45 protein-coding genes and 1 pseudogene (1 of these 46 cut by a window edge) are annotated in these 50,223 nt (G+C 72.2%); 32 read left to right on the top strand and 14 right to left on the bottom strand.

Annotated features, from left to right (window positions below):
* The first annotated feature begins 104 nt into the window (after nt 1-104).
* The gene (locus amrb99_RS16810) at nt 105-884 is read left to right on the top strand and encodes an ABC transporter permease (RefSeq protein ID WP_190856902.1); all 780 of its coding nucleotides are present in this window, start codon (nt 105-107) and stop codon (nt 882-884) included.
* 132 nt (nt 885-1,016) lie between these two features.
* On the opposite strand, the gene amrb99_RS16805 is transcribed toward amrb99_RS16810, so the two are convergent.
* Entirely contained in the window at nt 1,017-1,412 is a 396-nt protein-coding gene (locus tag amrb99_RS16805) for a MerR family transcriptional regulator (RefSeq protein WP_190856901.1), read from the bottom strand.
* A gap of 93 nt (nt 1,413-1,505) precedes the next feature.
* Here amrb99_RS16805 and amrb99_RS16800 point away from each other — a divergent pair, with 93 nt between their 5' ends.
* Nucleotides 1,506-2,246, top strand: coding sequence for an SDR family oxidoreductase (locus tag amrb99_RS16800; protein WP_190856900.1), 741 nt, complete (start codon nt 1,506-1,508; stop codon nt 2,244-2,246).
* A 52-nt stretch (nt 2,247-2,298) separates the two neighbouring features.
* On the opposite strand, the gene amrb99_RS16795 is transcribed toward amrb99_RS16800, so the two are convergent.
* Entirely contained in the window at nt 2,299-2,694 is a 396-nt protein-coding gene (locus amrb99_RS16795; RefSeq protein ID WP_190856899.1) for a helix-turn-helix domain-containing protein, read from the bottom strand.
* A 137-nt stretch (nt 2,695-2,831) separates the two neighbouring features.
* Between amrb99_RS16795 and amrb99_RS16790 the strand changes: the two genes are divergently transcribed.
* Nucleotides 2,832-3,380 carry an SRPBCC domain-containing protein gene (locus amrb99_RS16790; protein ID WP_190856898.1) on the top strand — a complete coding sequence of 183 codons (549 nt, stop codon included), beginning with the start codon at nt 2,832-2,834 and terminating at the stop codon, nt 3,378-3,380.
* 165 nt (nt 3,381-3,545) lie between these two features.
* Nucleotides 3,546-3,809, top strand: a complete 264-nt coding sequence (locus amrb99_RS16785; protein ID WP_206699970.1) for a WhiB family transcriptional regulator — start codon at nt 3,546-3,548, stop codon at nt 3,807-3,809.
* On the opposite strand, the gene amrb99_RS16780 is transcribed toward amrb99_RS16785, so the two are convergent.
* Nucleotides 3,784-4,986 carry a low temperature requirement protein A gene (locus tag amrb99_RS16780; RefSeq protein ID WP_347256713.1) on the bottom strand — a complete coding sequence of 401 codons (1,203 nt, stop codon included), beginning with the start codon at nt 4,984-4,986 and terminating at the stop codon, nt 3,784-3,786. The two genes, amrb99_RS16785 and amrb99_RS16780, sit on opposite strands and share 26 nt — an antisense overlap.
* A 190-nt stretch (nt 4,987-5,176) precedes the next feature.
* Between amrb99_RS16780 and amrb99_RS16775 the strand changes: the two genes are divergently transcribed.
* The 9 genes from amrb99_RS16775 (at nt 5,177) to amrb99_RS16735 (ending at nt 12,976) form a co-directional block, all read left to right on the top strand.
* Complete coding sequence (locus amrb99_RS16775; protein ID WP_190856897.1) at nt 5,177-5,935, top strand: SDR family oxidoreductase; 759 nt, start codon at nt 5,177-5,179, stop codon at nt 5,933-5,935.
* Between the two features lie 64 nt (nt 5,936-5,999).
* The gene (locus amrb99_RS16770) at nt 6,000-6,437 is read left to right on the top strand and encodes a cupin domain-containing protein (RefSeq protein ID WP_190856896.1); all 438 of its coding nucleotides are present in this window, start codon (nt 6,000-6,002) and stop codon (nt 6,435-6,437) included.
* Nucleotides 6,438-6,559: 122 nt separating this feature from the next.
* The gene (locus tag amrb99_RS16765; RefSeq protein WP_190856895.1) at nt 6,560-6,820 is read left to right on the top strand and encodes a hypothetical protein; all 261 of its coding nucleotides are present in this window, start codon (nt 6,560-6,562) and stop codon (nt 6,818-6,820) included.
* Nucleotides 6,821-6,856: 36 nt separating this feature from the next.
* Entirely contained in the window at nt 6,857-8,677 is a 1,821-nt protein-coding gene (locus amrb99_RS16760) for a ferritin-like domain-containing protein (RefSeq protein WP_190856894.1), read from the top strand.
* Nucleotides 8,674-9,636, top strand: a complete 963-nt coding sequence (locus amrb99_RS16755) for an alpha/beta hydrolase (protein WP_190856893.1) — start codon at nt 8,674-8,676, stop codon at nt 9,634-9,636. Before amrb99_RS16760 ends, amrb99_RS16755 begins: the two co-directional genes overlap by 4 nt.
* Entirely contained in the window at nt 9,636-10,358 is a 723-nt protein-coding gene (locus tag amrb99_RS16750) for an alpha/beta hydrolase (protein WP_190856892.1), read from the top strand. Before amrb99_RS16755 ends, amrb99_RS16750 begins: the two co-directional genes overlap by 1 nt.
* A 169-nt stretch (nt 10,359-10,527) precedes the next feature.
* Complete coding sequence (locus amrb99_RS16745; protein WP_190856891.1) at nt 10,528-11,499, top strand: RNA polymerase sigma-70 factor; 972 nt, start codon at nt 10,528-10,530, stop codon at nt 11,497-11,499.
* Between the two features lie 209 nt (nt 11,500-11,708).
* A complete protein-coding gene (locus tag amrb99_RS16740) occupies nt 11,709-12,482 on the top strand; it encodes a nuclear transport factor 2 family protein (RefSeq protein WP_190856890.1) in 774 nt (257 codons plus the stop codon).
* Nucleotides 12,479-12,976 carry an Ohr family peroxiredoxin gene (locus tag amrb99_RS16735; RefSeq protein ID WP_190856889.1) on the top strand — a complete coding sequence of 166 codons (498 nt, stop codon included), beginning with the start codon at nt 12,479-12,481 and terminating at the stop codon, nt 12,974-12,976. Before amrb99_RS16740 ends, amrb99_RS16735 begins: the two co-directional genes overlap by 4 nt.
* Before the next feature lie 7 nt (nt 12,977-12,983).
* Here the strand turns inward: amrb99_RS16735 and amrb99_RS16730 are convergent, their stop codons facing one another.
* Nucleotides 12,984-14,585 carry a protein kinase gene (locus tag amrb99_RS16730; RefSeq protein WP_190856888.1) on the bottom strand — a complete coding sequence of 534 codons (1,602 nt, stop codon included), beginning with the start codon at nt 14,583-14,585 and terminating at the stop codon, nt 12,984-12,986.
* 229 nt (nt 14,586-14,814) lie between these two features.
* On the opposite strand from amrb99_RS16730, the gene amrb99_RS16725 reads away from it, so the two are divergent.
* Nucleotides 14,815-15,585 (top strand): NAD(P)-binding domain-containing protein, encoded by a 771-nt coding sequence (locus amrb99_RS16725; RefSeq protein ID WP_190856887.1) that lies wholly within the window; start codon nt 14,815-14,817, stop codon nt 15,583-15,585.
* Complete coding sequence (locus amrb99_RS16720; RefSeq protein ID WP_190856886.1) at nt 15,582-16,370, top strand: class I SAM-dependent methyltransferase; 789 nt, start codon at nt 15,582-15,584, stop codon at nt 16,368-16,370. Before amrb99_RS16725 ends, amrb99_RS16720 begins: the two co-directional genes overlap by 4 nt.
* A 40-nt stretch (nt 16,371-16,410) precedes the next feature.
* Here amrb99_RS16720 and amrb99_RS16715 read toward each other — a convergent pair whose 3' ends face one another.
* From amrb99_RS16715 to amrb99_RS16705, 3 genes are all read right to left on the bottom strand, one after another.
* Nucleotides 16,411-17,397, bottom strand: coding sequence for a tetratricopeptide repeat protein (locus tag amrb99_RS16715; protein ID WP_190856885.1), 987 nt, complete (start codon nt 17,395-17,397; stop codon nt 16,411-16,413).
* Between the two features lie 155 nt (nt 17,398-17,552).
* A complete protein-coding gene (locus amrb99_RS16710; protein WP_190856884.1) occupies nt 17,553-18,191 on the bottom strand; it encodes a hypothetical protein in 639 nt (212 codons plus the stop codon).
* 180 nt (nt 18,192-18,371) lie between these two features.
* On the bottom strand, nt 18,372-18,743 hold the full coding sequence (locus tag amrb99_RS16705; RefSeq protein WP_190856883.1) for a DoxX family protein: 372 nt from the start codon (nt 18,741-18,743) through the stop codon (nt 18,372-18,374).
* A 328-nt stretch (nt 18,744-19,071) separates the two neighbouring features.
* On the opposite strand from amrb99_RS16705, the gene amrb99_RS16700 reads away from it, so the two are divergent.
* The 6 genes from amrb99_RS16700 (at nt 19,072) to amrb99_RS16675 (ending at nt 27,449) form a co-directional block, all read left to right on the top strand.
* Nucleotides 19,072-20,229, top strand: coding sequence for an aminotransferase class I/II-fold pyridoxal phosphate-dependent enzyme (locus amrb99_RS16700; RefSeq protein WP_190856882.1), 1,158 nt, complete (start codon nt 19,072-19,074; stop codon nt 20,227-20,229).
* Nucleotides 20,230-20,317: 88 nt separating this feature from the next.
* On the top strand, nt 20,318-21,007 hold the full coding sequence (locus amrb99_RS16695; RefSeq protein ID WP_190856881.1) for a hypothetical protein: 690 nt from the start codon (nt 20,318-20,320) through the stop codon (nt 21,005-21,007).
* A gap of 214 nt (nt 21,008-21,221) precedes the next feature.
* Complete coding sequence (locus amrb99_RS16690) at nt 21,222-23,093, top strand: hypothetical protein (protein WP_190856880.1); 1,872 nt, start codon at nt 21,222-21,224, stop codon at nt 23,091-23,093.
* A gap of 21 nt (nt 23,094-23,114) precedes the next feature.
* Nucleotides 23,115-24,095 (top strand): AAA family ATPase, encoded by a 981-nt coding sequence (locus tag amrb99_RS16685; protein ID WP_190856915.1) that lies wholly within the window; start codon nt 23,115-23,117, stop codon nt 24,093-24,095.
* A 4-nt stretch (nt 24,096-24,099) separates the two neighbouring features.
* Nucleotides 24,100-25,239 (top strand): DUF58 domain-containing protein, encoded by a 1,140-nt coding sequence (locus amrb99_RS16680; RefSeq protein WP_190856879.1) that lies wholly within the window; start codon nt 24,100-24,102, stop codon nt 25,237-25,239.
* Nucleotides 25,236-27,449: a transglutaminase domain-containing protein gene (locus amrb99_RS16675; RefSeq protein ID WP_190856878.1), complete on the top strand. Its 2,214-nt coding sequence runs from the start codon at nt 25,236-25,238 to the stop codon at nt 27,447-27,449. The genes amrb99_RS16680 and amrb99_RS16675 overlap by 4 nt, the downstream gene beginning before the upstream one ends.
* Here amrb99_RS16675 and amrb99_RS16670 read toward each other — a convergent pair.
* The 5 genes from amrb99_RS16670 to amrb99_RS16650 form a co-directional block, all read right to left on the bottom strand.
* Nucleotides 27,425-29,206, bottom strand: coding sequence for a hypothetical protein (locus amrb99_RS16670; RefSeq protein WP_190856877.1), 1,782 nt, complete (start codon nt 29,204-29,206; stop codon nt 27,425-27,427). The genes amrb99_RS16675 and amrb99_RS16670 overlap by 25 nt on opposite strands.
* On the bottom strand, nt 29,206-30,435 hold the full coding sequence (locus tag amrb99_RS16665) for a hypothetical protein (RefSeq protein WP_190856876.1): 1,230 nt from the start codon (nt 30,433-30,435) through the stop codon (nt 29,206-29,208). The genes amrb99_RS16670 and amrb99_RS16665 overlap by 1 nt, the downstream gene beginning before the upstream one ends.
* Before the next feature lie 174 nt (nt 30,436-30,609).
* A complete protein-coding gene (locus tag amrb99_RS53170; RefSeq protein WP_190856875.1) occupies nt 30,610-32,853 on the bottom strand; it encodes a TraM recognition domain-containing protein in 2,244 nt (747 codons plus the stop codon).
* Nucleotides 32,854-32,943: 90 nt separating this feature from the next.
* Nucleotides 32,944-33,570, bottom strand: a complete 627-nt coding sequence (locus tag amrb99_RS16655; protein ID WP_190856874.1) for a hypothetical protein — start codon at nt 33,568-33,570, stop codon at nt 32,944-32,946.
* A gap of 5 nt (nt 33,571-33,575) precedes the next feature.
* Nucleotides 33,576-34,757, bottom strand: coding sequence for an NlpC/P60 family protein (locus amrb99_RS16650; RefSeq protein WP_190856873.1), 1,182 nt, complete (start codon nt 34,755-34,757; stop codon nt 33,576-33,578).
* Between the two features lie 381 nt (nt 34,758-35,138).
* On the opposite strand from amrb99_RS16650, the gene amrb99_RS53165 reads away from it, so the two are divergent.
* The 8 genes from amrb99_RS53165 (at nt 35,139) to amrb99_RS16610 (ending at nt 45,303) form a co-directional block, all read left to right on the top strand.
* Nucleotides 35,139-35,783, top strand: coding sequence for a DUF6668 family protein (locus tag amrb99_RS53165; protein WP_347256712.1), 645 nt, complete (start codon nt 35,139-35,141; stop codon nt 35,781-35,783).
* A 547-nt stretch (nt 35,784-36,330) separates the two neighbouring features.
* On the top strand, nt 36,331-36,678 hold the full coding sequence (locus amrb99_RS16640; protein ID WP_190856871.1) for a hypothetical protein: 348 nt from the start codon (nt 36,331-36,333) through the stop codon (nt 36,676-36,678).
* Nucleotides 36,679-36,746: 68 nt separating this feature from the next.
* The gene (locus tag amrb99_RS16635; RefSeq protein WP_190856870.1) at nt 36,747-37,868 is read left to right on the top strand and encodes a hypothetical protein; all 1,122 of its coding nucleotides are present in this window, start codon (nt 36,747-36,749) and stop codon (nt 37,866-37,868) included.
* A gap of 396 nt (nt 37,869-38,264) precedes the next feature.
* On the top strand, nt 38,265-39,803 hold the full coding sequence (locus tag amrb99_RS16630) for a hypothetical protein (protein WP_190856869.1): 1,539 nt from the start codon (nt 38,265-38,267) through the stop codon (nt 39,801-39,803).
* Nucleotides 39,804-39,822: 19 nt separating this feature from the next.
* On the top strand, nt 39,823-41,304 hold the full coding sequence (locus tag amrb99_RS16625) for an SCO6880 family protein (protein ID WP_190856868.1): 1,482 nt from the start codon (nt 39,823-39,825) through the stop codon (nt 41,302-41,304).
* Nucleotides 41,301-42,872 (top strand): ATP/GTP-binding protein, encoded by a 1,572-nt coding sequence (locus tag amrb99_RS16620; RefSeq protein ID WP_190856867.1) that lies wholly within the window; start codon nt 41,301-41,303, stop codon nt 42,870-42,872. Before amrb99_RS16625 ends, amrb99_RS16620 begins: the two co-directional genes overlap by 4 nt.
* Nucleotides 42,873-43,904: 1,032 nt before the next feature.
* Entirely contained in the window at nt 43,905-44,750 is an 846-nt protein-coding gene (locus amrb99_RS16615; RefSeq protein WP_190856866.1) for a hypothetical protein, read from the top strand.
* Between the two features lie 217 nt (nt 44,751-44,967).
* Nucleotides 44,968-45,303, top strand: coding sequence for a hypothetical protein (locus amrb99_RS16610; protein WP_190856865.1), 336 nt, complete (start codon nt 44,968-44,970; stop codon nt 45,301-45,303).
* Nucleotides 45,304-45,655: 352 nt separating this feature from the next.
* On the opposite strand, the gene amrb99_RS16605 is transcribed toward amrb99_RS16610, so the two are convergent.
* Complete coding sequence (locus amrb99_RS16605) at nt 45,656-46,552, bottom strand: sigma-70 family RNA polymerase sigma factor (RefSeq protein ID WP_190856864.1); 897 nt, start codon at nt 46,550-46,552, stop codon at nt 45,656-45,658.
* Nucleotides 46,553-46,841: 289 nt separating this feature from the next.
* Between amrb99_RS16605 and amrb99_RS16600 the strand changes: the two genes are divergently transcribed.
* The 3 genes and pseudogenes from amrb99_RS16600 to amrb99_RS16590 all read left to right on the top strand — a co-directional run bounded on the left by amrb99_RS16600 (nt 46,842) and on the right by amrb99_RS16590 (nt 49,922).
* Nucleotides 46,842-47,018 (top strand): hypothetical protein, encoded by a 177-nt coding sequence (locus tag amrb99_RS16600; RefSeq protein WP_190856863.1) that lies wholly within the window; start codon nt 46,842-46,844, stop codon nt 47,016-47,018.
* 1,145 nt (nt 47,019-48,163) lie between these two features.
* Nucleotides 48,164-48,895: a hypothetical protein gene (locus amrb99_RS16595; protein WP_190856862.1), complete on the top strand. Its 732-nt coding sequence runs from the start codon at nt 48,164-48,166 to the stop codon at nt 48,893-48,895.
* A gap of 43 nt (nt 48,896-48,938) precedes the next feature.
* A pseudogene (locus amrb99_RS16590) lies at nt 48,939-49,922 on the top strand (IS630 family transposase).
* Here amrb99_RS16590 and amrb99_RS16585 read toward each other — a convergent pair.
* On the bottom strand, nt 49,919-50,223 hold the 3' end of the coding sequence (locus amrb99_RS16585) for a response regulator transcription factor (protein WP_190856861.1). 385 nt of this gene lie beyond the right edge of the window; only the last 305 of its 690 coding nucleotides appear in the window; the start codon falls outside the window, past its right edge; the stop codon is at nt 49,919-49,921. The pseudogene amrb99_RS16590 and the gene amrb99_RS16585 sit on opposite strands and share 4 nt — an antisense overlap.

Here is a 50,223-nt window from a genome sequence, read left to right as displayed (position 1 = left end):
ACCGGCCAAACCCCCACCCACAACCCCGCCCACAACCCCGCCCACAACCCCGCCGACACCGATGACCGCGCCAACAGCAACGACCGCAAGCAGGAGATCGCCCGATGAACACCCTCGCTCTCGCCGCACGCGACTCGCGCACCATGGTCGGCCGGCAGCTCAAGCGCCTGATCCGCTACCCCTCCATGACCGTCCAGCTGATCATCACCCCCGTGATCATCCTGCTGCTGTTCGTCTACGTCCTGGGCGGAACCCTCGGCACCGGACTCGGGCACGGCGGGGGGCGTGACGCCTACATCAACTACGTACTGCCCGGCATCCTGCTGATGGCCGTGGCCACCGGCGCCACCGGAACCGCCGTCATGGTCGCCACCGACATGACCGAAGGCATCATCGCCCGCTTCCGCACCATGCGCATCTCCCGCGCCTCAGTCCTGACCGGCCACGTCATCGCCGCCGTCATCCAGCAACTCCTCGGCATGACCGTCCTGATCGCCATCGCCCTGGCCATCGGCTTCCGCCCCCACGCCACCGCCACCGACTGGCTCGCCGCCACCGCCATCCTCACCCTGTTCGCCTTCGCCATCACCTGGCTATCGGTCGCCCTCGGCCTGAAGTCCTCCACCCCCGAAGCCGCCAGCAACGCCCCCATGCCCCTGGTCCTGCTGCCCTTTCTGGGCAGCGGATTCGTCCCCACCGACTCCATGCCCACCGCCCTGCGCTGGTTCGCCCAATACCAGCCCTTCACCCCCATCATGCAAACCATCCGCGGCCTCCTCCTCGACACCCCCATCGGCAACAACGCCGCCATCGCCACCGCCTGGTGCACCGCCATCGCCCTCGCCTCCTACCTGTGGGCCAAGCACACCTTCAACAAAGCCTGACCCCCACACAACCCGGCCACACAGGGCCGCCAGACCACCCGGTCCGGCGGCCCTGAGCCATTCGTGTATCCGTCAGTGCGAGTGCGCCCCTGGAACACGGGCACGCGGATGAATCCGCGCCGGCGCCGGCGGTCAGGGACGGGCGGCGAGCGGAGCCCGGTCGTCGGCCGCGCTCCCGGACGCCGTGTCGATCACTTCGTCCAGGACGTCGCGCGAGCGGACCAGATCGCCGATCAGGCGGTTGATGCGGTCGCGCTCCGCGGCGAGCTCCTCGACGAGCTTCGGGGTCGCGATCTCGTTCGGCCGGCCGTCGCCGTCCCTCATGCAGGGCAGCAGCTGGGCGATCTTCTTGCTGTTCAGGCCCGCGGCGTAGAGGGTCTGGATGCGGACGACGCGGTCGACCGCCCACTCGCCGTAGTCCCGGTGCCCGCCGGGCGTCCGTTCGGCGCGGAGCAGTCCTTGCGCCTCGTAGTAGCGCAGGGAACGCTCGCTCACGCCGCTGCGCCGGGCCAGCTCACCGATCCGCATTCCGCACCCCGTGAAGACCACTTGAACCTGACACCAATGTGAGCTCCTACCTTGCCGCCATGACGAGCGGATCGTCCAGGGAGGGAAGCAGCGATGAGTGAACTGACCGGCAAGGTGGCGCTGGTGACCGGCGGGAGCCGCGGAATCGGCGCGGCGACGGCGAAGCGGCTGGCCGGCGCGGGAGCGGCGGTCGCGTTGACCTACGTCGAGGCGGCGGACCGAGCGCGGAAGGTCGCCGAGGAGATCGAGGCGGACGGCGGCAGGGCCGCGGTGGTCCAGGCCGACTTGACCCGTCCCGACGCCGCGGAGGAGGCGGTGGAGCGGACGGTGCGGGAACTGGGCCGCATCGACATCCTGGTGAACAACGCGGGCTTCCTCGCCTACGGCCCGCTGGCGGAGGTGACGGACGAGGAACTGGACCGGGTCCTCGCCGTGGACGTCCGGTCGGTGTTCCTGGCCGCCCGGGCGGCCGCGCGCCACATGGGCGACGGCGGGCGGATCATCAGCATCGGGTCGTGCTTCAACGGGCGCGTTCCCGGCGCGAACTTCGTCCTCCAGGCGACGGCCAAGTCCGCGCTCGTCGGGTTGACCAAGGGGCTCGCGCGGGAGCTGGGGCCGCGCGGGATCACCGCCACCGTCGTGGACCCGGGACCGATCGACACCGACATGAACCCGGCCGGCGGCGAGACCGCCGGCTTCCAGCGCTCCCTCACCGCGCTGGGACGGTACGGCGAGGCCGAGGACATCGCCGCCGCGGTGGTCTACCTGGCGGGTCCCGGCGGCCGCTACGTCACCGGCACCGCCCTGGCCGTGGACGGCGGGTACACCGTCTGACGGCGGCCGGTCCCCGTCCGCAGGCGGGCGGGGACCGGGCCGCGGTCGCACGTCAGCCGTCGCGGTCGAAGGCGTCGCGGTTGCCGGCGATGGCGGACCGGTGGGTCCGCACCCAGAGGACGAGGTGGTCGACGGCCTGCGCGAGCGAGCGGCCGAGCGCGGTGAGCTCGTACTCGACCCGCGGGGGGACCTCGGAGTAGGCGGTCCGGGTGACCAGGCCGTCGCGGTGCAGCGCGCGCAGGGTGTGGCTGAGCATCCGCTGGGAGATGCCGCTGATCCTCTCGTGCAGGGCGGTGTAGCGCATGGGGCCGGACGCCAGCTCCGTGACGATCAGGACGGTCCACTTGTCGCCGACGCGGGCGAGGATGTCGCGGACGAGCCCGATGGTCTCGACGCAGTCGGGCGCGACCCCCTGCGCGGTCAGTTCGGCGCGGAGCGCGGCGTCCATGCGATTCGGCCCTTCGCGTTGCGTTGCCTACTTCAAAGTGCGTATTGGCGAGGGGGATTAATGCCCGCCGATCCGCGATTCCTACCGATCGTAAGTGCGGAGGCCCGCTGCGGCGGCCAGCGAACGGAGGACGCGGGATGAGCGACCAGGACACCGGACCGAGGCGGACGGACGGCGGAACGGAGGTCCGCCACGAGACCTTCACGATCACCCGGCGGCTGGACGCGCCGCCGGCCGCGGTCTTCGCCGCCTTCGCCGACGACGCGGTCCGGCGGCGCTGGGTCAAGCTCCCCGGGTCCGGAGCCACGTACCACCACGAGTTCCGCGTCGGCGGCGGCGAGACCGCTCAGAGCACATTCGCCGTCCTGGACGCGGCGCCGGAACATCTCGACTACCGGTCCCGCTACATCGACATCGTGCCGGAGCGGCGCATCGTCTACGTCTACGAATCCACTGTCGACGAGGTGCTCCGCTGGACCTCGCTCGTCACGGTCCAGATGGCCGGCGACGCCGGATCGACCGATCTGACCTGGACCGAACAGGTCGCCTTCCTCACCCGCACGGGCGACGGCTCCGCTGACCTCCCGCACCTGCGCGGCGGGACGGCGCTTCGCCTGACCGGCCTAGCGGTGGCGCTCCAGCCGCCAACGTCGGGGGCGCCCGCCGGGGGCCGGAGATTCGCCTAGGGCTTCCCAGGGCTTCCTAGGGATTCGGCTAGGGACTCACACGGGTCCGGCCGGGCGCCATTTCGGAGACCGTTGTTCTCGGCCCCCGAAATGGACGCACTCGGCTGGAGGGACAGTGACGACTAACGATCCATCGCCCGGACCCGCGGAAAGGGCGCGAACACGATGAACCTGCACTGGACCGAGACCGCGTCGTGCGTCTCTGTCGATGCCGATCTGTTCTTTCCGCTGGGCGACGAGACCGTCCACGCGGAACAGATCGCCGAGATCCGCCGGGTCTGCGCCGCGTGCCCGGCCGCGCGCCGCTGCCTGGAATGGGCGCTGACGACCGGCGAGCCGGAGGGCATCTGGGCCGGGACCACCCCGGGCGAGCGGCGCCGCATCCGGGCCGCCGGCCGGACGGTCAGCGCCCCTCCCGGTTCGGGATGATCGTGAGGACGGCCGTCAGGACGCAGGTGGCCGCGATCGCCGCGACGATCGCGGCCACCCCGGCCCCCGGCGCCGCGAGCGGCAGCAGCAGGACCGCGGCGACCCCGCACAGCACCACCGCCGGATGCATGACGCGGGCGCCCGGCAGGGGCGTGTGGACCGTCCAGAGCAGCAGGACGAACAGCGCGGTCGGGATCGCGACGGCGTAGCAGGCCGCGAGCGGCGACGCCCCGGCGTCGTGCCCCGTCTGCCCGACCGCCACCTCGAGCCCCGCGCCGAGCGCGGCGAGGCTCGCGAAGACGCCGTAGTGGCCGTAGCCCCACCGGTAGGACCGGCGGCGGCCGTCGCTGAGCGCCTCGCCCGCCGGGACGAGGAAGTAGAGCCACCAGAGGGCGAACAGCAGGACGAGGCCGGACCCCGCGATGACGATGAGCCGGCCGCTGACCTCCGCCTCGTCGAGCGCCCCGGCGACCGCGTTGGACGCGGCGAGGACGCTCTCCCCGAAGAGGATGATCGTGAACAGGCCGTAGCGTTCGGCGATGTGGTGCGGATGCCAGCTGGTGGGGCCGGCCCGCTCCGCCCACCGCGGCACCGCGAGCTCCAGCAGGGCCAGTGCCGCGAAGCACGGTACCCGCGTCGCCGGCGGCAGGGCGCCCGCCTCGGCCGCGACGAGCCAGAGGATCCAGCCCGCCTGCGCGACGGTGACGCCGAGGGCGTAACGCAGCGCGGTGCGGCGGCCTGCCGGGTCCTCGGCGCCCGCCCGCAGCCACTGCGCGACGAGGGCGGTCCGCATGACGAGGTAGCCGATCGCGACGGTGCGGTAGTCGGAGTGGTCCGCCGCCGCCGGGACGCCCGCCGCGAGGACGAGGACGCCCGCCATCTGCAGCATGGTCAGCAGCCGGTACGGGATGTCGTCGGTGTCGTACGACGACGCGAACCAGGTGAAGTTCATCCACGCCCACCACACCGCGAAGAAGACCTGGAGGAACGGGACGAGCCCGGACAGGGCGTGCCCGCCGGCGACGTGCTCGGCGAACCGGGCGGTGACCGCCGCGACCGCGACCACGAAGGTGAGGTCGAACAGCAGCTCCAGCTGGCTCGATGCGCGGTGCGGCTCGTCGATCGCGCGCGCGGTCATCCGGACCCGGATCCGGCACGCGGCACCTGCTGGCGGCACGGTCTCGCTCCCGTCGTCGCATGGCTCGTCCAGCCGCGAAGACAAGGGAGAAGCCCCGTTTGTGACGCCCGGGGCCCGATCCGGCCGCTTCCCGGAATCTTCCGCCGGAGCTGTCACAGCCCGGCGGGGCGGCCTGTCTTAGCTGGCGACCGGGCGGTGACCGACGGCCCGGCGGACGGAAGGGATCCTCATGAAGATCGTGGTCATCGGCGGTACCGGCCTCATCGGCTCCAAGGCCGTGGAGATGCTCCGGCAGCACGGGCACGAGGCGGTGCCGGCCGCGCCGAACACCGGCGTCGACACCCTCACGGGCGAGGGGCTCGCGGAGGTCCTGGAGGGCGCGTCCGTGGTGATCGACGTGTCCAACTCGCCGTCCTTCGAGGACACGGCGGTGCTGAACTTCTTCACGACCTCGACCGGCAACCTGCTGGAGGCGGAGAGGAAGGCGGGCGTCGGCCACCACGTCGCGCTGACGATCGTGAACACCGACCGGCGGCCCGACATCGGGTACTTCCGGGCGAAGGTCGCGCAGGAGAAGCTGATCGCGGAGTCGCCGATCCCGTTCTCGCTGATCCACGCGACGCAGTTCTTCGAGTTCGGGCGCAGGATCGCCGACGAGGCCGCCGCCGGCGGGGACACCGTCCCGATGCCGCCGGTGCTGTTCCAGCCGATCGCGGGCGAGGAGGTGTCCCGGACGGTCGCGCGGACCGCGGCGGGCGAGCCGCTGAACGGCCGGATCCAGATCGCCGGCCCGGAGGTGTCCCGGATGGACGAGTTCTTCCGCAAGGCGCTGGCGGCGTGGGGCGACCCGCGCGAGGTGGTCACCGACCCGCACGCGCACTACTTCGGCGCCGAGATGCACGAGCGCGACCTCGTCCCGGACGAGGGCACCGCGACCCTCGGCGAGATCAGGTACGCCGACTGGCTGGCGGCGAACCCCGTCAAGTGACCCGCCGTCAAGTGACCCCCGTCAAGTGACACCGTCCGCACCGACGAGCCGAGGAGGCGCCCCCATGTCCGGTCCCGACCCCACCGCCGCCGAGCAGAAGCCCAGGTCGACCGCGTGGCAGACGGCGCTGACCACCGTCCAGGAGGTCGAGCCGCCCTTCATCCCGGCCGGCGCGCACGCCATGACCGTGGTCATCGAGTACCCGCCCGGCGACCCCGGCGCGCCGCCGCACCGGCATCCCGGTCCCGCGTTCGGCTACGTGCTGGAGGGCGAGATGCTGATGGAGCTCGAAGGGCAGCCGCCCCGGCCGATCCCGGCGGGCGAGGCGTTCTGGGAGCCCGGCGGCGACGTCATCCACTACCAGGACGGCAACAACCGCGACGACATGCCGGTCCGGTTCGTCGTCACCATGCTCTGCGAGCCGGGCAAGCCCATGCTGACCCTGGTGGACGAGGCGGAGCTCGCCGAGCGCGCCCACCTGCGCGTTCCCCGGGAATCCTGACCCGGCACCGCGACGGCCCGGCCGCGCCCGGCACCGCGACAGCCCGGCCGCACCCGCACCACGGCCCGGCCGCCGGGCGGGCCGCCCGGCGGCCGTCCCGACGATCCCCGCGTGGAGGACAGATGAGCAGGCCGACGGGCGACGAGTTCGAGATCGAGTTCGAGGCGGAGGTCGAGGCCGAACTGGACCTCGCCGTGGCGAGCGAGCCGGGACCGGCCGGGCCGCCGGCCTCGGAGTGGCTGTTCGACCCGGCCGACGTCGAGCGCGAGGAGGTCGAGCTCCGCAACCTCCTCGGCGCGGCCGAGGAGCTGGAGGCCGACCCCCGGTCGCGCGGCACCGGCACCGGCACCGGCACCGGCGCCGGCACCGGCGAAGGCGCCTGACCCCCGCCCACCTCACGACATCCGAAGCGAGACACCATGAACCACCCGGCCGGGCGGCAGCATGCCCCCGTTCCCCTCCCGCCGGCGGGGATCGCCACGCTCGACGATCTCCGCGAGCACCTCCAGTGGGCGATCGAGCTGGAGCACGCGACCCTGCCGCCGTACCTGTGCGCGCTCTACTCGCTCGACCCCGAGCGCAACCCCGAGGCCGTCGAGGCGGTGGCGGGCGTCTTCATCGAGGAGATGCTGCACCTGGCGCTGGCCGCGAACCTGCTCAACGCCGTCGGCGGGAGCCCGCGGCTGGACGCGCCGGAGCTGCTGCCGCCGCACCCCCGGCGGCTGCCGCACGCCGCGCCGTCGCTGGAGCTGTCGCTGCTCCCGTTCGGCGACGAGGCGCTCGACATGTTCCTGCGGCTGGAGCGGCCGGCGCCGCCCGGCGCCCCCGCCGAGGGCGACGGCTACGAGACGATCGGGCAGTTCTACGAGGCGATCGAGGCCGGGCTGCGCGGGCTGTGCGACCGGCTCGGCGAGGCGGCGGTCTTCACCGGCGACCCCGCCCGCCAGGTCGGCGGCGAGCACTTCTCGCACACCGCCGGACGGATGATCGCCGTCACCGGCCTCGCCACGGCGCTGACCGCGCTGGAGGAGATCGTCGAGGAGGGGGAGGGCACGTCCCGCGGCGCGGTCTGGGACGGCGACCCGGACGTCCACCACCCCGACCGGGACGAGGTCGCCCACTACTACCGCTTCCAGGAGCTCCGGACGGGGCGGCGCTACCGCCGCGGCGACACCCCGCGGTCCGGGCCCACCGGCGAGCCGCTCGCCGTGGACTTCGCCGGCGTCCTGCCGATGCGTCCCAACCCGAGGATCGCCGACCACGCTCCCGGCAGCGCGATCCGGACGGCCCAGGAGGAGTTCAACCGGACGTACTGCACGCTGCTCCACCTGCTGGAGCAGGCGTTCAACGGCGGCCCGCGGCTGCTCGCGGTCGCCGTCGCGACGATGTACAAGCTGAAGGCGCAGGCCCAGGCGCTGATGCGGACGCCCGACGGCGAGGGCGCCACCGCCGGCCCCACGTTCGAGTACGTCCCGCCGGAGGAGCGCGGATGGACCGCCGGCGACGAGCCGCAGCGGATCACCGTGCTCCCCGACGGCCCGTACCTCGTCTACGGCGGCGTCCCGCTCCGCCGCAAACGCAAGATCGTCTCTGCTGAGAACAACGCGCTCACCTGGCGGACCGGGGAAGCGCTGCCGACGGAGGCCACCTACGCGCTGTGCCGCTGCGGCCATTCGGGGTCGAAGCCGTTCTGCGACGGGACGCACGCCCTGATCGGGTTCGACGGCACCGAGAACGCCGACGTCCGGCCCTACGAGGAACTGCAGCACGTGCACGACGGGGTGGACATCTCGGCGCAGCGGGTCGGCGAGCTGTGCATCCACGCCGCGTTCTGCATCGGCCGCACCCGGCCGATCGCGGAGATGCTCGCCGAGACCGGCGACAGCGACGTCCGCTCCAACATCATGGGGCGGATCGACCACTGCCCCTCCGGCTCCTACAGCTACGCCCTGCGGCGCGGCGGGGAGACCGTCGAGCCCGACCTCCCGCCGGCCGTGTCCGTCCTCGAAGAGGAGGACGGGCTGGCCAGCGCGCTGTGGGTGACCGGCGGCGTGCCGGTGCACCGCGCCGACGGGCGGCCCCTGGAGACCCGGAACCGCATGACCCTGTGCCGTTGCGGGCACTCCTCCGGCAAACCGCTGTGCGACGGGACCCACCGAAAGATCGACTTCCGCGAGGAAGCGCCAGGCCCGGCGACCCGCCCGGCCGGCACCACCACGGAGAAGGGAAGCACGGCATGAGCGAGCACGTCCTGGAGCCCGCGGCGCAGGAGTTCGGCGAGGCTGCGGCGAAACCGCCGCTGCTGTACGAGCGCGGGACCGAGGGGGCGCGAAAGCTCCTCGACGACGTCCAGGCCGGCCCGGTCGCGGCGCCCGACGTCGACGACACGTGGATCACGGTCCCGGCGGAGGTCGGCGACGTCCGGGTCCGCATCGTCCGGCCCGCCGGAACCGCCGGGACGGTCCTGCCGGCCGTCCTGTACGTGCACGGCGGCGGCTGGGTCCTCGGCAACGCCGGCACCCACGACCGGCTCGTCCGCGAGCTCGCCGCCGGCACCGGCGCCGCGTTCGTGTTCGTCGAGTACGACCGCTCGCCCGAGGCCCGCTACCCGGTCGCGATCGAGCAGGCCTACGCCACCGCGCAGTGGATCACCCGGCACGGTGCGGAGCAGGACCTCGACCCGTCCCGGCTCGCGGTCGCGGGCGACTCGGTCGGCGGGAACATGGCCGCCGCGCTGGCGATCATGGCGAAGCGGCGCGGGGACGTGACGTTCGTCCACCAGTCGCTGTACTACCCGGTCACCGACGCCGCGCAGGACACCGCCAGCTACCGCGAGTTCGCCGACGGCCCGCACCTCACCGCCAAGGCGATGGCCTGGTTCTGGGACGCCTACACCACCGATCCGGCCGAGCGCGCCGAGATCACCGCCTCGCCGCTGCGCGCCACCCTCGACGACCTGGCCGGGCTGCCGCCCGCGCTGGTCATCGTCGACGAGAACGACGTGCTCCGCGACGAGGGCGAGGCCTACGCCCGCCGCCTGACCGAGGCGGGCGTGCCGACCACGAGCATCCGCTACAACGCCGCGATCCACGACTTCATGATGCTGAACCCCGTCCGGGACACCCAGGCGTCCCGGGCCGCGACGGCCCAGGCCATCGCCGTCATCAAGGCCGCCCTCGGCACCGGGAAGGACGCCTGATGAGCACCGAGAAGCCCGTCGTCGTCCTGGTCCACGGCGCGTTCGCCGAATCCGCGAGCTGGAACCGCGTCATCCGGCGCCTGAACGGCCACGGTCTCCGCGCCGTCGCCGCGGCCAACCCGCTGCGCTCGCTGGCGGGCGATGCCGCCTACGTGCGCGATGTCGTCGCCGGGATCGGCCGCCCGGTGGTCCTGGTCGGCCACTCCTACGGCGGCATGGTGACGACCGCGGCGGCGGCGGGGGACCCGGCCGTCCGGTCGCTGGTCTACGTCGGCGCCTTCGCGCCCGACTCCGGCGAGAGCGCCCTGCAGCTGTCCGGCAAGTTCGAGGGCAGCACCCTGGCGGGCGCGCTCGTCGGCTACCCGGTCGCGTCCGGCGGCAACGAGTTCCGGATCGACGAGGAGAAGTACCACGGGCAGTTCTGCGCCGACCTGGACGCCGAGGAGGCCGCCCTCATGGCGGCGACGCAGCGCCCGGTGACCGAGCGGGCGCTGGCCGACGCGCTCGAGGTGAGCGAGCCGGCCTGGCGCACCAAGCCGTCGTGGTTCGTGTTCGGCGGCCTCGACCGCAACATCCCGGCCGAGGCGATCCGGTTCATGGCCGAGCGGGCCTCGGCCCGCGGGACCCACGAGGTCGCCGGCGCCTCGCACGCCATCGCCGCCTCGCAGCCCGACGCCGTGGTCGCCGCCATCCTCGACGCCGTCGGCGCCGACGGCGGCTGATCCGGGAAGGACCGCGTTGAGCCGGGTGTCCGCCCGATCCCGCGCGCGGGATCGGGCGGACGGCGGGCCGGCGGCGGGCGGCTGTCACAGAACGCGGGGCCGCCTTGTCTGAGCTGTGCGAGGGCGGGTGCGACCGGACCCGGCCCGCGATCCGGAACGGGGGGCGATCATGGCGGCGGACGGCGGACCGGACGGCGACCCGGCGGCGGGCGATCCGAGGGCGGGCGGCCCGGCGGCGGGCGACTCGGGGGCGGACGCCTCGGGGGCGGCGGGCGATCTCGACCACGCCAGCGCGGTCTTCGGCGAGGTGCGGCCGCGCCTGTTCGGCATCGCCTACCGGATGCTGGGCAGCGCCGCCGAGGCCGAGGACCTGGTGCAGGACGTCTGGCTGCGGTGGCAGACCTACGACCGCGCCGCCGTGGCCGACCCCGCGGCGTTCCTCGCGACGACGACCACGCGGCTGGCGATCAACGTCCTGAAGTCCGCGCGCGTCCGCCGGGAGACCTACGTCGGGCCCTGGCTGCCCGAACCCGTCGACACCGGCGCCGACCCGCACCTCGGCGCCGAACGCGGCGAGGCGCTCAACCTCGCGGTGCTGATGCTGCTGGAGCGGCTCTCGCCGACCGAGCGCGCCGCCTACGTCCTGCGCGAGGCGTTCGACTACCCGTACCCGCAGATCGCCGCGATCGTGCAGGTCGGCGAGGCGGCGGCCCGGCAGCTCGTCAGCCGGGCCCGCAAGCACCTGCGGTCCGGGCGGCGGGCGCCGGTGACCGGGGCCGAGCAGCGCCGGCTGCTGACCGCCTTCGTCGCCGCCGCCCGCGCCGGCGACCTCGCCGCGCTGGAGGAGCTCCTCGCCGCGGACGCGGTCAGCTACTCCGACGGCGGCGGCGCGGCGCGCGCCTCCCGCTTCCCCGTGGTGGGCGCGGTCCGCGTCGCCAAGTACGTCAGGGCGTTCGCGTCCCGGTTCTGGGAGGGCGTCGACGTGGAATGGGCCACCGTCAACGGGCAGGCGGCCGCCCTGCTCCGGCGCGACGGCGAGGTCTTCACCGTCCTCACCGTCGACGCCTCCGACCGCGGCATCGGCCGGATCATGTGGATGATGAACCCCGCCAAGATCGCCGCAGTGTCCGGCGCCGCCTGACCGGCGCCGCCCGACCGGCGCGCGGCCTCGGTCACAACGGGGGCCTCCGTCCTGTCTTAACTGGCGACGTCCGACCGGCGGCATATCCGCCGGCGACCGAGCGAAGTGAGGACGAACGTGCGGACGATCCCGGCGGCCGGCGGCCGCTCCGCAGACCCGGGCGCGCCCCGCCTCCCGGCGCCCCCGCCCGGCCGCGAGGGCGGCCGCCGGTGACCGGCCCGGGCGGCACCGTGTCGCTGGCGGAGATGCTCGACGAGCGGCGGCACCTGCTGGACATCGCCGAGTGGATGTTCGGCGCGGACGCCGCCGACCGGATCGTCCACGAGACGTACCGCCGCTGGTACGCGCTCGACGACGACGAGCGCGCGGGCATCGCCGTGCCCCGGGCGTGGCTGACGCGGGTCGCGGGCGGCATCTGCCTGGACCTCCTCGCCGCCGGCGGCCGCACCGAAGGCCGCGACATCGCCGTGCGCGGGGAGGAGGTCCGCCGGCCCGGGCCCGCGATCGATCCCGTCACCGCCTGGCTGCGGCGCCATCCCGAGCGGGACCACGCCGGCGAGGCCCTGCTCGCGAGGCACGACGGCGTGGTGCGCCGGTTCGCCGCAGCGTGCGGCACCGGGGACACGGCGGCGCTGACGTCCGTCCTCGCCGCCGACGCGATCGTGGTCAGCGACGGCGGCGGGAAGGTGCGCGCCGCCGCCCACCCCGCGCACGGCGCGGACGCCGTCGCCCGCTTCATGACGGCCCTGCTCGCCGGACGGCCCCGGACCGTCGTGACCGTCCGGTCCGTCAACGGCCGCACCGGGCTCGTCCTGCACCGTGCGGGCCGCACCGTGGCGGTGGTCGGCGTGAGCACCGCCGGCACGGCGGTCACCGCCGTCTGGATCACGCTGAACCCCGACAAGCTGCGGCGCTGGCACCGTCCCGAGCACGACGCTCCGCCCGGCTCCGCCGCTTCCGGACGGGACCGGGGGGTCGGATGAGCGACCCGAGCCCCGTCCCGGCCCTCTCTCCGGACGACGACTACGACGGCGCCGCGTTCGCGCCGATCTACACCGCCCGGGTCGGCGTGAGCGGCGGCGCCTCCGCCCACGGCCGCGCGACCGGCCGGGCCCGCTCGTCCGACGGCGCCCTCGACCTGGAACTGCACCCGCCACGGGAACTGGGCGGCGACGCGGCGGGCCCCAACCCCGAGCAGCTCTTCGCGACGGCCGTCGCCGCCTGCCTGCACGGCGCGCTCAGCCTGCTCGCCCGGCGGCACGCGCTCGACCCCGCGCCGATCCGGGTGGACGCGTCCGTGTCGTTCGGCCGCGACCCCGCCGACGGCGGTTACCTGCTGCGCACCGAATTGCTCGTGGAATGGCCCGAGGTCGACCGCTCGACGGCCGCCGAATTGCTGGCGAAAGCAGCCGGACTCTGCCCCTACGTGAAAATGACCCGCCAGGGGGCGCCGTCCACGATCCGCCTCGCTCCCTGAAGAACCGTCAGGAGTCGGACGGGACCGTCGTGACGACCTTCCCCTGGGCGTTCGCCGCGAGGTAGCCGCCGCCGTAGTCGTCGGTGAAGTAGACCATCATGGTCGGCCGGTCGCCGTTGAAGGTCCAGGACGCCTTGACGATCACGTATTTGTTCGTCGGCTTCGGCACCTTCAGTGTGCGCGCGGCCCGGGTCATGAGTCCCGGTAGGGCGTTCCAGTTGAATGCGCTCAGGTTGACTTTGGCGTTATCGGTGATGCCGACGCTGGGACCGCCCTTGACGGCGGCGTCGGCGCCCTTCTCGTAGGTGTAGTTGTCGAACGCGCCGCGCCGGCCGCGGACCGGCGCGTCGGCGGTCGCGCGGCCCTCGTAGACCGTCATCTCCGCGAACTGCCGGGAGCCCGACGCCGCCTCGAACTTCTTGATCACGCCACGGATGGCGGCCGGGGTGAGCAGGGTCTTCGGCCCGGCGGCCGCCGTCGCGGGGCCCGGGTCGCCGCCGGCGTCCACCGGACCGGTCGGGAGGCCCGCGCCGTTCGCCGCGTCGCGGGTCTCGTCGAGCAGCTTGGGGACGAAGACGACGGCCGCCACGAGCAGCACCGCCGCCGCGCAGGCCAGCGGCACGACGATCGCGCCGATGACGAGGCCCGTCCGCCGCCGCTGCCCCGGCGGGCGCGCGGGGACCGTCCCCGGGAACGCGCCCGGGTCCGTGCCGGGTCCGGCGTGCTGGACGGGCGGAGGAAGCGGCGGGGACGGCGGAGGCGGCGCCGCGGTCTGCCGGGCGTCCTCCGCCTGGGCCAGCATCTGGTCCAGTTCGGCCGCCGTAGGCCGGGCGGCGGGGTCGGCCACCAGCAGCGCCTGCAGTGCGCGCGCGAGCGGACCGGCCTGCTGCGGCGGCGGGATCCGGGCGGCCATCACCGCCGCCAGCGTCGCCACCGCCGTCGGCCGGCGCAGCGGGTTCCGGCCCTCGACCGCCACGTACAGCAGCAGGCCGAGCGACCACAGGTCCGAGGCCGGATCGCCCTCGCGGCCGTGCAGCCGCTCCGGCGCGATGTACTCCGGCGAGCCCACGAGCCCGCCGGTGGCCGTGACCCGCGACGCCTCCTCCAGCACCGCGATGCCGAAGTCGGTCAGGACCGCCGTGCCGTCCGTGCGCAGCAGGACGTTCGCGGGCTTCACGTCCCGGTGGCAGATGCCCGCCTCGTGCGCGGCGCGCAGGGCCGCCAGGATCCCGCGCCCGATCGCCGCCGCCTCCGCGGGCGGCAGCGGCCCCTCCGCGAGCCGGTCCTGGAGCGACCGCCCAGGGACGAGCTCCATCACGAGCCACGGGTGCGGCATGTCGGGCGAGTCCACGATGTGGTGGATGGTCACCACGTTCGGGTGGTGGAGCCGGGCCAGCGCGCGCGCCTCGCGCATCACCCGCTCGCGCATCATCTCCGCGACCGCCGGATCGCCCTCGGACGGGTCGGCTCCGGCGAGCCGCACCTCCTTCAGCGCGACCTCGCGGTGCAGGGCGAGGTCGAACGCGCGCCAGACCGTCCCCATCCCGCCGCTGCCGAGCCGTCCTCGCAGCTCGAAGCGCCCGTCGATCACCGTCTGTCCAGAGGTCACGCCGGACAGCCTAGAACCACCGATCACCGGAAAACGGTCCAACCGGACAACATCTCGCCCGGTCACGGCGCCGCCGCCCCCGGCGCCGAGGTGCTCCCGCCGGCCCGGCCGCGCCGGCGCTCGCCGATCGCGCGAAATCCTTGCGTCCGCACGCGAGAATCCTCAATCGCGTCGAGCGGACGTTCGAATAGCGTCGGCGGGGAGAACCACGCCCACCAGGGAGGACGCAATGAGGAGCATCGGCATCATCGGAGTGGGCGAGATCGGCCGGGCCATCACGGAGGGCCTGTGCGACGGAGCCGAGCGACCGCCCGAGGTGCTCCTGTCCCCGCGCGGCGCCCGCACGGCCGCCGAGCTGGCCGAACGCTACGAGACCGTCCGGGTCTGCACCGGCAACCAGGCCGTGGTGGACCGCTCCGACATCGTGATCATCGCCGTCCGGGGCCAGGACCGGCACGACGCGCTCGCGGGCCTCACCGTGGACGGCGGCAAGATCGTGATCAACGTGATGGCGGGGGTCGGCAACGACGACCTGCGCCGGACGCTCGGCACCGGCGCCGCGCTGGTGCGGGCGATCCCCCTGCCCGCCGTCCGCGAGCGCCGCTCCGTCACGGTGACCTGCCCGTCCCATCCGGTGGTGGACGCCCTCTTCGAGCGCCTGGGCGGGGCGCTCCCCGTCGAGGACGAGGCGTCCTTCAACGTCTTCTCCGCCCTCACCGGGACGCTGACCACCCACTACTCGTATCTCGCCGCGCTCACGTCCTGGGCCGCCGGCCACGGCATCGCCCCCGGCGCCGCGGACGCCTACGTCCGGAGCCTCTTCCAGGGCGTCGGCCGTTCCCTGGGCGACGAGACCCGCACCCTGCACCGGCTCGCCGCCGACCACGAGACCCCGAAGGGCAACAACGAGCGCATCCGCACCACCTGGTTCACCCCGGCCAACTCCGAAGCCCTCGGCAGGGCCCTCGACGACCTCCTCACCGTCCTTGACGGACAATGAGCGATGTGGCGGTCAACTTCGGCCCGACGGCCCACGACTACGCGAGGTACCGGACGGGGTTCCCGCCCGAGTTGTTCGACCGGCTGGCCGCGTCCGGAGTGGGGCTGCCCGGCCAGCGCGTCGTCGACCTGGGCACGGGGACGGGCGTCCTGGCGCGCGCCTTCGCCGCCGCCGGCTGCACGGTGGCCGGAGTGGACGTCGCCCCCGAACTCCTCGCGGAGGCGGAACGGCGCGGCGCAGGTGAGGCCGCGGTGTCCTACCACCGCGCTCCGGCGGAGGACACCGGCCTGCCCGCCGGAGCCTGGGACGTGGTGAGCGCGGGCCAGTGCTGGCACTGGTTCGACCGCCCGCGCGCCATCGCCGAGGCCCGCCGCCTCCTCACCACGGGTGGTGCGCTGGTCATCTGCTACCGCGACTTCTCGACCGAGCCCGGCACCGTCGCCGCCGCGAGCCTCGAACTGGCCTGCGCCTACAACCCCGACTGGCCGGAGGTCGGCGGCCTCGCCGAGAACCCGCACTGGCGCGACGAACTGACCGCGGCCGGGTTCGACGACCTGCACGGCTTCGCCTTCGACACGGTGGTGCCCTTCACCCACGAGGCGTGGCGGGGACGCATGCGCAGCGCCAGCGGCATCGGCGCCACCCTGCCGCCCGACCGGATCAGCGCCTTCGACGCCGACCTCGCCCGGCTCCTGCACGACCGCTTCCCCGACCAGCCACTCCAGATCCCCCACCGCATCCAAGCCCTAACAGCCAAACAAACCCCCCACCCCCCAACCCCTTAACGCAAGGAGTCCTCGACGGCGGGCCAGAGCCGTACCAGCATCATTCGCCCTGCTGGCATCGGCGGGCCGCCGCCACGAGCTCGGCGGGCAGGCCAGGCCCGAGACATGCATGATCGATCAGCAGGCGGAGGTAAGGGTCGCCGGGCGCCTGCGACGCCAGCTCGATGAGCTCGCCGAGATCGGCCGCCGAACCGGTCAGCCGAGCCCGATAGGCGGCCCCGGCCGCGCGAAGGGCGGGCTCCGCCGGCTCGTGTCGCAGGCCTTGATCGGTCAGCCGCACCGCGTCGGCGAAGTCGCCCTGTTCGGCCCGCAGGTCGGCCAAGTCGAGATAGAGGGACCAGTTCGTCGGGTCCAGGGAGAGCGCGCGCCCGAACGCCGCCGCGCTCTGAGCCCGATCACCCGCCTTGCGCCACGTCCCGGCCCGCACCACCTCGGTCAGCATGATCCGCCCGATGGAGTCGGCCTTGTCGCAGAGGGCGAACGAGCCGTCGATGAGGCCGCACGCCCTCAGCAGGATCGCCATCCTGGCCAGCGCCTCCGGCTGCGGCGAGCGGGCGGTGACCACGTCGATGGCATGGAACCAGGGCCGGAACCGCTCGCGCATCGCGTCGGTGTCCAGCTCGCGGCCATGGTCCATCGTCCGCATCGCGGCCTCGGCCAGCGCGTCGGCGCTCACGGCACCGAGGAACCGCTCGTCGCCGAACCACGGGGCCGCGGCCCATGCGATCTCGGGCCGCGCGCCCGTGACCGCCCCGATCGCGACCGCCGCCTCGTCCATCTCCCCTTCGAGGAAGCGGATGTACGACTGCGCCAGCACCAGGCTCAGCGAACTCGCGCCGCGGACGACCCGGGCCAGCTCTGACGGCTGGTCCTTCCACATCTCGGCGAGCGTCGCATATGGTTCGGGCTCCTGAGGCGCGGAGGCGATGGCACTCGCGAGATAGTGCAGGGCCTCTTCCGGGCTGCCGCCGCAGTGCGCCAGCACCCGTGCGAGACCGGCTTCAGCCGAGACCGATCGATTCGACATTGTCCGAGCATAGCCGGACCAGGTTGAAGCGGCGCTCGCTTCAACCTGAATGCTTATCGGGGGCGGCCGTGGGTGGTGTGCCAGGGGTGGAAGTTAAGGGGCCGCGCATCGTCGTCCGGCCGATTCCGTCCGCTCTTACCGGCCTTTTGAGGGGGTCAGTAATAGCGGCTCAGGACCATCGTGACCGGATTCGTTCCGGCGAAGTTCACGTTGTTGCTCCAGACGGAGTGGAAGGTGGTGCCGCCCTTGGAGGAGTACATTTCGAACCGGCCGGCGGCGGAGCGGTCGTTCTGCCTGGCGTCGGTTCCGCGAGCGAAGACCTCCAGGGTGACGGTGTCGTCGCCGTCGATGGCCACCACCGCCGCCGCATGGTACGGGTACATCGATCCCGCCACGGTCGACACGATCACGTACGCCTCGTTGTAGTCGGGGTGTGCCTTCCCGTCCGTCCTCTCCTGTCCCCGGCGCGCTTTCGCGATCCGGATGTTGTCGGCCTCGCTCTTGCCGAACAGAAGGCCCTCGACGTGCGTGTAGTCGCCGCCCAGGTCGAGCGGCCCGTCGTAGATGATCTCCTCGGCCGTGTGCAGGCAGTCCCGCAGGAACCGCCGGACCGGCTGGTACTGGACGTACTTGGTCCCGTTGTACTGCACGGAGTCCAGTTCGGCGGTGCAGTAGTGAGGCTGTTCGGCGTTCTTCGGGTGGACGTACAGGCGCAGCGGCTCGTACTGCGCGACGATATAGTGCCCGTTCTCGCTCAGGCTCGCGGACTTGTTCTTGATCGTGATCTGTTGCACCGGAACCCCCTATGTGCGACCGGCCTTATGAAGTGTCCTCGCCCTGCCTCTCCGCGAGACCTTTCCGCACGGCGACATTCGGGTGCGTGCATGGCCGGGTGTGGTCGGTACGCGTCCGCCGAAAACAGGTGACCGGGAATTTGAAGCCTGTGCCGGGTGCCGGTTTTCGGCGGGGGAGCGCTACCAGTGGTACGGGCCGAAGCGGCCCCAGGCGGCGAGGACGGAGAGGACCAGCAGGAAGCCGGTGATCCCCAGCGCCGACGGCTCCTTGCGCCGGATGTGCAGGGCCGCCGCCAGGACCAGCAGCACCGCGAACCCCGACGCGGCGGCCGGTGTCAGCACGGGCGCGATCCCGGTGGCGCCCGGCAGGATCAGCCCGAGCGCCCCCAGCAGCTCCACCACGCCGATGAACCACACCGCCGCCTGGGAGAAGTCCTCCATCCACTGGTACCTGCCGACCAGCTTGGCCTTCGGCTGGGCGACCTTGGCCAGGCCGGACATCGCGAACAGGGCGGCCAGGACCGCCTGCACGATCCACAAGAACACGTTCATCGAACTCTCCTTCTCCGTCGCCGTCCGGATCCCGCCGTGGGATCCCACCGGTCCGACAACGCAGCGTCCGGGAACGTGAGGCGGCGCGCCCGGCCTCGGACTCAGGCCGGTCCGCCGGACCGGAGAACGGCGGCGCCACCTCCGTCTTCCTCACCGCCGGGGCGCCCGTGCGGTGGCGGTGACCAGGGACGATCCCGTTCCGCGCCGGCGCACCCGGCGGCGCGGGCATCTGCGACGGGGGGTTGCGGTTCTCCGCCACCGCCGAACGGTTCTACAGGGACGGCGGTCGTGCCGGTCGGGTCGACGCGTCGGAGAGAGTAAGGAACCCATGTCGGAACTCGGTGTCACCGGGGATGCCCCGCCGGCGCGAAGGCAGGACGCGATGGAGGAGATCACCAGGCTGGCGCGGCCGGAGATCCTCGAGATGGCCTCCTCCGGACCGGGGCGGACGGCGCAGCGGGAGGGCGACGTCCACACCCGGCTCGACGCCAACGAGAACCCGTACCCCCCGTTCCCCGCCGGCGTGGACGCCCTGCCGCACAACCGCTACCCGGAGGCGCAGCCGGGGCACCTGCTCGACCGCTTCGCCGACTGCTTCGGCACCCCCCGGGACCGCATGCTGATCACCCGGGGCGTCGACGAGGCGACGGACCTGCTGGTCCGCGCCTTCTGCACGGCCGGGCGGGACGCCATCCTGGTCTGCCCGCCCGTCTTCGGCCGGCACGCGGTCTCCGCCCGGCTCCAGTCCGTCGCGATCCATGAGGTGCCGCTGCGCAAGGACGCCGGCTTCGAACTCGACCCCGAGCGGATCCTGGCCGTGCACCGGTCCGATCCGGGGCTGAAGGTGCTGTTCCTGTGCACGCCCAACGACCCGACGGGGAACCTGGTCCGGCGGGCGGACGTGCTGGAGCTCTCCTCGCGCCTGCTCGGGAAGGCGCTGGTCGTCGCCGACCAGACCTATGTCGAGTACTCGGGGGACGCGCCGCTGTCCCGCGAGATCGACGCGCATCCCAACCTCGTCGTGCTGCGGACGCTGTCGAAGGAGTACAGCCTCGCGGGCGAGCAGGTGGGGATCGCCATCGCCCATCCGGCGGTGGTGGGCATCCTCGGGCGGATCGCCATCCCGCGCCCCCTGACCCAGTCGACGATCGCCACCGTCGCGGCCGCCGTCAGCCCGGCCGGGATCGAGTACGCGCGCGCCAACATCGGCCGCGTGCTCGGCGAGCGCCGGCGGGTCGAGGACGCGCTGGCCGCGCTGCCCGGCGTCCGCGTCCACCCCAGTGACGCCAACTTCCTGCTGGTCGACGTCGCCCGGCCGGAGGAGCTCACGCACCGGATGCGGGAGGCCGGCATCCGGATCCTCGACTGCAGCGCCGTCCCCGGTGTCGGGGACTCCGTGCGCATCAGCATCGGCACCTACCGGCAGAACCAGGCCATGCTCGCGGTCCTGCGAGCGCACGCCGCGACGTCCGGCGCCCCCGGATGAGACGGGGCGAGGCATCCGGCCGGCGCGGTCCCGGTCACCAACCACGACAGGGCGCCCGCTGCCCGCGCCCGCGACTTCTTGAGGGAACATGAGCATCACGCAGCAGCAGAAGTCGGAGATCATCATCTCCCCGGACCTCTTCGAGGTCACCGAGTCCGGCATGGCCGGCGACGAGTTCGCGGAACCGGGAAGCGGCGTCGAGCACCGGTTCGTCACCGGGGCCTGGGAGGTGACAATGCGCTGGGCCGTGCCGGCCGCCGCCGGCCCGGCCGAGATGGTGATCAGGGCCGCGCCGGGAGCCGCCGCCGAGGAGACCGACCAGGGCATCACGGTCGACGTCCTGCGCACGATCCCGCTGGCGCGGATCTCCAGGGTGGCGAAGGCCCAGGCGAGCATGGTGCAGAGGATGGCCCGCGAGGACTGCTTCTCCGAGACCATCGACAGGATGGCCCGCCACATCAACCGCTCGGCGCGCTCGGTGCGGCGCCCCGGGAGGGCGGGCCGGCCGGACGAGTTCTTCGCGATCGTCGCCGCCATCTACTCGTGGTACGTCGACCTCGGCTACTCCGACCCGGTGCGCAAGGTGGAGGAGGTCACCGGGTGCAGCTGGCGGGGTGTGGCGAACTGGATCCGGCTGGCCCGGAAGAAGGGGATGCTCGCCGAGGCGAATCCCGGACGGCCCGGCGGGGTGCTCACCGACCGGGCGGTGCGGATCCTGGAGGCCCGGGAGTACCGCTTCAGCGAGGTCCTCGGACGGTACTTCCTGGAAGACGACTGATCTCCGCTGCTCCCGGGTGACGGGGACGGGCGGTCCGGCGGTTGCCGAAACCCCCGTCCTCCGGACAGTCGGTCTATAGCGCGGCCGGCCGTCCACCGACCGGTTCAGCACGCACCTCTGATCTGTGGAGAAGACCTGCCGTGATGGCTGTCGACATGCCCTCCGAGGAGCCGGTGCAGCGGCGGTGGGGGCACGCAACGAGGGGATGGCTGTGATGGGGCGGAAGAAGGTCGCCGCCGCGATGCGCGCGCGGGCCGGCTGGTGGGCCGCGGCCCTGGTGCTCAGCGCCGCGCTGGTGGCCACCCTGCTGGGCGGGGGCCGGTCCGGCCTCGCCATCGCGGCCTCCGACGGCAGCGCCTGGCTGTGGAGCCGGACGGCGGGCGAGGTGGACCGGGTCAACCCCGACAGCGGCAAGGTCGAGCAGCGCCGCCAGGTGACCGACGCCCGCGGCCACCGGGTGCAGGTCACGCAGAACGACCGGTACCTGCTCATCCACGACCTGGACACCGGCCGCGTGTCGTCGCTCAACCTCAACGGGCTGGGCTTCTCGGGGAAGCTGGACATCGGCACCCGCGGCGATCCGCACCTGGCGATGGGCGGTGCGTCCGCCGCGCTGATCGAGCGCACCTCCGGTGCGGTGCGCGCGCTCGACCCGTCCACGCTGCGTCCCGTGGGCCCGGTGCTGCAACTGCCCGGTCCGCTCGTCGGCGGCGAGTTCGACGACGCCGGGCTGCTGTGGGTGGCGGTGCCCGGGCAGGGCACCGCCGTCGCCCTGAAGGTCACCGACAAGGGCGCCAGCATCGTCCACACGGCGGGGGTCGCCGACCCCGGCCACGACCTGGCGGTGACCGTGCTGGACCGCGGCGCGCTCGTGGTGGACCGCGGCGGGCGGGCCCTGGTGGTCGCGACGGGCGACGGCACCCGCAAGGTCCCGGTGTCCGTGCCGCTCGACGGCGCGATGGTGCCGGACCGCACGCACGGCGCGCTCGCCGCGGTCACCGTGCCCGCCGCGGGCTCGGTGGTCACGCTCGGCGACGTCCGCAAGGGCGGCCCGGTCCGGTCGTTCCCGCTGAGCGACCCCGTCCAGGAGCCCGCCGTTCCCTTCGCCGGCAAGGTGTACCTCCCCGTCCGGAACACGGGGCAGGTCCGGGTGTTCGAGCCGACGGGGCGGCAGACCGGTGTGCTGAACATGCCGTCCGGGCGCGGCGACCTGGAGGTGCAGGTCCGCGAGGGCAACCTGTTCGTGAACGCGCCGGGGAGCACGGACGCCCTGGTCGTCGGCGACGACGGGGTGGCCCGCACGATCGGCAAGTACCCGGGCGGATCCGGGCACGGCGGAGACGGCCCGGACACGCCCGGCGGCGGCGAGAGCAGCCCGCCCCAGGTGCCGGTCCCGCCCGCCGATCCGGTCTTCCCGAACCCGTTCGACCCGGGCCAGCCGCGGCAGACGCCCGAGCTGCCGTTGCCCACCAAGCCCGGCAAGCCGTGGAAGCACGCTCCGACCGAACCCGCGGACCCGTCGCCGACACCGGCGAGGCCCAGCGGACCCGCCCCGTCGCTTCCGCTGCCCACGCGGGGGCCCTCGACGTCACCGTCGTCGCCGTCCACGGGCACGACCCCGTCCGCGCCGTCCACCGGTTCGAAGCCGTCGAGCAGGCCGACGACCTCCAAGCCGTCGAGCAGGCCGACGACGAGCAAGCCGTCGAGCACGCCCACGACGTCCAAGCCGAAGCCGAAGCCCACGCAGACCAGGAACCCGTACACGCCGCAGCAGGTCTGCAACGCGTCCGCGGGCGGCAACTACAAGATCCAGCGGTCGACGCCGTTCGCGGGCGGGCGGATCTACCAGCTCTACAGCGCCACCACGAAGAACAACTGCGCGGTCACGATGAAGACCACGAACATCGGCAAGGGCACCAGCGTCTGGGTCCGCCTGCAGAGCCAGACCGGCAAGGTCGCGAGCGACAGCGGCACCTTCAAGTACTACGCCGGGCCGGTCTTCGTCCATGCGCCCGGCATCTGCGTCCGCTACTCGGGCGGCGCGTCCGGCGCGAGCGCCTCGTCCGGCTGGGCCAACTGCGGCTAGAAGGGGTACCCAGTGAGCACCATGACCGCTACGCCCGCGATTCCCCCGGAGGGGGCGCTGCGGGTGGCCGACGCCTTCGACCGGATGGCCGAGGGCGTCCAGAAGGCGGCACGCTGCGATCCCGCCACGGTGCGCCTGATCCTCACCGCGTTCGCCGCGGGCGGGCACATCCTGCTGGAGGACCTGCCCGGCATGGGCAAGACGACGCTGGCCCGCGCGCTCGCGGCGGTGACCGGCGGGACGGTCGGCCGCGTGCAGTGCACCCCCGACCTGCTGCCCTCCGACATCACCGGCGTGACGATCTTCAACGAGAGCACCCGGGAGTTCGAGTTCCACCCCGGCCCGGTGTTCGCCAACGTCGTCATCGTGGACGAGATCAACCGGACCTCGCCCAAGACGCAGTCGGCGCTCCTGGAGGTCATGCAGGAGGAGCAGGTCACGGTGGACGGGAAGGCGCACCCGGTACCGCGCCCGTTCCTCGTGGTGGCGACGCAGAACCCGGTCGACCTGGAGGGGACCTTCCCGCTGCCCGAGGCCCAGCTCGACCGCTTCCTGATGCGGCTGTCGCTCGGATACCCGGGCGAGGACGCGGAGATGGCGCTGCTGCGCGGCTCGGCCCTGACCGTCCCCGAGGACCTGACCCCGGTGCTCGACACCGAGGCGATGGCGTGGCTCGGCCCGACCGCCGACAGCGTCGCGTTCGCCGACCCCGTCTACGAGTACGTGCTGCGCCTGGCCCAGCGCACCCGGCGGCATCCGCACCTGCGGGCCGGGGTGTCGCTGCGGGCGTCGATCGCGCTGTGCGGTGCGGCGCGGATGTACGCGCTGGCGCACGGCCGCAGCTACGTCACGCCGGACGACGTCAAGACCCTGGCGGGGCCGGTGTGGGCGCACCGGCTGGTGCCGATGTCGGGCGCCACGACCGCCGCCGAGGCCGCGGAGCTGCTGGACGGCATCCTGGCCGAGGTCCCCGTCCCGGTTCCGCAGGGGAACGGGCGCTAGGAGCATGGCAGGCGGCACTCCCCGCCCCACGGCCCGCGGCTGGGGGCTGCTCGCGTCCGGAGCCGTGCTGTGCGGCGGCGGCCTCGGCCTGGGCTACCTGGTCCCGGGCGTGCTGGGCGCCCTCGCCGTCCTCGCCGTCGTGCTGGCGGTGCCCGTCGCCGGACGGCCGCCGGCCGCGCGGGTCCGCCGCCGGGCCACGGCCTCGCGGGTCCGCGCCGGCTCGGCCGTCACCGTCGTCCTGGACATCGAGCCGGGCGGCGACGGCCGCAGCGCCGTCGCCGAACGCGTCGCCGGCCCCGGCCCGGCGGTCGTCCTGCCGCTCGGTACCGCCCGCCCCCGGATCCGGTACCTGCTGTCGGCGCCGCGGCGCGGCGCGGTCGAGGCCGGTCCGCTCAGCCTGGTCCGCACCGACCCGCTGGGCCTGGTGCGCGCGGTCCGGGCGGCCGACGACGTGCCGGTCCGGCTGCTGGTGCACCCGCGCCACTACCGCCTCGCCGTCGTGCCCGCCGCGGGCGGCGGCGGGCGGGACACCTCGTCGGCGTCGGTCCGCGCCTCCGAGGGGGCCTTCGCCGGGCTGCGCGAGCACGTGCCCGGCGACGACGTCCGGCAGATCCACTGGCGCACCTCGGCGCGGCGCGGGCGGCTGATGGTCCGCGAGCACATGGACTCCGCCAGCCCCGGCATGACCGTGCTGGTCGACGACCGGTACGGGCCCGCCGAGCTGGACGCCCTCGCGGAGGCCGCGGCCTCGATCGTGGCGTCCGCCCCGGACGTCCCCGTCGAGCTGCGGCTGGCCGGCGGCGCGCGGTCGCCCGCGACGGCGGGGACGACCGCGCACCTCGACGTGCTCGCCGAGGCCAGGGCCCGGCCCGGGGCCGACTTCCCGGCCGCCTGCGCCGGGCTGCGGTCCGCGCCGTCCGGACCGGCGGTCGTCCTGCTGTCCACCCGGGCGGCGGCCGAGGACGTCGCCGCCGCGATGCGGGTGCTCGCCGCGCGGCGCACCCTCTCGCTGGTCGGCCTGATCGGACCCGGCGGCCCCGGCGACGGGATGCCCGCGCCGTACGCGGGAGCGCGGCTCCTGCGCGCCCCCGACGCGGCCGGCTTCGCCGCGCAGTGGAACGAGAGCCGCTGGTGGGCGCGGTGAGCGTCGCCTCCCGCGGCGTGCCGGCGTCCGCCGCGGTCGCGCTGGCCGCCGCCGCCTCGGCGCCGCTGCTGGCCGCGGGCTACGACCGGCCGCTCCCGGCGTTCGCGGTGCTGGCCGCCACCGCGGTCCTGGCCGTCGCGGTGACGTCGGCGGTGCACCGGCTGACGCGCGGGATCGGACCCGCCGCGATCCCGGCCGGGCTGCCAGCGGCCGCGGTCTGGCTCGTCGCGCTCGCCGCCTGGGCGCCCGGACCCGTCAAGGGCCCGGTGCCCGCCGCCGTCGACGCGGTGCTGCACTCCGGCGCGCGCATCCTCACCACCGCGCCGCACGCCCCAGCGACCGTGGACCTGCTGGCGTTCCCGGTGGCGGCGGTCTGGCTGGCCGGCGCGATCGCGACGGTGCTGCGCCGCGACGGCCGCGTCCTGCCGGCGCTGCTGCCCGGCGCGGTGGTCCTGTGCGGTGCCGCGGCGCTCAACCCCCGAGCGGGCGGGCCGGGCTACTGGTCGGCCGCCCTGGCCGCCGTCGCCGCGGCCGTGCTGCTGCTGACCGCTCCGCAGGCGCGTCCGGACACCGCCAGCGCCGGGCTCGCCGTGCCGCTGCCCGGCATGGAACCCGCGGCCGGGAAGCGCCGGTGGCGCGCGCGCATCGGTGCCGTGGCCGCCGCCGCGGCGTGCGTGGTGGCGCTGCCCGGCGCCGTCTACGCGGCCGCCGCGTCCGGGGCGCTGGACGGCTGGCCCGCACGGGCGGAGGACCCGCGCAAGGCCGCCGCCCCGGAGACGCCGGTCGAGCTCCGCAACCCGCTCTCCTACCTGTCGTCCTGGTCCGCCCAGCCCGACGCGCCCCTGATGCAGGTGAAGGGGCCGCGGACGAGCCTGCGATGGGTCGCGCTCGGCGAGTTCACCGGACCGGTCTGGCTGCCCGACAGCACCTACCGCCCCGGCGGGTCCGTTCTGCCGCCCGCGGCGGGCACGCCCCCGAAGACGGTGCGGACCACGGTCCGCGTCTCGGTCAGCGGCCTGCCCGGCCAGTGGGTGCCGGTCCCCGGCACCGCCACCCGCGTGAACGGCATCGGCGTCGGCGCCGACGAGGAGTCCGGCACGCTGCTGTCCTCGGACGGCCCGGTCGCCGGGCGGACGTACTCGGCGACCGGCGACGTCCCCGACTGGAGCGGCCGGCAGGCGGACCACGCGTCCGCGGCCTCCGGCTCCGGGTACGACCGCTACCTCCGGCTGCCGCCCGGCGCGCCGCCGAAGCTGGCCGACATCGCCCTCGCCGCCGCCGGGGACGGCACCGCGTACCAGCGCGCGTCCCGCCTCGCCGAGTACCTGCGCAAGTCCTACACCTTCGAGCCGGGCGCCCCGAGCGGGCACGGCTACAAGGAGCTCTCCCGGCTGCTGGTGGCACCGGGCAAGAAGGGCGGCGGCGCGACGTCCGAGCAGTTCGCCAGCGCGTTCGCCGTGCTCGCGCGGGAGGCCGGGCTCCCGAGCCGGGTGGTGGTCGGGTTCGGGCCGGGCAGCGGCGGCGACGACCGGGTGGTCCGCACCGGCGACGCGGTGGCCTGGGGCGAGATCCGCTTCGAGGGCCTCGGCTGGGTGCCGTTCGACCCGAACCCGCGCACGCGCTCGCAGGCGGCCACGAAGCCGCGCTCCGTCGCGCAGGCGGAGGGCGACCGGGCCCACCCGAGCGCGGCCCCCAGCCAGGACGCCGCCGGCGACGGCGCGGGCCGGCACGGACGGTCGCGGTCAGGCGGCGCGGGCGGGACGCTCCTGCTCGTCCTCCCCGGGATCCTGCTGGTCGCCCTGCTGGCCGTGCTGCTGGGCGTCCCGTCGCTGCGGGCGATCCGGTTCCGGCGGCTGCGCCGGGGCCCCGCGCCCGGCCGGATCCTGGCGGCGTGGACCGAGCTGCTGGTGGCGATGCGCATCGCGGGCCTGACCGTGCCCGCGTCCGCCACCGCCCCCGAGATGTCGGAGCGGCTCGCCCGGGAGCTGCCGAACGCCGACCCAGCGCGGCTGCGCAGGATGGCCGGGCTGGTGGACGCCGCCGGGTTCGGCGGGGCGGTCACCCCGGACGACGCGGCGTTCGCGGTCGCGGAGGTCCGCTCCCTGGCCGCCGGGCTGCGGCGCTCCCGGCCGCTCCCGCGCCGCCTGACCTGGTGGTGGGACCCGCGCGCACCGCTCTGGGCGGCTCAGCCCTCCCGCTTGCCGCGGTGAGTGCAGATGGGCTTTGCGTAGGCGACCCGGTCGACGTCCACGACGGCGACGACCGTCAGGCAGTACTCCACGCTCGGGTTCAGGGCGGCGACCACGACCTTCGTGGCTCCCTGCTGGGTGTTGGCCAGGGTCGAGGGCCGCTGCCCCGCCGGGCCGCCGACCACGTAGAACGCGGCCTTGCCGCCGCTGGCGTCCTTCCAGCTGACCTCGATCGAGATCCGGCTGTCGACGATGCGCACCCCGGTCGGCTTGTACTGCTCGGCCGGCCGGACCGCCGTGGGCTTGGACGTCGGGGCCTGGGACGCGCCGCCAGAGGACGTGGGGGCCGGAGACTTGGCCCCCGGAGACGTGGGAGCGGGTGAATCGGGCGAGGACGCGGGGGACGTGGCCGCCTCCGGGCGCCCCTTCTCCTTCCCCGGCCCGACCGCCAGCACGGCCGCGGCCATCAGCCCCGCGACGAGCACGAACACCGCCCCGGCCATCAGCACGATCCTGCCGCGGCCACGCGAGCCCGCCGGCGCCGCCGCCCCCTGTGCAGGGACGGGCGCGGGCGGTACCGGCGGCGGCCCGCCCTGCCATCCAGGCCCCGGCGGCATGGCCGCATAGTGGTCGGCTTCCGGCTGAGGACCGGCGTAGTGGTCGGGCTCCGGCGCCGTCTCCTTCCACATCCAGTCGGTGCCACCCTGCGGCTCGGCGCGGGTCTCCGCCGAACCGGGGGAGTAGCTCTCCGCCTGGCCCGGGGAGTAGTTCTCGGCCTGGCTCGGGGAGTAGTTCTCGGCGGGGCTGGGGGAGTACGGCTCGGCGGGGCCGGGGGAGTAAGGCTCGGCGACGGTCTCCGCCGGGTCGGGCGAGAACGGCTCGGCGCGGGTCTCGGCCGCCACGAAGGGGAGCGGCTCGGCGCGGGTCTCGGCGACGTCCCGGTGGTCGTGCCCGTGGTCGTGCCCGTGCTCGTACTCGGGCAGGGCTTCCTGCTCGCGGCTCTCCGGCGGGCCCTGCTCGCCGGCGACGAGGACGTCCTGGAAGCCCTCGTCCTCCTCGCGTTCTTCGTGCTCTTCGTATTCTCCGTGCGCCTCGTATTCTCCGCGCTCCTCGTCGTCCGAAGCGTCCTCGTCGTCCTCGTACTCGTATTCGTACTGGGCGTCGTCTTCCGGCGCCTCGTACTCCGGCAGGTCGTCCGGGTCGTCCTCGTCGGCGTCGTGGACGGGAGGCGGCTCTTCGGCGGGCGCGGCCTGCGGCTGGGGCTGGGCGGCCACGGGCGGAGCGGGCACGTGCGGAGCGGGGACGGGCTCGGCGTGCATCGGCGCGGGAGTGGCCCACGCGGCCGGCGGCGGCTCGTAGATGAGTTCGCGCCGGGGAGGAGGCGGCGGCTCGGACGGGCGCCTCTGCTGAGGCGCCGGCGGAGCGCCCGTCCCGGAGAGCAGGTCCAGCAGCTGCGCCATGGTCAGCGGTCCGGTGTCCGCCATGACCCGCGGGTCGAAGACGTCGCCGCGCTCGCTGAAGACGGAGTGGACGAGCACGGCGAACCCGCTCGCCGCCAACCCGTTGGCGAGGACCGCCACCCCCGCGTCGGGGAGGTCCTCGTCGAAGTCCGGGCCGAACATGAACGTGGCCGGAGCGGCGACCCTGCCGCTCTGGGACAGCTCCCGCAGCGCGGTCGCGGACGCGACGTCGAACACCGCCGGGAACCGGCCGGTGTTCCGCAGCTTCCGCGCGAGGTCCGGATGCCCCGCCACGATGACGTTGGGCGCAGTTGCCATCACAGTTTCCTCAGTGCTCCCGCGATCTCGGCGTCCGTACGTGAGGAGGCCGGGCGGACGGCCTCCGGGCGGGCGGTCTCCGGGCGGCCGGTCTCCGGCTGCGGGGGCCGCACCTCGACCCGCTCGGGCGTGCCCTCCAGGACCGGGAGGCCGGCCGTGGCGGCGCGCAGGCCCGCGACGGCGACGCGGTCGACATCGCCCAGCATGATGTCGTAGGCGATGTCCCGCACGGCCCCGGCGCCGAACGACGCGTCGATCAGCCCGCCGATGGCCTCGCGGAGCACCTGCCGGTAGGACTCGAACCGGACGGAGCCGACGACCGCCGGATTCCACGTCAGCTCGTCGCGCAGGTGGATGAGCAGCCCGCCGGTCACCGGGTCGAGCCGGTCCAGATCGATCTCCGCGACGACGTCGCCCCGGGCCGCGGGGGTCCCGTCGCCGGTGGCCAGGCGGACCGGCACCGGGAACGCGACGCCGCCGGACGACGGGCCCGGCTCGCCCGCGACGTGCCCTGGCGCGGGCGGCGTCTCGAAGCGGCCGAGCCCGGACAGCAGGCGGAAGGCCGCCAGCTCATGGGCGCTGTTGAGGGCCAGCGCGGTGGCGCGGGTCAGCGTCTCGAGCTCGCCGGGCCTGCGGGCGAGGTAGCCGCTGAAGGCGTAGGCGACGAGCCGCCGCCGTACCGGGGAGCGCAGGAAGACGCGCAGCCGGACCCCCGACGTCGGGATCTTGAACTCGGCGTCGGTGTCGGCGGCGGCCGTCCGGGCGTGCCCTCCGCCGACCGTCCCGGCGAGCCTGCCGACGAGGTCCAGGCCCGCCCCGTCCCGCCCGTCCGTGACCGCCAGGACGTACAGGTCGCCCTCCAGCTCGACGATCAGCTCGTCGCCGAGGACCGCCGAGAACGCGCGCGCCGCCTCGGCCAGCTCCCGCAGCGTCGCGCGGGGCATCCGGGGCCGCAGCACGGTGCTCCGGGTCACCGTCGTCGTGCCGACGGTGTTCTCGACCTGCTCGACCTCCCGCTCGGCCTGCCGCGCGGTGTAGTCGCGCAGGCTGAAGGCGACCACCTCGTCGTCCGTCCGCACGGCGCAGGTGGCCTTCAGCGCCCGCTTGGCGCTCAGCGGGTAGGGCGTCCGGTCCCGGGCGTACCGGGTGGCGTCCACGAACAGCGGGACATCGTCGCCGACCGCCCGCCGGAGGTAGAACTCTTCTTTGATCCGCGAGGTGGGAGTCACGGTGCCCTTCCGCGTCCGGCCGCCTGCCAGGTGATCGGGTCGGCGGCGAGGTTCTGTGGTCCGGTCGGCGCTCCGGCCGGGTGCGGCACCGGCCGCCCGGACCGGCCGCCGCACGTCAGGCCCACAGACGGACCGTCCGGCGCGCGGCCTTCGCCGCAACCCCGGACGGCCTCCTCACCACACGATCGACTCATCGTCGTCCGCCGCGGAGTTCGCGGGCGCCGTGCCACCGGCGTCCGCTGATCCGTCGGCCGCCCGCCTGTCGGCCGCCGTTCTGGCCGTCACGCGCTGGTCGGCCGCTCGCTCGTCGGTCGCCGTTCTGGCGGTCGCTCGCTCGTCGGTCGCCGTTCTGGCGGTCGCTCGCTCGTCGGCCGCCGTTCTGGCGGTCGCTCGCTCGTCGGCCGCCGTTCTGGCGGTCGCTCGCTCGTCGGCCGCTGCTCTGGTGGTCGCTCGCCGGTCGGTCGCTCGTTCGTCGGCCGACGTGTCGTCGCTCGACCAGGCGTCGCTCGGCCGGGCGTCGTTCGACCAGGTGTCGGTCGGCCGGGGCGGCGGGTCGTCGGCCGGCCGGGTGTCGGTCGCCCGGGGGGCGCTCGGCGGGGCGTCCGGCGGCGGGTCGTCCTGCGGCCCGCCAGCGGGCGGCGGATCGGCGGGCGGCGCCCCGGGCGGGACGGCCGGGGCCGCCGGGGCGTTCATCTGGCGGATCATCGCCTCGACCGCCTCCTTGCCGCGGACGATGGCTTCCCGGTCCTTCCGCTTCCACCAGGGGGTCAGCCACATCTCGACGGGACGGGCGGTGCCGGCGACGACGACGGCGCGGCCGAAGCGCATGGTCCGCAGCTCCTCGGGGCTCAGGATCTGCTGCCCGTTGTGCTTGCCCACGAGGTCGGAGAGGTCGGAGATGTCCTTGATCGTTCCGGCGCCGCCCGAGATGATCTTCATGGTGGCGTTGTCCAGCAGGGCCGCGGTGCGGTCCGCGCCCCACTTCGCGCGGGCCTCCGCCAGCGACGTCAGGTAGACGTGCACGGAGATGGAGTAACCACCGGACTCGCCCATGTAGGTCGGCAGGCCGCCCGACACGAAGACGTCGGCGACCTGGTTGAGCTCGAAGGTCAGCGGCGGGTCGAGGCGACCCGTCGGGTTCTTCATCGCCACACCGCGCGCCGACCGGAAGTACTGTTCCAGGATCGTGGTGACGACCGGGGCGATGCCGCCCCAGTCGGGCTGCCTCTTCGCGACGAAGTACAGGGTGTTCCGGCCCTTGAGGAACTTGGCGAAGTCGAACTCCTCCCCGGGCTCCGGCGAGCAGTCCTCCAGGACGGGGGGATGCGAGAAGGCGTGCATGACCTGCATCACCCCGGACCACAGGCGCTCGTCCCGCATGTTGAACTCCAGTTGCCCCGTGTACCCCGGGGCGGTCCGGCCTTCCCGTTCGCCCCGCCGCAGGATCTCGAGCGGCTCCTCCCCGTTCGCCTCGTAGATCCAGCGCATCACCTCACGGAAGTTGACCCTGCCGATCGCGCCGGCGTGCAGCAGGCACCGGATGATGGTGATGACGCCACTGAGGACGATGCCGCCTTCCCGCCCGATCGAGAAACCGCTCGCCTCCACGAGCGTGCCGGACCGGACCGCGCACACGTTCGGGTCCTCGCACCCCTGCAGCGGTGACCAGCGCATGCGGTTCGGCCATCCGGTCCAGTTCCACGGGTCGAACACATAGACCTCGCCGTACTGCGCCCGGATCATCGCGGTGTTGACGAACGTCTCCCGACGGCTGGAGGTGACGATGACGGGGCCCGGGGCGTCGATGGTGAACGGCGTGACGAAGTGCACGTCCTTGCCCTGCCGCGGCGCGGAGATGATGATCGCCATGTCCTCGATGGACGCGTACAGCTTGCGCCGGGACCTGATGTCCCTGCCGAGGTAGAAGCCGACCTCCTCGGGTTTGATCGTCCGGACGTTCTGGCCGTGCGTCGACGGGCGGGCCTGCCAGGCCTTGTTCTGCACGGTCCGGGCGCTCAGCAGCTTGCGGACCTCCCAGCCGGAGGCGTACCCGAGGCGGAACCGGCGGACCGTCCTGCGGCGCCGGAAGTTGAGGAACAGCCGTACCGCAAAGTAGGTCCCCACCGCCGCGACCGTGAGGAACAGGATGAGCAGGGTGAAGAAGACGGGTGCGGAGCCAAGGGCCGCCGCGGCGGCGGGCGGCCACGCGCTTCGCGGGTCGCTCGGATGGGTCAGGAGCCTGAAGGCGATGCCGATGCTGTCGGTGGGGTCGGAGTCTGGCCACCCACCGCCCGCGATCACACCGGACACCTGACCTGCCAGCCAGGTCAGGAAACTGCTCGCTCCTCCCAGCAGCACGACCAGCAGACCGATGCCGAAGAAGAGCGTGTAGACGTCATCGTCGTCACTACCGGCCACAGAACCTCCTCGATCGTTGGGTCCGGATGTGCCTGTTCTCGGGCCGCGGCGAACGCCGGATCCGCCGCGCGCCGACCGGCCTCGCCCTGGTCATGCCGTGGTGACCCCCGAGACCTGCCAGCCGCCGTCTCGGCGGATCAGGCTGACGAAGGCGATCGCGTGGACGGGCTTTCCGGTCCAGCCGTCCCGGCCGGTGGGGGTGACGGTGACGCCCCATTGGCGATGGGCGGTCGCGGCGGTGTCGGCGCCGATCCCGTCCTCGGGGGCCTGGCGCGTCAGGTGGACCCGGGCGTAGGCCCGGTGATCACGCCAGAGGGAGGGCACCGCTCCGGCCGGTTCGGCGTTCACTCTCTCGGCGTACTCCGGAGACAGGTACGGCTTGGCCCGCAGGTAGGCGTCGAGTTGGCTGCGGTCGGTCGCGGCATCGACCGTCCACATGACCTTGACGGCCGCCCGCGAGACCGCGGTCGCGTCGCCGCGGTCGACGGTCTTCGGGTCGGGGAGGCCGCCGTGCGGGGTGGCGGTGGGCGCCGGCGCGATCGCAGCGGGGGCTGAAGGGGCCGTAGCGGAGGCGGAGGGGACGGACGGCGCGTCCGCTTTGTTGCCGTCCGACTTCAGCCGCTGCGGAAGGACGTACGCCAAAGCGAGCACTACGGCCACGACCGCCACGCAGCCGAGCCCGGGCCGTGGTAGGGACGCTCGTTCCTGGTCGGCCATCCGCATCAAGCCTTCGCCGTCATGGCGAACCGGAGCCCGCCGTTGAATTCGCTCCAGTCCATCGGGGCCACTTTGACGACGGTTCCCGTATGCGGCGCGTGGACCATCTGTCCGCCGCCGACATAAATCCCGACGTGATGCGGCGGGGCTCCGATCGGTGTGGAGAAGAAGACCAGATCGCCGGGCTGAAGTTGCGAGCGGCTCACCGGCTTGCCGCGGCGATCCTTCTGCTGCTGCTGGCTGGTGCGTGGAATCGTGATCTGCCCGCCGGTCGCGTGGTAGACCGCGTACAAGGTCAGACCCGAGCAGTCGAAGCCCCCCTTGGTTGGCCCGTTGATGTCGCCGCCTCCCCACACGTAGGGTTTTCCCAGCCATCTCTCGGCGTAGTCGATGATGCGCTTGCCAAGCGGTGACGCGGCGTTGTCGAGGGGGGCGCACGCCATTCCGGCGTTGTTGGAACCGTCGAGAGAGAAGTTATTTCCGCCGTATTTCTTGGCCCACGAGAGCACCAGGTTCACATAGTCCCAGGAGTGGTTGTAGGCGTAGATCGCCTTCCTGGTGTTCTTTGGCGCGCCGCTGGCGTGCAGGTAGTTGGCGGCGGCGAAGATCGCGTCCGCCGGGTCGTAGCGGCTCTTGGTGCCGTTGGGCTTGCCGTCCGTTCCGGGGCCGTCGATCGCGTAGGCGTTCCAGGTACCCTGAAGGAACTGCATCGGACCGCCCGCGCCGGCGTAGTTCTCCCCCGAATGCACGCCCGGAAGAGTGGAACGGCCGTGGTCGGTCTCGACCTTTCCGATCCCGGCGAGCACGTACCAGGGGATTCCGCCGAACCTCGGGTCCGCGGACGCGGCCTTGTAGAGCTTGAGGTAGTTCGAGGGAATGGTGTTCGCGGAGCTTCCGGGCGCCAGCGCAACATTCTGCACGGTCCCCGCACCGACTGGTTCCGCGCCGGAGGCCATGGTGTAGGCGGCGGGCAGAGTGCTCGGGCCCGTCCTCGAGGGGCTCGGTTTCGGTGCGTTGCTCAGCAGATCCGGTCCGGCGGGGTTGGCCGGACCGCAGATATTCAGGATGCCGGACGCGTCGTTCATCTTGCTGATCACGAGCGCGACGGCGAACATGAGCGCCACGAGAATTGCCGTCCCCGAGCAGCCCAGTCCGGCTATGAGCCGCAGCCAGAAGAATTTTCTCATCGGGCACTGTTCGTGGAAGGGGTGATGATGTGGCACCTCGCGATCGCCGGCGAGGCCGCCGATGTCCCCCGGTGCCGGTGAAGCGCGCGGCCAGCGCCGTCGGTCTGCTCTCCCGGCATGTCCCACCTCCCTGTGACCCGCCGATCAAGACAGTGCGGTCGTCGGACGGTTACGCAAGCCGCCTCTGGCGGCCGCGCTCGTCCGGGCGGTCGAAGAACTCGGGAGGAGCACGGCAAACCACCGCTCGGACCGTAGGATGGCGAAGCCGCGGCGACACGCAGAAGCCGGGGAGCCGAGCGTGTCGCGATTGACGATGTCGACGGCCTGTGGACGGTTGACCCCGAAACCGCAGAGCCGCTCGCAACTTCACTTAGAGGGGGCATGGTGATGCGACCATCACTGAGCGGCGCCCAATCACACGGAGGGACCGGCCGCGAGACTCCGCTGAGCACGTCGGGCACAGCGACGTACGCCCATCAGCAGGCGGGGCCTCCACGCGGAGGCTTCGCTGCGCAGAGGGTCATACCAGCGGAGCAAGGGCCTTCGCCGAAGAGCGCGCTCGGGGTGGTCACTTACAGCGGCCAAGGCCCCGCCCTCTGGCTCTCCTCATGTCATGGCGGCGCCGGTGTGTCCACCCTGGAGGCTCTTCTCACCGACTGCGGGAGCGCGGGACGCTACTGGCCGGTGCCCGTACCGCATGGACGATCGCGGGTACTGCTGGTCGCCCGCGGCCACGCGTCCGGGTTGATGGCCGCTCAGACCGCCATGCGTCAGTGGGCCGCGGGGGGGCTTCCGAGCGTGCAGTTGCTCGGCCTGGCGGTGGTCGCCGACGCCCCCGGGAAGCGCCCGAAGCCGCTGTCGGACCTCTTGCGCCTGATCGCCGGCGGCGTCCCCCAATTGTGGGAGCTCCCGTGGGTGGAGGGTTTCCGCCTCGGTGATCCTCCGAACCAGGTGAAGCTCCCTTCTGCCTACATACGTCTGATCCGCGACATGAACGGCGTGGTTTCGGCGGGGACGGACACCTGACCTGGGGGTTCCACCGGCGGCGGCCGGGCTGAGCAGGTAGTGCAGCCGGAGTCGTGCCGACCGGTCGGTCCGGCGCCGGTGTCAGGACGATCCCGGCGGCGGTCGCGCCCTGTGAGCCTGGCGTGCGTCGCCAGATTCCCTGCCAGATTTTTGTGCCCGCAGACGGTTGCCGATCGCACCGGCCCACGGACCGTCCTGAGCGTAGAGCAGAACGGTGCTCGGGAGGTGTTCGTCTCGTCGGTCCAGCCCTGGCCGGCGTAGTGACCCCTTCTGAGAGGGGGCCATCAATCATGCAAGAGGCGAACACAGTCCGGCCACGGTGGGCATTCGGCGACGCTGCCGCCGGTTCCGCTGGGGTCTCGCAGGCGACAACGGCCTCGATCCCGCACTCCTTCAGCCGGTCCCAGCGGACGGCCTGGGACGCTCCCCGTCGCGCGCACCAACGGCTCCGACCCCTCAGCCTCGTGCCTCCCGGAGCAGGCCGATGCGCCATCGGCCCGCACGCGGCCGGCTCAAAGTCCCAACCACGTCATCTTGGAGGACGCGCATGCTCGATCTGATGGTCTCGCACGCCGCCGACCTGGCCCACCATGTGTCACACCTCCCCCACGCCGCTCCATCCGGAGAACCCAGCGGAGGCCCGGTCCCGAATCCCGGCGGTACCGAGGAACCGCCGTTCAAGGACGCGCTGATGACGATGGTCAAGTGGGGGATGTGGGGTGCCCTCCTCTGCTGCGTGGTGGGCTTCATCATCATCGGCGCCAGGATGGCACTCCAGCACAAGAGGGGCGAGGGCGGCGGCCATGTGGGAAGCATGGCCATCGTGGGATTCGCCACCGTCGTCATCATGACCGCCTACCAGATCGTGTCGCAGCTCGCCAAGGGGGCGGGTTAATGACCCTCCGGCCCGTCCGCTCAGCATGCGGAGGGCCGCGTCAGCGCGCAGCATCTCCGAGCCGATGCATGGCGGTCCTTCCCGTCGTCATCATCATGCTGGGGATCGGCCTGGGTGTGGTCGGCCTGCTCGCTGTTCCCGCCGCTGAGGCGGCTCGCCTTGCGCCCGCTGGCGGCGAACTGGGGGGGACTTCCCAGACGGCGGGCAAGGCAGTCGGCGATCCAGTGCGGCTAGCGGTCGATATCGGGGCGGTTCAGGCGCCGGGTCGTGTGGCCACTGCTCGGCTTACGGCGTTCAAGGCCCCCGTCGACTGGCAAAGTACGAAACACATAGTGACCCGTGACTCCGACCCCGGCGGCAACCTTCAATGGGACCCGCAATCGGGCCGGATCAGGATCTGCGACACCGAGGCGGACAGCCATGCCGTCGACGCCAAAGTCTTTGCAGGGTCGAGCGGTGTGGTCTACGTCTACAGAGGCGGGAAGGGGCACTGCCGTGAAGGAGCGATTCCAAATTACGACAAGAGCAAGACATACAAGTTCAAGGTCTGCCTGATCACGAATCACGGGGAAAGCTACTGCAACACCAGTACGAATGTAATCATAGCGAAGAGCAAGTCGTCCCTCCTGTTTCCGGCGGACGCTTATTGCGAGAAGGTGTCCGGGAAGGCTTCGGACTGCGGCCCCGCGGATGGTGATGCTTGTTATTCCGAGCCGAAGTCGGCCAAAGATATGTGCGAGAAGGATTTTGAAAAGACGGCCGCCCCGAATCCGTGTGTTGGCCTGACGGAAGCAGCCGCGGCAGTCTGCCGGGAGGATACGGCAGGTAAGCTCAACACAGGAAAAGTAGGGAAGGACGGAGTCTTCGACATCGGGCGACCAAATGGGGCAAAACCTCCCAAGGGGGATGCTGCGTCCATCGATGACAGGCCCATCCTGTCGCGTGATAACGCGTCCGGAGCGGGCGGGCCCAGCGAACCGATCAATATATTGCTCGGCTGGTTGAAGTGGACCGTCCTGGGCGCGTGCGAGGTAGGGGTCGTGATCGTCGGTGCCAGAGCTGCGATCAGACACAAGAGGAGCGAGGCCGGCGCGCACGCCACCGGCCTGGCCTGGGTGATGATCGCGTGCGTTGTCGCGGGCTCTGGACTGGCCTTCGCCTTCGTCTCTTTCGTGGTCAATCCACTCTAGGGTCTGAAGCCGGATGGCCTGCGGCCGCCTGGGCATCTCTCGGGACCCGCCCGCTGAACGGCCTTGGGTCGTGAGGTCGCCGCAATGGCTCCCCGACCTGCGGCGAGGGCTCACCCCGTGGCGCCGGGAGACCCGCTGATCGCGATGCGATAGGAGCATAAACCTCCGATGCTCTCCGTGCGGCCGCAGGTTGGACCGTAACAAAGAGTTAAAGAGGAAGAACACGTCGTTGCTGGCCGCGACTGGAGAGGCGACGGTTGCTGCAACACCCGGTGACAGTGCGAAGCGGCTTCGGATCGCATTCGTTTCCTTGGTCGATCAGCTCTGACCTGGAGGTCCGTCTTGCCCGTGTTGGCCGCCCCTTTCGACTCGCCTGTCGACGACATCTTGAACGCCATGACCCTCTGGTTCATCAAGGGGATCGTGAAGGGCGCGCTCGAAAGTCTCCAGACCTGCCTGACCTGGTGGATGAGCGACACCGCTTATAGTGTGAACTTCGGCGGAAAGAGCGAGGGTGGCGTGCTCAACTCGCTGCGCGAGCACACTAACTTCCTCACCGCCATAGGGGCATTCGCGGGTTTCCTCGTCGCGGCATTCCGGGTCGCCATCCAGCGTAAGGGCGAGCCTTTCCGTGCAGCGTTCTCGCAGTTCGTCGAGCTGGTCATCATCGTGTTCACCCTGGCCACCGCTGTAAACTTGGGGAGCATTGCGAGCGATAGATACTCTACGTGGATCCTGCAGGACCTGGCTCCGCAGAACGGGGACTGGACCGCGAACTGGACCTCCAGCCTCAACTGGTTCAATGGGACTGGAACGATGTTCCTGCTCGGATTCTTTGCAATCGCCGCGCTGATATCCTCCTTGGTCCAGTTCGTTCTGATGCTCTTCCGTAGCGGTGCCCTCATCATTCTGGTCGGAGCACTCCCGGCGGTGGCCGCGTCGAGGTTCACCTCTTATGGAGAACGTGCCTACAGAAGGAGCATAGGCTGGCTGATATCATGGCTGGTCTACAAGCCGGTAGCTGCAACGATCTATGCCGCGGCGCTCAAGCTGATGCAATCCAAGAGTGAGGCGGACCGCCTTTTCGGTCTGGCTCTCGTCGGCGGTGCGATTTTTGCGCTACCGGCGACACTGCGGGCCGTCATGCCTTCGGTGGCAGAAGACAACAGCTTCTTCGGCGTGCGCCAGGTCGGTCATTTCGTCTTCGGCGGTAGCTCACTGAACGCCGTCCGGGGTGACAACGTCTGGACGGCCTCCAGGCAAGGAAGGCAGCGGCTGAGGGGCCTCCTGTTCGGTGCTCCGGGCGGTAACGCAGCCGCAGGCAATGGTGGTGGCGGTGGTGCTCCCGGGGCAGGTGCTCCCGGGGGAGGCCCTCGGGGCGGCGCTCCCGCGGCCGGTGCTCCTGGTGCTCCCGGGGCCGGAGGCCCTGGGCCTGGTGGTGCTCCCGGCGCCGCCGGGCCTGGCGGTGGTCCCGGAGGCGGCGTTCCCGGGCCCGGCGGGCTTGGCGGTGCTCCAGGAGCAGGCGGTGCTCCCGGAGCAGGCGGTGCTCCCGGAGCCGGCGGTGGTCCTGGGGCTGCTGGTCCTCCCGGCGCTCCTGGGGCCGGCGCTCCCGGATCTGGTGGCTCGACGAGCGGGGCCCCGGGCACCTCCGCAGGCGGTGCGGTTCCCGGCACGGGCACTCGGAGCTACCCGGGCTTTGTCGGCCCCAGCGGCGCGCCTGTCTGGGGAGGGCCCCGGGACGCTGCGGACGGCGCCCGAGGTCCTGTCGACGGTTGGGGGACGCAGGATTTCCAGGCCGCCGTTGAAAGCTTCGATGCCAATCAAAGGGTCATCAACCCCCGTAATGGCGGCCCGAGCGGCAATGACGGAACCGGCCGCAATAGCGGCGACGGAGGCGGCGGTAATGCCGGTCCGACTGGTAACTCGGGAACGTAAGGAAATGAGGTGAGCTGACGTGTCATCTGACTATCGCGAGCCCACGTACGGGAACTGGCGCAGACCCGTCTCGCCGGGGATCGGGCGACTGGGGCTGGCCGGCACTCTGATCCTCATGACAGGGCTGATCATCGTCACCCTGATCGCGACGGTGATGCCGTTGGCCGGCCTGGTCGGTGCCGGGGTGCTGGGACTGGTCATGCTTCCCCTGGTCATCCAGGACCAGCACGGCAGGACGGCACTCCAGTCGATCACGGCGCGGTCGAACTGGTGGTGGGGCCGTTCCCAGGGGTGGAATCTCTATCGCTCGGGACCTCTCGGCGTCGTCTCGCACGGCACGTGCCGGCTTCCGGGGCTGCTCGCCGCCTCCCGGCTGGTGGAGGGCCGCGACTCCTACGGGCGCCCGTTCGCCCTCGTGGTCGTCCCGTCGACCAGGCACTACACCGCGGTGTTCGAGTGCAACGCCGACGGGGCGGCTCTGGTCGATCAGGAGCAGATCGACGTATGGGTCGCCCACTGGGGGCACTGGCTGGCCTCGCTGGGCTACGAACCCGGCTTGGTCGCCGCGAGCGTCACCATCGAGACCGCCCCCGACCTCGGCCACCGCCTACGGCAGGAGGTGTACGCCAACACCGATCCGAACGCTCCGGCACTGGCCCGGGCGGCTCTGGAAGAGATCGTGTGGAATTACCCGGTGGGAAGCGCCCGGGTCTCCACCCGTATCGCGGTCACTTATGCGCCTCTGCCGCATCTCGGTGGTAAGCGTCGTGATCAGGACGCGATGGTGCGGCAGATCGGGATGCGCATTCCCGGGTTGATCTCCGGTTTGGAGATGACCGGCGCTGGATCCGCCCGCCCGATGACAGCGCACCAGCTCGCCGAAGCCGTGCGGACCGCCTACGATCCGGACGCGCAGTCGAGCATGGAGGCCGCGCAAGGCGAGTCTGCGCGCTGGGAGGACGCCGGGCCGGTCGCGGCGCAGGAATCATGGGACCACTACGTTCACGACAGCGGCCACTCCATCACCTGGGGCATGTCGGAGGCGCCTCGCGGTGAGGTGCTGTCCAGCGTGATGAACGGTCTGGTGTCGCCGCATCCTGACATCGCTCGTAAGCGCGTCACCTTCCTCTACCGGCCGCACAATCCAGCCTCCGCCGCTCGGATCGTTGAGCGGGACCGCAAGGACTCGCGGTTCCGCCTCGACGGGGCAGCGAGCGCTGCCCGCAGCGAGATCGACGTCATCAAGAGCGATCAGTCGGCCATCGAGGAGGCCAGGGGTGCCGGAGTGACCCGGTTCACCATTCTCGTCACCGCCACCGTTCACTCGGCTGAGGAGCTCCCGGTCGCGGCGGCGGCCGTCGATACGCTCTCGGCTCCCGCGCGTCTGCGGTTGCGGCGGATGTACGGGTCACAGGCGTCGGCATTCGCGGCCGCCCTTCCACTGGGCGTCGTCCTTCCTGATCACCTCAAGGTTCCTGCGCTGGTGAGGGAGTCTCTGTGAGCGGTCCGGAGGAATCGGTACTGGACGGAGAGCCGCCCGTCGACGCGAGCGGTGAGAAGGGCGGGAAGAAGCGCAAGAACAAGAACAAGGAGAAGACCGGCAAGGCCGGACGCATACCCGGGTACCGGGGTTTCGCCCGCCGTGGCGGAGGCCGAGTCTCCCACGTGGAGATGCCTTCGGAGTGGCGCGGCACCACGGTCCAGGTGTGCGGGCTGTGGCCGTTCGCCGCCGGGACGGGAACTCCCATGGTGGGGGTGCCACTCGGCCGGGAGCTGATCAGCGGTGCCGCGCTGTGCTGCGATCCGATCTCGTGGTTCCAGCGCGCTAACCTGATCCACAACCCGTCTGCCTTGGTACTGGGCAAACCCGGGTTGGGCAAGTCGACCCTGATCCGTCGGATGCTGTTGGGCCTCGTCGGTCAGGGGGTGTTCCCCATGGTGCTCGGTGACCTGAAACCTGACTACGTCGACCTGGTCAGGGCGATGGGCGGGCAGATCATCAAGCTCGGCCGCGGGCTGGGATCGCTGAACGTGCTCGATCCCGGCGCGACGGCCGACGTGGCGGCCAGGCTCCCCGAACGGGCAAGGACCAAGCTGATCGCCGACGCCCATGGCCGCCGGCTGAACATGGTCTCCGCGTTGCTCACGCTCGTGCGTGGCGGGCCGATCGCCGACACCGAGCGCACTGTCCTCAACGCCGCCCTGCGGGTGCTGGACGAGCGCCATCACGGCGTTCCCATCCTGTCCGATCTCATCAAGGTAATCGACGAGGGGCCCGAACGGCTCCGCTCGGTCACCCTGTCGCGCGGCGACGAAGTGCGGTACCGCACGGCCGTCGACCCGTTGCACGCCTCGCTGCTGGGCGTGATGGACGGACCGATGGGCGAGACGTTCGCGCGGCACACCACCACCGCGATCGAGCTGGACAATCCGGGGGGCGTCTGCATCGACATCAGCGGGATCGACGACTCCGACGCCGAACTTCAGGCGGCCGTCCTGCTGGCGTGCTGGTCGGACGGATTCGGCTCGATCGAGGCCGCGCACGCGCTGGCCGACGAGGGCCTCGCGCCCCAGCGGCACTTCTTCGTCGTGCTCGACGAGCTGTGGCGGGTGCTGCGGTCCGGACGCGGCCTGGTGGACCGGGTCGACGCCCTCACTCGCCTCAACCGCCAGCGCGGCGCGGGCCAGGTAATGATCACGCACACCATGGCCGACCTGCTCGCGCTGGCGGACGAGTCCGACCGGATGAAGGCCAAGGGCTTCGCCGAACGCGCCGGCATGGTGATCTGCGGCGGGCTGCCGCAGGCGGAGATGCCCATGGTGAACGAGGTGGTGCGCCTGTCGTCCATCGAGGAGCGCATGATCGTCGACTGGTCGACGCCGCCGTCCTGGAACCCCGACCTGAAGGAGGACAGCGAGCCTCCGGGGCGCGGCAGGTTCCTGGTCAAGGTCGGAGGCCGGCCCGGCATCCCGTTCAAGGTGGAGCTGACCTCCGTCGAGAGGGACGTCAACGATACCAACAAGCGCTGGACCAACTCGACCACGAGGCCCCCCGCCAGGACCATGTGACCGGCCCGGGCGCGGTGGCGTCCGCACCGCGGCGGCGTCCGCGGCGCGGTGCCGAGCCCGGGCGGTCGACTCCGTCGGCCAGGAAAGGAAAACCGGCCCATGTCGTCGCCGCCTCAGGAACCCACAGAGGGAATGGACTTCTGGTCGGTCATCGAATTCGACGGGGAACCCCGGAAGAAGGGGACCCTCGGTACCGAGAACGACAAGCGCGTCGCCGGTCGCCTCCGGGCACCGGCCCCCGTTGAGCGCGCGCCCCGGACGGCGCTCTCCTCCGTGCGGCCGGCGCCCTTCCCACCAGGCGCCGCCGAGCAGCCGCTGCCCGCTTCCCACGTGACCGAACCCCGTCCGCCCAAGCAGGACGGCCCGGCCCCCGTCCCTCCACCGAAACCACCCCGAACCGCCCCGCCCCCGCCGCCCCGCACCGAGGCGACCCCAACGAAACCACCTCAGGCCGAGCCGTCCCGAGCCGAACCGCCACCGACGAAATCGCCCCAGGACAAAGCAGCATCAGCAAAACCACCCCGGGTCGCTCCGCCTCCGGTCGTACCGCCCCAGGTCGAGCAAGCGCTAGCGGTCGAGCCGTCCTCGCTCGAAGCGCCCCAGGCTGAGCCGCCCCGGGCCGCCGCGCCACCGGTCGAAACACCCCGGGGCGCAGCGCCACTGGCGGAACCGCCCCGAGCCGAAGCGCCACCCGCGAAGTCGCCCCGGGCCAAGGCGGCATCAGCGAAACCACCCCGGGCCGAGCCGTCTCCGGTCGCACCGCCCCAGGTCGAGCAAGCGCCACCGGTCGAGCCGCCAGCGGTCGAGCCGCCAGCGGTCGAGCCGTCCTCGCTCGAAGCGCCCCAGGCTGAGCCGCCCCGGGCCGCCGCGCCACCGGTCGAAACGCCCCGGGGCGCAGCGCCACTTGCAGAACCACCCCAGCCCGAGCCGCCGACGATCGAATCGCCCCCGGACGGAGCGTCATCGGCCGAGTCGGCTTCAGTTGAGCCGCCCCAGGCCGAACCATCCCCGGTAGAACCGCCTCCGGTCGAGGTGCCTCCGGTTGAGGCGTTTTCGGAGGAGGCGTCTGCGGCGGAGTCGGCGGGTGGGGGGCCGGGGCCGGACGAGGACTGGGAGACCGCCGCGCGGATCGCGGCGTCGATCAGGCCGTCGATCGGCCGGATGTGGCTCGACATGCTGAGCCGCCACACCGGCGGCGATCCCGCGATGGCCCGGAAGGTCTACTACGTCATGGGCGGCCTGCACCTCATCGGCGAGTTGTGGCAGGACCCCCGGGTCATGGAAGTGCACGTCCGCGGCAAGCGGGTGACGGTGTTCGGCGAGCACGGCGTCCACGAGGTCGCGGAGTTCCCGAGCGAGGAGGCCGCCCGCCGGGCCGTCGAGAGCGCCGAGGCCGCGCAGGACCGGATGGACGCGCGCGTGACCCGCGCGGGCGAGTCGGTCGTGGTGAGCCGGCGCACCATGCGGGGCCCGACCATCGCCGGGCTCCTCGAGTCGGGAGTCGTCACCAGGGAACTGCTCTCCCAGGTCGAGGCGGCGCTCGCGCGCCTGGAGACCGTGACCGTGACGGGGCCCGCCGCGCGGGTCGTCATCCGGGCCTTCGCGCCGCTCGTCCCGCCGGGCAGCCGGGTCTTCGAGGGACCGCACGCGGTCCTGCCCCCGGGCTGCGTGGCCGCGGCGGAACCCCTGGACGCCGACTACGTGATCGGCGTGCGGCCCGGCGCCACCGCCGAGCGGATGGCGTCGGCCGGCCAGGTCGGAGCGCTGATCGCCAACCCGGAGTCGGAGATCCGGGCGGCCGTCAGGCTCGTCGTCACGGGCCGGTCCGCGGCCCCCGAGATGGTGATGCGCGCGCTGACCCGGGTGATGGCGCACTGAGCGGAGCCCGCCCCGGCGGTCACGGACGCGGTCCGGCGGCGGCCGGGGCGGGCTCCTCACGCGTTCCCGAAAATGAACGTTGCGGCGGGCCGCCATGTCCGGACGGTACCTATACGAGGGGCCTGAAAAGGGAAGGCGAAGAGTCCGGCCCGACGATTGGATTCGCCTTCGACGTCGATTCTTCGGCCGACTTCATGACATGGAGGCACGTACCGAAATGAGCCTGGTCACCGGTGGCCGATCGGGGGAGGAAGTTGACGGGCCGGAGGAGGGACCCTACGAGTTTCTGGAGCAGTTGGCGACGGAATTGAACGCCGGGCAGTTGATGCGGGCCCGGGTGGAGCGGACGGCCGGGGGCGCCTGGGTCAGGGTGAGCAACCCGAAGACCGGATGGTTCAGCGAGCGGGTGAAGTGCTACCCGGATCCGCTGGCCGGCGACGTCCTCTGCTACTGGTGGGAGTGGGGCTCGAAGATCGGCCCGGTGGACGACGTGCGCGGATGCGTCGCGGTGATCGCCCGCGTGCTCGACCCGGAGCCGGAGGTGGGTCCCTGACCTGGGAGCGGCGGGGCTCGCGGCGCGGACCGCGAGCCCTCCCCCGGTGAGCCGGGCTCGCTGCGGCGTGCCGGGCGGGTCCGGAGGAGCCGAAGAGCGGGGAGGCGGGCCGGTGCCCGCCGAATGCGAATCCATTCCCCCGCGGTGGTGGCAGAAGTGCGCCGTTCCCGGACGATAATAGACGAGGTCGCCTTCCGGCTTGGTACCGGTCGGTAAAGGCGGTCTCCCGCAAGGAATCCTGCTCCCTTGGCTGCCAATGGCGCCAGTTGAGGGAGCAGGTGCCCTTTTCCAGTGATGGGTGAACGGCTCGCCGTTCGCCGGTAACCGCATTAATCCCGTAGTGGAATGCGATTCAGATCGCGCCCGCGACCGGCTCGACGAGCTTGGCCAGGGCCTTCTGCTGGATCTGCCGCACGCCCTCGCGGGAAAGGCCGAGCTGCTCGCCGATGAGGCGGAGCGACTGCCCCGGTTCGCCGTTCAGGCCGAACCGGCGGGTGAGCACGTGGAGTTCGCGGGCGTCGAGGCTCGGCAGCCCCTGGTCGTGGAGGGCGCGGAGCTGCGACCGCAACTCCACCTTGTCCTCCAGGTTCTGTGTCGGATCGACGAGCCGCTCCTCGAGCGAGATCATCTCGTCGTCCCGGCCGCTGACCGAGGCGTGCAGGCTGTCCAGTCGGGGGGCGTCCAGGACGCGGCGGACCTGCGCCTCGGTGACGCCGGCCCGCTTGGCGATCGCGGCGGGGTCGGGTGGGGTCGCCTTGCCGTTCTCCTCCAGCAGCGCGCGCTCGGCGGCGAGGATGGCCGGGCGCTTCTCGAAGTCGCCGAGGTTCAGGTTCGGGTGCTCGGCGTCCCGGACGGCCCGCAGCACCTCCCGCTGGATCGGCTTGAAGGCCCAGCTCGCGAACAGGCCCTGCGCCGGGTCGTAGGACGAGATCGCCCACAGCAGCCCCACCTTGCCGGCGCTCTCGTAGTCCTCGCTGTGCTCGGACGACCGGGACGTGAACGCGGCGACGTAGCGGCGCACCAGACCGAAGTTCGCCGTCATGATCTCGTAGGTGAGATCGTCGAGCTCGCGCTCGGCCTGCCGCAGCTCGGCCTCCCGGTCGGCGTCGGCCTCGCCGGTGCCGCAGCTCGCGCGCAGTTCGGCGATCGTCATCTGGAGTCGCCTCCGGCGGGCGAACAGCTCCTCGTTGCGTGTCCGGATCCGGTCAGAAGTCTGAGAGCCCTCGCCGGCCGGCCGCACGGTCTCCATCGTCTCTCCCCACCTCGTGATTCACGCAGCCATCAGACGAAACGATCTCGGAGAAAGAGGCAGCCTCAAAAGGGTTGTTGACATGCTCGTTGCAGCTCCGGAGCGTCCGTTCGGCGCGCCCGGCGGCGGCGTCGCGGAGCGGTCGGGAGAGAGAATTGGCAGGTGGCGGCGGTCATCGGCGACCGGCGGCCGTCCTGCGGGTTCGGAGGGCGCCGAGCCGCCGTTGATCTGGAGTTGATCTCGGCTGGAATTCGTGTTGAAACCTCGGAGAACGCTTGCAGAGGCGCTGATGCACGATGTTGCTCAAGAAGAAGCGTTGATGGCGCGCGCGTCCGGCGCCGACCTGGCGCCGATACCGGCTTCGCGGGCGGCCGGCGCGGGCGCCGCGGTCCGCTCGCGCCGCGCTGCGGAGCGGCGAAATCAGTTCACGGAGCGCGATTCCTTCGGCGCCGCGAACTGGTCCTGATAGTTTCAGGAGTAGTTGAACTGCAACTTGCAGGGCTCGCGGCGGAGGCATGGAAACTCTGCATCCGACGTGCGCTTCGCAGAGCATTTGCCTCGTGGTCGCGCGCCTTGCATGGCGGCGTTCGCGACGCCGCCCGCTCGCATATTTTCACATAGTGATGTATCCGCGACAATCCTTGGGCGGGATGTGGTTCTCGCCATCGCGCCGTGCGGCCTCCGCCGTTCGAACAGTCCCCTCTCCGGCCGGTGACCTGGACGGAGAGCCGTGCGGGTTCGAACACATGAGGATGTCGATCCCCCGTGCCGGCACGCGGCCGCGTTGCCGACCGCCCCGCGGGCGCGTCTTTCCCCGGCCGGGGACGCCGGCCTCGCGGGGAAGTTGAATTTTAAAAGAGATCGGCGCGAGGGGCTGCCCGCAATGCTTCTGCCGATGGCCCGCCGAGGCGGAGAAAGCCATGGAATCCGAGTTCGAAATATGCCTCGGAATTGTCGGGCGGCCCGCCGGACCGTCCTATACCGGTGCCCGGACGAACATCTCGCGGGCGGCCGGGCGGACGCCCGGAAGTCGGCCCTCCCGGGCCCGGCCCGCACTCAAGATCATCGCTCGCCCCGTCCGGCCCCGTCGATAGGGGTGACCTGGCGGGCATCGCCTCGCATGCGGACAACGGCCCGGCCGGCGCGGGCGGCCCGATCGGCGCCCCGGTAATCGCGAGAAACGCCCGTAAGCTCGGCGAACAAAGGGGAGCAGGCCGCCGATACCACGTCAAGGTCCGTGCTTCCGTGTGAGGGCTGTGCCGTCCTCCTGAAGCGATGTACCTTACACAAAGGCCGCTGTTCACGCAGCGGCCTAACCACTATCGTGCAGGCACGATTAGCATGAAGTCAGCTCAGTGTTCAGGGGGCGGGGGTCCCCATTCCTACTGCCGCACCGGCAGGTACGGAGCTGCCTGGGCCGAAGCTCGAGGAGGGGACGTTGGAGTTTGCCGAAGATCCACTTGATCGTGCCGCCTTCCCGCGCGGCACTCAGGCTCGCCCCGCGCTGACGGGCACCGGCCGGGGCGCGGCGAGGGGCCGCCCCGCCGCCGGCCGCACGACCGGCGCGGCCCGCCGGTCCGCCCCGGTGGGAAGCCGAGGATCTGCCGGCTGATGCACCCTCGGTTCGTACACGCCCGGGTGGAGTCCCCTCCCCGCGGCGTCCAGGATCTGACCGTCGACGACGCCGCCGACCCCGACTCCCTCGTCGCGGCGGGCCAGGCGCTCACCTGGCGGGCGCGGTTCACCGCCGGCTCCCGCACCGCCATACCGCTGTCTGACACGTGCGCGCTCGTCGTCGAGCAGGAGGAGCCGGCCCCGGAGGGCTGGCACGACAGGTTCGTCCGCGGCCTCGCCCACCGGCTGGCGGGCGAGCTCACCATCGCCACCTTCGGCGCCGGGGAGCGGCCCGCGCCCGTCTCGGGGGAGGACGCCGACTGCGCGGAGCTGCTCGGCTCCGCCATCGACGGGCTCGGCCGGCTGCTGGCCGACCTGGAGGACGCGCAGACGCCCGAGGAGACCGCGGAACGGATGGTGGCCGACACCGCCGGCACCCACCTGGCGCTCCTCGGCGCCGTCACCGACCAGCAGGTCGCCGTGCGGCAGGAGGCCGGGTTCACCGTGCACAGCGTGCGCTCCGTCGCCGCGGGCGCGACCCGGGCCGATCTCGAGCGGGCGCGGTCCCGGGTCGGGCTGCCCTGGCCCTCCCAGGCGGGCGCGAGCGTCGGCGAGGAGCTGGGGCTGGCCCGCTGGTGCACCGCGATGCAGGTGCGCGGCCACCAGATGTGGAGCCGGCTCCAGGACGACGACGCGCTCGTCACCGACCTCTGGCTCCGCGATCCCTAGTGTTCTGAGTCAATAGTTCGTTGGTAGTCGGTAGGCTGCGGGAATGCCGGGCCCGAAGCTTGAACCGGTGGTGTTGATCGACGAGGAGCGGGCGGTGCTGGCAGGGTGTGTGCGGCGCCGCAAGTCCTCGTAGGCGCGGATCGTGCTGTTGTACGCCGAGGGCGGCACGATCGCCCGGGTCGCCGAGTAGGCCCGGGCCTCGCGTAACACCGTGTCGAAGTGGCGGTCGCGGTTTCTGGCCGATCAGTTGGAGGGCCTGACCGACGAGCCGCGTCCGGGCCGGCCGCGTGTGATCTCCGATGAGCAGGTCGAGCGGGTCGTCACCGCGACGTTGGAGGAGACGCCCGGTGCCGACACGCACTGGTCGACGCGGTCGATGGCGGCGGCGACCGGGATGTCGCAGTCGGCGGTCTCGCGGATCTGGCGGGCGTTCGGCCCCAAGCCGCACACCGTGCAGACCTGGAAGCTGTCCACCGATCCGCAGTTCGTGGACAAGGTCCGCGATGTGGTCGGGCTGTACCTGAACCCGCCTGAGAACGCGCTGGTCCTGGCCGTCGACGAGAAGTCGCAGATGCAGGCGATCGACCGGACGGCCCCGATCCTGCCGATCATGCCCACCACCCCGGCGCGGATGGCCCACGACTACGTCCGGCACGGAACGACCAGCCTGTTCGCCGCCCTGGACCCTTGGTCGGGATCAGTGATCGCCCAGCACTACCGCCGGCACCGCCATCAGGAGTTCCTGCGGTTTCGCAAGCTGATCTATCCGCCACCCGGTTCCATCTGCACTTCACCCCGACCAGTTCGTCCTGGCTCAACCTGGTCGAGCGCTGGTTCGCCGAACTCACCAACCGCAAGCTGCGCCGCTCGGCCCACCGCAGCATCGTCGAACTGGAGCGCGACGTCCGAGGCTGGGGCGACGAGTGGAACAAGCACCCCAAGCCGTTTCATATGGACCAAGCCCGCCGACGAGATCCTCGAGACCCTCGCCGCACACCGCCAACGAATTAACGACTCAAGGCACTAGCGTGTCTCGGGGACGAGGTATCCGTATCCGGTTTGGGTGATGATCAGTCCGTCGCCGAGTTTGCGGCGTAGTCGGGAGACGTGTTCGGCGAGTGTTCGGGAGACGCCGCGGCTGGTTCCCCATATGTCCAGCATGAGTTCTTCCTTGGAGACCGCCCGTCCGCGGTTGGCGGCGAGGAACTCCAGGATGGAGTATTCGAGGGGAGCCAGTCGTACCGCCTCCCCGTTCTTGTAGACCTGTCGGGCGGCGAAGTCGATGGCGATGGGTGGGATTTCCACCAGGTTGTCGTCTGCTTGGTTGT

The organism is Actinomadura sp. RB99, assembly GCF_014706005.1.
Taxonomy (GTDB): Bacteria; Actinomycetota; Actinomycetes; order Streptosporangiales; family Streptosporangiaceae; genus Spirillospora.
The sequence above is the reverse complement of the archived record's forward strand: the minus strand, read 5'-3'. Positions and strand labels throughout refer to the sequence as shown.

Coding starts and splice junctions, on each gene's coding strand:
- amrb99_RS16785 (WP_206699970.1), top strand. CDS start 3,546: ATGAACCTGCACTGGACCGAGACCGCGTCGTGCGTCTCTGTCGATGCC.
- amrb99_RS16720 (WP_190856886.1), top strand. CDS start 15,582: ATGAGCGATGTGGCGGTCAACTTCGGCCCGACGGCCCACGACTACGCG.
- amrb99_RS16765 (WP_190856895.1), top strand. CDS start 6,560: ATGAGCAGGCCGACGGGCGACGAGTTCGAGATCGAGTTCGAGGCGGAG.
- amrb99_RS16735 (WP_190856889.1), top strand. CDS start 12,479: ATGAGCGACCCGAGCCCCGTCCCGGCCCTCTCTCCGGACGACGACTAC.
- amrb99_RS16745 (WP_190856891.1), top strand. CDS start 10,528: ATGGCGGCGGACGGCGGACCGGACGGCGACCCGGCGGCGGGCGATCCG.
- amrb99_RS16715 (WP_190856885.1), bottom strand. CDS start 17,397: ATGTCGAATCGATCGGTCTCGGCTGAAGCCGGTCTCGCACGGGTGCTG.
- amrb99_RS16605 (WP_190856864.1), bottom strand. CDS start 46,552: ATGGAGACCGTGCGGCCGGCCGGCGAGGGCTCTCAGACTTCTGACCGG.
- amrb99_RS16610 (WP_190856865.1), top strand. CDS start 44,968: ATGAGCCTGGTCACCGGTGGCCGATCGGGGGAGGAAGTTGACGGGCCG.
- amrb99_RS16695 (WP_190856881.1), top strand. CDS start 20,318: ATGAGCATCACGCAGCAGCAGAAGTCGGAGATCATCATCTCCCCGGAC.
- amrb99_RS16725 (WP_190856887.1), top strand. CDS start 14,815: ATGAGGAGCATCGGCATCATCGGAGTGGGCGAGATCGGCCGGGCCATC.
- amrb99_RS16770 (WP_190856896.1), top strand. CDS start 6,000: ATGTCCGGTCCCGACCCCACCGCCGCCGAGCAGAAGCCCAGGTCGACC.
- amrb99_RS16670 (WP_190856877.1), bottom strand. CDS start 29,206: ATGGCAACTGCGCCCAACGTCATCGTGGCGGGGCATCCGGACCTCGCG.
- amrb99_RS16790 (WP_190856898.1), top strand. CDS start 2,832: ATGAGCGACCAGGACACCGGACCGAGGCGGACGGACGGCGGAACGGAG.
- amrb99_RS16655 (WP_190856874.1), bottom strand. CDS start 33,570: ATGGCCGACCAGGAACGAGCGTCCCTACCACGGCCCGGGCTCGGCTGC.
- amrb99_RS16705 (WP_190856883.1), bottom strand. CDS start 18,743: ATGAACGTGTTCTTGTGGATCGTGCAGGCGGTCCTGGCCGCCCTGTTC.
- amrb99_RS16680 (WP_190856879.1), top strand. CDS start 24,100: ATGGCAGGCGGCACTCCCCGCCCCACGGCCCGCGGCTGGGGGCTGCTC.
- amrb99_RS16685 (WP_190856915.1), top strand. CDS start 23,115: ATGACCGCTACGCCCGCGATTCCCCCGGAGGGGGCGCTGCGGGTGGCC.
- amrb99_RS16595 (WP_190856862.1), top strand. CDS start 48,164: ATGCACCCTCGGTTCGTACACGCCCGGGTGGAGTCCCCTCCCCGCGGC.
- amrb99_RS16805 (WP_190856901.1), bottom strand. CDS start 1,412: ATGCGGATCGGTGAGCTGGCCCGGCGCAGCGGCGTGAGCGAGCGTTCC.
- amrb99_RS16690 (WP_190856880.1), top strand. CDS start 21,222: ATGGGGCGGAAGAAGGTCGCCGCCGCGATGCGCGCGCGGGCCGGCTGG.
- amrb99_RS16700 (WP_190856882.1), top strand. CDS start 19,072: ATGTCGGAACTCGGTGTCACCGGGGATGCCCCGCCGGCGCGAAGGCAG.
- amrb99_RS16750 (WP_190856892.1), top strand. CDS start 9,636: ATGAGCACCGAGAAGCCCGTCGTCGTCCTGGTCCACGGCGCGTTCGCC.
- amrb99_RS16600 (WP_190856863.1), top strand. CDS start 46,842: ATGCACGATGTTGCTCAAGAAGAAGCGTTGATGGCGCGCGCGTCCGGC.
- amrb99_RS16640 (WP_190856871.1), top strand. CDS start 36,331: ATGCTCGATCTGATGGTCTCGCACGCCGCCGACCTGGCCCACCATGTG.
- amrb99_RS16795 (WP_190856899.1), bottom strand. CDS start 2,694: ATGGACGCCGCGCTCCGCGCCGAACTGACCGCGCAGGGGGTCGCGCCC.
- amrb99_RS16800 (WP_190856900.1), top strand. CDS start 1,506: ATGAGTGAACTGACCGGCAAGGTGGCGCTGGTGACCGGCGGGAGCCGC.
- amrb99_RS16635 (WP_190856870.1), top strand. CDS start 36,747: ATGGCGGTCCTTCCCGTCGTCATCATCATGCTGGGGATCGGCCTGGGT.
- amrb99_RS53165 (WP_347256712.1), top strand. CDS start 35,139: ATGGTGATGCGACCATCACTGAGCGGCGCCCAATCACACGGAGGGACC.
- amrb99_RS16810 (WP_190856902.1), top strand. CDS start 105: ATGAACACCCTCGCTCTCGCCGCACGCGACTCGCGCACCATGGTCGGC.
- amrb99_RS16775 (WP_190856897.1), top strand. CDS start 5,177: ATGAAGATCGTGGTCATCGGCGGTACCGGCCTCATCGGCTCCAAGGCC.
- amrb99_RS16650 (WP_190856873.1), bottom strand. CDS start 34,757: ATGAGAAAATTCTTCTGGCTGCGGCTCATAGCCGGACTGGGCTGCTCG.
- amrb99_RS16755 (WP_190856893.1), top strand. CDS start 8,674: ATGAGCGAGCACGTCCTGGAGCCCGCGGCGCAGGAGTTCGGCGAGGCT.
- amrb99_RS16760 (WP_190856894.1), top strand. CDS start 6,857: ATGAACCACCCGGCCGGGCGGCAGCATGCCCCCGTTCCCCTCCCGCCG.
- amrb99_RS16630 (WP_190856869.1), top strand. CDS start 38,265: ATGACCCTCTGGTTCATCAAGGGGATCGTGAAGGGCGCGCTCGAAAGT.